The 54,920-nt window shown below is 70.8% G+C and carries 50 protein-coding genes and 4 tRNA genes (1 of these 54 only partly in view); 34 read left to right on the top strand and 20 right to left on the bottom strand.

Annotated features, from left to right (window positions below; all coding sequences use genetic code 11):
* Both G3A44_RS02495 and eutC read left to right on the top strand, forming a co-directional pair.
* Positions 1 to 998 carry the 3' portion of an ethanolamine ammonia-lyase subunit EutB gene (locus G3A44_RS02495; RefSeq protein WP_163455912.1) on the top strand. Its footprint begins 379 nt before the window's first position, so only the last 998 of its 1,377 coding nucleotides appear in the window; its start codon lies beyond the left edge, outside the window; the stop codon is at positions 996 to 998.
* A gap of 50 nt (positions 999 to 1,048) precedes the next feature.
* On the top strand, positions 1,049 to 1,861 hold the full coding sequence (eutC, locus tag G3A44_RS02490; protein WP_163456084.1) for an ethanolamine ammonia-lyase subunit EutC: 813 nt from the start codon (positions 1,049 to 1,051) through the stop codon (positions 1,859 to 1,861).
* Positions 1,862 to 1,886: 25 nt separating this feature from the next.
* Here the strand turns inward: eutC and G3A44_RS02485 are convergent, their stop codons facing one another.
* Together G3A44_RS02485 and G3A44_RS02480 are read right to left on the bottom strand one after the other, a co-directional pair.
* The gene (locus G3A44_RS02485; RefSeq protein WP_163455911.1) at positions 1,887 to 3,056 is read right to left on the bottom strand and encodes a branched-chain amino acid ABC transporter substrate-binding protein; all 1,170 of its coding nucleotides are present in this window, start codon (positions 3,054 to 3,056) and stop codon (positions 1,887 to 1,889) included.
* Positions 3,057 to 3,602: 546 nt separating this feature from the next.
* Positions 3,603 to 5,810 carry a PhoX family protein gene (locus G3A44_RS02480; protein WP_163455910.1) on the bottom strand — a complete coding sequence of 736 codons (2,208 nt, stop codon included), beginning with the start codon at positions 5,808 to 5,810 and terminating at the stop codon, positions 3,603 to 3,605.
* A gap of 318 nt (positions 5,811 to 6,128) precedes the next feature.
* Here G3A44_RS02480 and tolB point away from each other — a divergent pair, with 318 nt between their 5' ends.
* The 8 genes from tolB (at position 6,129) to G3A44_RS02440 (ending at position 10,269) form a co-directional block, all read left to right on the top strand.
* Entirely contained in the window at positions 6,129 to 7,424 is a 1,296-nt protein-coding gene (tolB, locus tag G3A44_RS02475) for a Tol-Pal system beta propeller repeat protein TolB (RefSeq protein ID WP_163455909.1), read from the top strand.
* Between the two features lie 17 nt (positions 7,425 to 7,441).
* Entirely contained in the window at positions 7,442 to 8,059 is a 618-nt protein-coding gene (locus G3A44_RS02470; protein WP_239061660.1) for an OmpA family protein, read from the top strand.
* A gap of 2 nt (positions 8,060 to 8,061) precedes the next feature.
* Positions 8,062 to 8,865: a tol-pal system protein YbgF gene (ybgF, locus tag G3A44_RS02465; protein WP_163455908.1), complete on the top strand. Its 804-nt coding sequence runs from the start codon at positions 8,062 to 8,064 to the stop codon at positions 8,863 to 8,865.
* Between the two features lie 120 nt (positions 8,866 to 8,985).
* Positions 8,986 to 9,702, top strand: coding sequence for a tRNA threonylcarbamoyladenosine dehydratase (locus tag G3A44_RS02460; RefSeq protein WP_163456082.1), 717 nt, complete (start codon positions 8,986 to 8,988; stop codon positions 9,700 to 9,702).
* Between the two features lie 68 nt (positions 9,703 to 9,770).
* Positions 9,771 to 9,846 (top strand) — tRNA-Lys (locus G3A44_RS02455).
* Between the two features lie 83 nt (positions 9,847 to 9,929).
* A tRNA-Lys gene (locus G3A44_RS02450) sits at positions 9,930 to 10,005 on the top strand.
* Positions 10,006 to 10,063: 58 nt separating this feature from the next.
* Positions 10,064 to 10,139, top strand: a tRNA-Lys gene (locus G3A44_RS02445).
* A 54-nt stretch (positions 10,140 to 10,193) separates the two neighbouring features.
* Positions 10,194 to 10,269, top strand: a tRNA-Lys gene (locus G3A44_RS02440).
* 139 nt (positions 10,270 to 10,408) lie between these two features.
* Here G3A44_RS02440 and G3A44_RS02435 read toward each other — a convergent pair.
* A complete protein-coding gene (locus G3A44_RS02435) occupies positions 10,409 to 11,320 on the bottom strand; it encodes an EamA family transporter (protein ID WP_163455907.1) in 912 nt (303 codons plus the stop codon).
* Between the two features lie 61 nt (positions 11,321 to 11,381).
* Complete coding sequence (locus G3A44_RS02430) at positions 11,382 to 12,662, bottom strand: NAD(P)/FAD-dependent oxidoreductase (RefSeq protein WP_163455906.1); 1,281 nt, start codon at positions 12,660 to 12,662, stop codon at positions 11,382 to 11,384.
* Between the two features lie 124 nt (positions 12,663 to 12,786).
* Between G3A44_RS02430 and G3A44_RS02425 the strand changes: the two genes are divergently transcribed.
* Positions 12,787 to 13,146, top strand: a complete 360-nt coding sequence (locus G3A44_RS02425) for a Spx/MgsR family RNA polymerase-binding regulatory protein (protein WP_163455905.1) — start codon at positions 12,787 to 12,789, stop codon at positions 13,144 to 13,146.
* 3 nt (positions 13,147 to 13,149) lie between these two features.
* On the opposite strand, the gene G3A44_RS02420 is transcribed toward G3A44_RS02425, so the two are convergent.
* The 4 genes from G3A44_RS02420 to G3A44_RS02405 form a co-directional block, all read right to left on the bottom strand.
* Positions 13,150 to 13,611, bottom strand: coding sequence for an acyl-CoA thioesterase (locus tag G3A44_RS02420; RefSeq protein WP_163455904.1), 462 nt, complete (start codon positions 13,609 to 13,611; stop codon positions 13,150 to 13,152).
* A gap of 47 nt (positions 13,612 to 13,658) precedes the next feature.
* Complete coding sequence (locus G3A44_RS24030; RefSeq protein ID WP_163455903.1) at positions 13,659 to 15,932, bottom strand: sensor histidine kinase; 2,274 nt, start codon at positions 15,930 to 15,932, stop codon at positions 13,659 to 13,661.
* Between the two features lie 50 nt (positions 15,933 to 15,982).
* Complete coding sequence (locus tag G3A44_RS02410; RefSeq protein WP_163455902.1) at positions 15,983 to 16,726, bottom strand: LuxR C-terminal-related transcriptional regulator; 744 nt, start codon at positions 16,724 to 16,726, stop codon at positions 15,983 to 15,985.
* 173 nt (positions 16,727 to 16,899) lie between these two features.
* Positions 16,900 to 17,889: an NADPH:quinone oxidoreductase family protein gene (locus G3A44_RS02405; protein ID WP_163455901.1), complete on the bottom strand. Its 990-nt coding sequence runs from the start codon at positions 17,887 to 17,889 to the stop codon at positions 16,900 to 16,902.
* Between the two features lie 108 nt (positions 17,890 to 17,997).
* On the opposite strand from G3A44_RS02405, the gene surE reads away from it, so the two are divergent.
* From surE to G3A44_RS02380, 5 genes are all read left to right on the top strand, one after another.
* A complete protein-coding gene (gene surE / locus G3A44_RS02400; protein ID WP_163455900.1) occupies positions 17,998 to 18,774 on the top strand; it encodes a 5'/3'-nucleotidase SurE in 777 nt (258 codons plus the stop codon).
* Positions 18,775 to 18,787: 13 nt separating this feature from the next.
* Positions 18,788 to 19,624, top strand: a complete 837-nt coding sequence (locus G3A44_RS02395; RefSeq protein ID WP_163455899.1) for a protein-L-isoaspartate O-methyltransferase family protein — start codon at positions 18,788 to 18,790, stop codon at positions 19,622 to 19,624.
* Positions 19,625 to 19,697: 73 nt separating this feature from the next.
* Positions 19,698 to 20,579: a peptidoglycan DD-metalloendopeptidase family protein gene (locus G3A44_RS02390; protein WP_375138614.1), complete on the top strand. Its 882-nt coding sequence runs from the start codon at positions 19,698 to 19,700 to the stop codon at positions 20,577 to 20,579.
* A 52-nt stretch (positions 20,580 to 20,631) separates the two neighbouring features.
* Entirely contained in the window at positions 20,632 to 22,074 is a 1,443-nt protein-coding gene (gene rlmD / locus G3A44_RS02385) for a 23S rRNA (uracil(1939)-C(5))-methyltransferase RlmD (RefSeq protein ID WP_163455898.1), read from the top strand.
* Between the two features lie 280 nt (positions 22,075 to 22,354).
* Complete coding sequence (locus tag G3A44_RS02380) at positions 22,355 to 23,152, top strand: Crp/Fnr family transcriptional regulator (RefSeq protein WP_163455897.1); 798 nt, start codon at positions 22,355 to 22,357, stop codon at positions 23,150 to 23,152.
* Between the two features lie 48 nt (positions 23,153 to 23,200).
* On the opposite strand, the gene G3A44_RS02375 is transcribed toward G3A44_RS02380, so the two are convergent.
* The 5 genes from G3A44_RS02375 to xdhA form a co-directional block, all read right to left on the bottom strand.
* Positions 23,201 to 23,896, bottom strand: a complete 696-nt coding sequence (locus tag G3A44_RS02375; RefSeq protein WP_163455896.1) for a cupredoxin domain-containing protein — start codon at positions 23,894 to 23,896, stop codon at positions 23,201 to 23,203.
* 61 nt (positions 23,897 to 23,957) lie between these two features.
* Positions 23,958 to 24,746, bottom strand: a complete 789-nt coding sequence (locus tag G3A44_RS02370) for a sulfite exporter TauE/SafE family protein (RefSeq protein WP_310734309.1) — start codon at positions 24,744 to 24,746, stop codon at positions 23,958 to 23,960.
* A 140-nt stretch (positions 24,747 to 24,886) separates the two neighbouring features.
* Complete coding sequence (xdhC, locus tag G3A44_RS02365; protein ID WP_163455895.1) at positions 24,887 to 25,804, bottom strand: xanthine dehydrogenase accessory protein XdhC; 918 nt, start codon at positions 25,802 to 25,804, stop codon at positions 24,887 to 24,889.
* Positions 25,761 to 28,154: a xanthine dehydrogenase molybdopterin binding subunit gene (gene xdhB, locus G3A44_RS02360; RefSeq protein WP_163455894.1), complete on the bottom strand. Its 2,394-nt coding sequence runs from the start codon at positions 28,152 to 28,154 to the stop codon at positions 25,761 to 25,763. Before xdhB ends, xdhC begins: the two co-directional genes overlap by 44 nt.
* A complete protein-coding gene (gene xdhA, locus G3A44_RS02355) occupies positions 28,151 to 29,755 on the bottom strand; it encodes a xanthine dehydrogenase small subunit (protein WP_310734308.1) in 1,605 nt (534 codons plus the stop codon). The genes xdhB and xdhA overlap by 4 nt, the downstream gene beginning before the upstream one ends.
* Positions 29,756 to 29,847: 92 nt before the next feature.
* Here xdhA and G3A44_RS02350 point away from each other — a divergent pair, with 92 nt between their 5' ends.
* The 6 genes from G3A44_RS02350 to G3A44_RS02325 all read left to right on the top strand — a co-directional run bounded on the left by G3A44_RS02350 (position 29,848) and on the right by G3A44_RS02325 (position 37,153).
* A complete protein-coding gene (locus G3A44_RS02350; RefSeq protein WP_163455893.1) occupies positions 29,848 to 30,831 on the top strand; it encodes a LysR family transcriptional regulator in 984 nt (327 codons plus the stop codon).
* Between the two features lie 18 nt (positions 30,832 to 30,849).
* Complete coding sequence (guaD, locus tag G3A44_RS02345) at positions 30,850 to 32,205, top strand: guanine deaminase (RefSeq protein ID WP_163455892.1); 1,356 nt, start codon at positions 30,850 to 30,852, stop codon at positions 32,203 to 32,205.
* 172 nt (positions 32,206 to 32,377) lie between these two features.
* Positions 32,378 to 33,925 carry an ABC transporter ATP-binding protein gene (locus tag G3A44_RS02340; RefSeq protein WP_163456078.1) on the top strand — a complete coding sequence of 516 codons (1,548 nt, stop codon included), beginning with the start codon at positions 32,378 to 32,380 and terminating at the stop codon, positions 33,923 to 33,925.
* A complete protein-coding gene (locus G3A44_RS02335) occupies positions 33,912 to 34,991 on the top strand; it encodes an ABC transporter permease (RefSeq protein WP_163455891.1) in 1,080 nt (359 codons plus the stop codon). The genes G3A44_RS02340 and G3A44_RS02335 overlap by 14 nt, the downstream gene beginning before the upstream one ends.
* On the top strand, positions 34,988 to 35,908 hold the full coding sequence (locus tag G3A44_RS02330; RefSeq protein ID WP_163455890.1) for an ABC transporter permease: 921 nt from the start codon (positions 34,988 to 34,990) through the stop codon (positions 35,906 to 35,908). Before G3A44_RS02335 ends, G3A44_RS02330 begins: the two co-directional genes overlap by 4 nt.
* 78 nt (positions 35,909 to 35,986) lie before the next feature.
* Positions 35,987 to 37,153, top strand: a complete 1,167-nt coding sequence (locus G3A44_RS02325; RefSeq protein ID WP_163455889.1) for a BMP family ABC transporter substrate-binding protein — start codon at positions 35,987 to 35,989, stop codon at positions 37,151 to 37,153.
* Between the two features lie 117 nt (positions 37,154 to 37,270).
* Here G3A44_RS02325 and G3A44_RS02320 read toward each other — a convergent pair whose 3' ends face one another.
* Entirely contained in the window at positions 37,271 to 37,561 is a 291-nt protein-coding gene (locus G3A44_RS02320; protein WP_163455888.1) for a hypothetical protein, read from the bottom strand.
* Positions 37,562 to 37,736: 175 nt separating this feature from the next.
* Entirely contained in the window at positions 37,737 to 38,240 is a 504-nt protein-coding gene (locus tag G3A44_RS02315) for a DUF3237 domain-containing protein (protein ID WP_163455887.1), read from the bottom strand.
* 202 nt (positions 38,241 to 38,442) lie between these two features.
* On the opposite strand from G3A44_RS02315, the gene G3A44_RS02310 reads away from it, so the two are divergent.
* Positions 38,443 to 39,270: a LuxR family transcriptional regulator gene (locus tag G3A44_RS02310; protein ID WP_163455886.1), complete on the top strand. Its 828-nt coding sequence runs from the start codon at positions 38,443 to 38,445 to the stop codon at positions 39,268 to 39,270.
* An 88-nt stretch (positions 39,271 to 39,358) separates the two neighbouring features.
* Positions 39,359 to 40,369: a Bug family tripartite tricarboxylate transporter substrate binding protein gene (locus tag G3A44_RS02305; protein ID WP_239061659.1), complete on the top strand. Its 1,011-nt coding sequence runs from the start codon at positions 39,359 to 39,361 to the stop codon at positions 40,367 to 40,369.
* Positions 40,370 to 40,392: 23 nt separating this feature from the next.
* On the opposite strand, the gene G3A44_RS02300 is transcribed toward G3A44_RS02305, so the two are convergent.
* Complete coding sequence (locus G3A44_RS02300; protein WP_163455885.1) at positions 40,393 to 40,986, bottom strand: peroxiredoxin; 594 nt, start codon at positions 40,984 to 40,986, stop codon at positions 40,393 to 40,395.
* Positions 40,987 to 41,214: 228 nt separating this feature from the next.
* On the opposite strand from G3A44_RS02300, the gene G3A44_RS02295 reads away from it, so the two are divergent.
* The 6 genes from G3A44_RS02295 to G3A44_RS02270 all read left to right on the top strand — a co-directional run bounded on the left by G3A44_RS02295 (position 41,215) and on the right by G3A44_RS02270 (position 47,642).
* The gene (locus G3A44_RS02295) at positions 41,215 to 41,883 is read left to right on the top strand and encodes a response regulator (RefSeq protein WP_163455884.1); all 669 of its coding nucleotides are present in this window, start codon (positions 41,215 to 41,217) and stop codon (positions 41,881 to 41,883) included.
* A complete protein-coding gene (locus G3A44_RS02290) occupies positions 41,880 to 43,349 on the top strand; it encodes a sensor histidine kinase (RefSeq protein WP_163455883.1) in 1,470 nt (489 codons plus the stop codon). The genes G3A44_RS02295 and G3A44_RS02290 overlap by 4 nt, the downstream gene beginning before the upstream one ends.
* A gap of 169 nt (positions 43,350 to 43,518) precedes the next feature.
* A complete protein-coding gene (locus G3A44_RS02285; RefSeq protein ID WP_163455882.1) occupies positions 43,519 to 44,451 on the top strand; it encodes a porin in 933 nt (310 codons plus the stop codon).
* A 74-nt stretch (positions 44,452 to 44,525) separates the two neighbouring features.
* Positions 44,526 to 45,509 carry a Bug family tripartite tricarboxylate transporter substrate binding protein gene (locus G3A44_RS02280; RefSeq protein WP_163455881.1) on the top strand — a complete coding sequence of 328 codons (984 nt, stop codon included), beginning with the start codon at positions 44,526 to 44,528 and terminating at the stop codon, positions 45,507 to 45,509.
* Between the two features lie 179 nt (positions 45,510 to 45,688).
* Positions 45,689 to 46,138 (top strand): tripartite tricarboxylate transporter TctB family protein, encoded by a 450-nt coding sequence (locus tag G3A44_RS02275; RefSeq protein WP_163455880.1) that lies wholly within the window; start codon positions 45,689 to 45,691, stop codon positions 46,136 to 46,138.
* 1 nt (position 46,139) lies between these two features.
* Entirely contained in the window at positions 46,140 to 47,642 is a 1,503-nt protein-coding gene (locus tag G3A44_RS02270) for a tripartite tricarboxylate transporter permease (protein WP_163455879.1), read from the top strand.
* A 52-nt stretch (positions 47,643 to 47,694) separates the two neighbouring features.
* Here G3A44_RS02270 and G3A44_RS02265 read toward each other — a convergent pair whose 3' ends face one another.
* The 3 genes from G3A44_RS02265 to selD all read right to left on the bottom strand — a co-directional run bounded on the left by G3A44_RS02265 (position 47,695) and on the right by selD (position 49,913).
* Positions 47,695 to 48,099: a ribbon-helix-helix domain-containing protein gene (locus tag G3A44_RS02265; RefSeq protein ID WP_163455878.1), complete on the bottom strand. Its 405-nt coding sequence runs from the start codon at positions 48,097 to 48,099 to the stop codon at positions 47,695 to 47,697.
* Positions 48,100 to 48,122: 23 nt separating this feature from the next.
* Positions 48,123 to 48,698: a DJ-1/PfpI family protein gene (locus G3A44_RS02260; RefSeq protein WP_163455877.1), complete on the bottom strand. Its 576-nt coding sequence runs from the start codon at positions 48,696 to 48,698 to the stop codon at positions 48,123 to 48,125.
* Positions 48,699 to 48,839: 141 nt separating this feature from the next.
* Entirely contained in the window at positions 48,840 to 49,913 is a 1,074-nt protein-coding gene (gene selD, locus G3A44_RS02255; RefSeq protein WP_163455876.1) for a selenide, water dikinase SelD, read from the bottom strand.
* A 202-nt stretch (positions 49,914 to 50,115) separates the two neighbouring features.
* On the opposite strand from selD, the gene G3A44_RS02250 reads away from it, so the two are divergent.
* The 4 genes from G3A44_RS02250 to phnE are packed head-to-tail and all read left to right on the top strand — an operon-like array spanning position 50,116 to position 53,576.
* Entirely contained in the window at positions 50,116 to 50,997 is an 882-nt protein-coding gene (locus G3A44_RS02250) for a putative selenate ABC transporter substrate-binding protein (protein ID WP_163455875.1), read from the top strand.
* Positions 50,998 to 51,030: 33 nt separating this feature from the next.
* The gene (locus G3A44_RS02245; RefSeq protein ID WP_163455874.1) at positions 51,031 to 51,864 is read left to right on the top strand and encodes a phosphonate ABC transporter ATP-binding protein; all 834 of its coding nucleotides are present in this window, start codon (positions 51,031 to 51,033) and stop codon (positions 51,862 to 51,864) included.
* Positions 51,861 to 52,709: a PhnE/PtxC family ABC transporter permease gene (locus G3A44_RS02240; RefSeq protein ID WP_163456076.1), complete on the top strand. Its 849-nt coding sequence runs from the start codon at positions 51,861 to 51,863 to the stop codon at positions 52,707 to 52,709. Before G3A44_RS02245 ends, G3A44_RS02240 begins: the two co-directional genes overlap by 4 nt.
* 24 nt (positions 52,710 to 52,733) lie before the next feature.
* Complete coding sequence (gene phnE / locus G3A44_RS02235; protein ID WP_163455873.1) at positions 52,734 to 53,576, top strand: phosphonate ABC transporter, permease protein PhnE; 843 nt, start codon at positions 52,734 to 52,736, stop codon at positions 53,574 to 53,576.
* 33 nt (positions 53,577 to 53,609) lie between these two features.
* Here phnE and G3A44_RS02230 read toward each other — a convergent pair whose 3' ends face one another.
* Positions 53,610 to 54,908 (bottom strand): amidohydrolase family protein, encoded by a 1,299-nt coding sequence (locus G3A44_RS02230; RefSeq protein WP_163455872.1) that lies wholly within the window; start codon positions 54,906 to 54,908, stop codon positions 53,610 to 53,612.
* Positions 54,909 to 54,920: the final 12 nt, after the last annotated feature.

The raw sequence follows: 54,920 nt of genomic DNA, 5'->3' as shown, positions 1-54,920 counted from the left end.
AGCTCATGCGCAACCAAGACCTGATCGCCGTGGCACGCAAATGCCGGGTGGTCACACGCTTTCGCAACACCCTGGGCCTGCCGGGCTGCATGGCCATGCGCCTGCAGCCCAACCACCCCACCGACGACGCCCGCGGCATCGCCCTGTCCACGCTGGACGGGCTGATGTACGGCTGTGGCGACGCGGTCATCGGCATCAACCCGGCGGGCGACGGCCTGGGGCCGCTCACCGGGCTGATGCACCTGCTCGATGAGCTGATTCAGCGCTTTGAGATCCCCACCCAGAGCTGCATCCTCACCCACGTGACCAACACCATCCAAGCCATCGAGCGCGGCGCGCCGGTGGACCTGGTGTTCCAGTCGATTGCCGGCACCGAGGGCACCAACCGCAGCTTTGGGGTGAACCTGGCGCTGCTGGCCGAGGCGCGCGAGGCGGCGTTGAGCCTGAAGCGCGGCACGCTGGGCGACAACGTCATGTACTTCGAGACGGGTCAGGGCTCGGCGCTCTCGGCTGGGGCGCACCACGGACTGGACCAGCAGACCTGCGAGGTGCGGGCCTATGCGGTGGCGCGGGCCTTCTCGCCGCTGATCTGCAACACCGTGGTGGGCTTCATCGGGCCGGAGTACCTGTTTGACGGCAAGCAGATCCTGCGTGCCGGGCTGGAGGACCACTTCTGCGGCAAGCTCATGGGCCTGCCCATCGGTTGCGACGTCTGCTACACCAACCATGCCGAGGCCGATTCTGACGACATGGACAACCTGATGACCCTGCTGGCGGTGGCGGGCGTCACCTTCCTGATCGGCGTGCCGGGGGCGGACGATGTGATGCTCAACTACCAGAGCACCTCGTTCCATGACGCGCTCTACCTGCGCCAGGTGCTGGGCCTGCAGCGTGCGCCCGAGTTTGAGGCCTGGCTGCAGCGCATGGGCCTGACCGACGCCGCAGGCCGGCTGCTGCCTGCCGGCGCCGGCCACCCGCTGCTGAGCCACCTGGCATGACCTTGGAGGTATCCACCGTGCGCGATGTGAAGCCCCGGCAGCCCACCCCCATGCCCGCGGCGGCGCCGGCCGACGGCGCTGCCGTGACGCCGGACCCCTGGCAGGCGCTGCGCGCCCACACCCCGGCCCGCATCGGGCTGGGCCGTGCCGGGGCGGGCCAGCCCACCCGCCACCTGCTGGCCTTTGGCGCGGCCCACGCCCAGGCGCGTGACGCCGTGCACCTGCCGCTGGAGGTGCCGGCACTGGCCGCGGCGCTGGCGAGCCTGCCCGGTGCCCCGCCGGTGCTGGAGGTGGCCAGCGCCGCCCCCGACCGTGCCAGCTACCTGCTGCGCCCGGATCTGGGCCGCCGCCTGGCCCCGGCCAGTCGTGCCGCGCTGCAAGCCGCGGCAGCCGGGCACGGCCCCTGCGACCTGCTGCTGGTGATGGGCGATGGCCTGTCGGCCGCCGCCGTGGAGCGCCAGGCTGTGCCCCTGGTGCGTGAGCTGCTGGCCCAACAGCCGCCGGGCTGGCGGCTGGGGCCGCTGGTGATCGCCCGCCAGGCGCGGGTGGCGCTGGGCGACGAGGTGGGCCAGTTGCTGCAGGCCGGGCAGGTGGCCGTGCTGATTGGCGAGCGGCCAGGCCTGAGCTCGCCCGACAGCCTGGGCGCCTACCTCACCCACGCGCCGCGCGTGGGCCGCAGCGATGCGGAGCGCAACTGCCTGTCCAACATCCGCCCGCAGGGGCTGGATCATGCCGAGGCGGCGCGCAAGCTGTGGTGGCTGGCGGTGTCGGCGCGGCGCTTGCAGCTCACCGGCGTGGGGCTCAAGGACCGCAGCGACGAGGCGCCGCTGCTGGGCGGCATGGCGCCGCACCCGCCAGCCTGAACCGGCCCGGGCGTCCCCTTCATCTTCACCAGACGTCGCTGCGGGTCAGCAAGGACCAGTTGCCACCCTGCAGGCGGTAGACGCTGACCGAGCCATAGCGCTGTTCGCCGTCGTCGTTGAAGCGCATGCTGCCGGTCACCGGCGCCAGCGGATCGCCCTTCTTGAGCGCCTCCACCAGGGCCGCGCCCTCCACGCCCTTGGCTTCGCGTGCGGCGTAGGCAATGGCATAGACCGCGTCGTAGGCGTAGTGGGCGCCGTACACCGGCGGATGGCGGTGCTTGGCCAGGTAGCGGGCCACGAACTCGCGGCCGCCGCCGAACTCACTGGCGCCCACGATGGGCGTGGTGGCATAGATCCGCCCGATGGCCGGGTTGATCTTGAGCAGGCCTTCGGTCTTGATGGTGTCGCCGCCCACGATGTTGAGATTGGCCACGCCGGCGCTCAGCAGCTGCTCGGTCAGGGCGATCACCTGGAAGTCCGAGAGCGTGGTCACCAGGGTGTCCACCTTGCGCTCCTTCATCTCGCTGACCAGGGCGCCAAAGTCGGTGCCCTTGTCGTCCAGCGAGACGCGCACCGCCACGTTCTTCTCCCGGCTCTTGAGCTGCGCCAGGGCCAGCTCGGCCAGGCCCTTGCCGTAGGGGGTGTTGTCGTCGACCACCGCGTACACGCTGGCCCCCGGCAACTTGGCCGAGAAGGCGCCCAGGGCCTTGGACTGCAGGGCATCGTTGGCCACCAGGCGGAACGTGGTGGGATGACCCAGCTGCGTGTATTCGGGCTTGGTGGAGATGGCCAGTTGCGGGATGAGCTGGGCCGCGTACAGCGGTGCCGTGGCGATGCTCACCCCGGAGTTGAGGTGGCCGATCACGGCCGACACGCCGGCGGTGATGAGCTGCTGCGCCGCCGCCTTGCCAGCCCCGGCATCGGCCTTGTCATCGGCCGCGACGATCTCGAACTTCACCACCTTGCCGGCGACCTTGAAGCCTTCCTTGTTGAGCTGGTCGACCGCCATCAGCGCGCCATCCAGCAGGTCCTGCCCCAGGTCCTTGAGCGGTCCCGACAGCGGTTGGGCCACGCCGATGCGGATGGTGTCAGGTACCTTGGAGCAGGCGGTGAGACCCAAAAGTCCCAGGGCCGGAACGCCGATGAGGAAGGTGCGCCGGCCGGCGTGCGGGACGGGTGAAGAAGAGGCAGTCATGGCAGCGTGCTCAGGAAGACAAGGTTGGACTTGCCCTGGCGCCAGCCTTCGATGGGCGGGTCACCGGGTCACGGATCGGCAGCGAGCATGGTTTCGGGTGGCGTGCGATTTGATTGCGCACGCAATCACGTGCCTCAGGGCCCGTGGGGTAGACGGATATCCGTCACAAGTTGCAACAGACCGGACGGCACAGCGTCGTGGCGCGTAGGCGCTTGCGGTGTGGGATCAGGGCGTCGGCGCATCGTCTGGCTCTCCGGGATGGGGGGTCTCCCCACGGGGATGGCGGTGTCTGGGCTTGCTGGCCAGGGTGGCGGCCGGCAGGTGCAGCGCGGGCAGTGGCGGGTGGCCGTGCAGACCGCGCCGCCGGCGCCCTGACACCCTGCAAGGCAAGTCGCGGGCCAGGTCCGGGGTCGACGTGCCCGGACGCCGGGCCCCAATGAAAAAGGGACCCGGCAGGGTCCCTGGAAGAGGGCAGGATGCGGCGTCATCCGGCCTGGCCTGGTGCCGCTGGCGGCCTGGTGACGGGCCGCCGGCGGGTGTCACGGATCAGGTGCCGATCAGGCCACCGTCCTTCTTGGTGATCACGATGGTGGCCGAACGCGGACGGGCCAGTGCGCCGCCGTTGCCGTAGCCGGCGTTGCCCGGCCAGTGGCTGACATAGGCGCCGGGGGTGCCGATGGCGCTGGCGCTGATCGACTCGCCCGGGTGCTGGATGTTGACGAACAGCGCGCGGCCATCAGGCGTCTCGCAGCAGCCGGTGATCTCGCAGTCCTTGGGGCCCACCAGGAAGCGGCGCAGCTTGGCGTGCGTGGGCGCCTTGCCCACCGGCGTGTTGACCACCACCGAGCCGTGGTTGAGGGTCTTCACGCTGCCGTCACCCACGCGACCGGGCACGGCAGCCAGCATCATGCAGTTGCTGGTGTCGGTGTAGGCGCCGTCGTCGGTCTGGATCCAGCAGATGCCGGTGGCCTGGCTGAACCACAGGCCGTCGGGGCTGGAGAAGTCGCGCTCGGCCGTCAGGTTGGACAGGTTGATCAGGCTGGGGTCGGCGTCGGCCTGAGCGCCGAAGACGTACACGTCCCAGGCAAAGGACTGCGCGCCGGGGTTCAGCGCGTCCTCGCGCAGGCGCAGGATGTGACCGTTGACGTTGCCCGGGGAGCCGGCGGCACCGCCGGCGTAGCTGTCGCTGTACGAGCGCGGGTTGGCGGCGTCCACCTGGCTGTGCGAGCTGCTGGTGGGCGTGACCTTGCGGTTGCTGTTGTTGGTCAGGGTGAAGTAGACCTCGCCGGTCACCGGATGGGTGGCCGACCACTCGGGGCGGTCCATCTTGGTGGCGCCCACGGCGTCGGCGGCCAGGCGGGCGTTGACCACCACATCGGCCTGGTCGGCAAAGGCGTAGCCGGCGTAGTTGGCGATCAGCGGGTTGGACAGGCTCAGCTCGATCCAGGTGCCAGTGCCGTCGGCGTTGAACTTGGCCACGTACAGCCGGCCGCTGTCCAGGTACTTGGCGCCGGCGGCCAGGCGGTTGGCAGCCTGTGCATCGGCCGCGTCCCACACGGCGTTGGAGACGTACTTGTAGAAGTACTCGTTGCGCGAGTCGTCACCCATGTAGACGGCCAGCGGCAGGCCCGGGGTCAGCAGGCTGAAGGCCGCGCTCTCGTGGGCGAAGCGGCCCATGGCGGTGCGCTTGACCGGCATGCTCTTGGGATCGTACGGGTCGATTTCGACCAGGTACCCGAAGGTGTTGAGTTCGTTGCGGTAGTCGTCGCTGCCGTCGGCCGAGGCGCCGGTGCGGCTGATGTCGAAGCGGCGGTACTTGTCGTCGGTGCCGCTGGTCTCCCAGCCGTGGCGGCTGGCGCCGCCGGCGGCGCGGCCGTAGCGCACCAGGGCTGCCACCGACTTGTCGGCACGCGCGGTGTCGTCACCGGCACCACGGGTGAAGTAGCCGGCCCAGTTCTCCTCGCCGGTCATCAGGGTGCCCCAGGGGGTCCGGCCGGTGCCGCAGTTGTTGACGGTACCGCGGCAGTGGGTGCCGGTGGGGCTGTAAAGGGTCTTGGTCAGCGCGCTGCCGGCGGCCGGGCCGCTCAGGCGGGCAGGGGTGTGCGGGGTGATGCGGCGGTTGAAGCGCGAGCTCTGGCGGGTGCGGAAGCGGCCGGCCCCCAGCGCGCCACGGTGCACCTCGACGATGGACACGCCATGCGCGGCGATTTCCTTGTCCGACTCGGCGGCCGGCCGCGGACGGGCGGTGGCGCCGTTGACGTGCAGGAAGTGGTCGGTGATCGCCTCGTGGTTCATCGCCAGCAGGGCGCGGGCGCTGGACTGGTCGTCACGGGTGCCGGCGGCCGACAGCCCGAAGTAGTCCATGCCGTCGTGGTGGTCGCCGGCCCGGGTCTCGAAGCTGGTGTCGCTGCCGTCGTTCTGGTACTCAGGCGTGTTGGCGTCCAGCGGGTCGCCCAGGGCATAGATCACCCGGGCGGTGTAGCCGGCGGGCACCGTGACCACGTCGGCCAGCGTCTTGTCCACCGAATGGAAGCCCAGGCTGGTGACGGCGGAGCCAGTGGAGGTGGCGGCCTCGGCCGGGGTGGCCACAGCACTGCCCACCACCACGGCAGAGGCGGCACCCAGGCCGCTCATCAGCACGCCACGGCGGGACAGGCGGGTCTCCAGGATGCTCTGGAAATGCGGGTTGGCGCTGTCGTTGTGGCCGATGTCATCGGGATCCACGGCGTGGGGGACGGGCGGCAGCTGGGACATGGGGAGCACTCCGTGAGGGGATGAAAGACAGCCGCTGATGCTGCGGTCGGCCTGTGACGTTGGCGTGAAATCGTTCACGCCTGGCGGTGGATGGGGGTGTCATCGCCGCGTCACGGCGCCGGGGCAGTACGCCGGGCGTTGGTGTGTCGGCCCGCACCCGCCGAACCGGGCAAGGGCGTCCTCCCGGGTGATGTGGTGGCCCGGTGCGCCGCCGGCGTGGCGGGCGCCCGCCTGCCTACAATTCCACGCTTGCAGGTCCGGGTCGACCGCTCCACGGGGGAGCGCGCCGACGCCGGGCCACGACCTTGCGCGAGTCACATGATCAAGCGACGACATTGGATGGGCGCCGCCGCGGCCTGGACCTCGGCCCTGCCAGCCGCCTGGATGGCGGGATCGGCCCAGGCGCAGTTCCGGGTGGAGATTGCCGGCATCGGCGCCAGCCAGCTGCCGCTGACCCTGTCGGTCTTCCGTGACGAGGACCGTTTGCCGGAGGCCCTGACGCCCATCATCCGGGCCGACCTGATGCGCAGCGGCGTCTTCAAGCTGGTGGACCCGGCCCCCCGTCTCGACGAGAACGGCGTGCCGCCGTACGCCGAGCTGCGCGGCCGGGGCGTGGACGCCAGCGTGGCCGGCTCGGTGACGCGGCTGGCCGACGGCCGGCTGGACGTCCGCTTCAAGCTCTGGGACGTGGTCCAGGGCACCGACAAGGGTGGACAGGGCCTGGTGGTGGGCGCCAAGGACGCCCGGCTGGCGGCGCACCGCATCGCCGACATCATTCACGAGATGCTCACCGGCGAGAAGGGCGTCAACGCGACCCGTATCGCTTACGTGACCAAGGGGGGCGGCCGCTACGTGCTGCGCCTGGCCGATGCCGACGGCGAAGGCGGACAGGAGGCGCTCAAGAGCGCCGACCCCATCATCTCGCCGGCCTGGTCCCCGGATGGCCACGAATTGGCCTATGTGTCCTTTGAGACCCGCAAAGCCGTGGTCTGGGTGCAGAACCTCACCACCGGCGCGCGTCGCCAGGTGGCCGCGTTCAAGGGCTCCAACAGCGCCCCGGCCTGGTCGCCCGATGGCCGGCAGCTGGCCGTCACCCTGTCCAAGGACGGCATCTCGCAGATCTACCTCATCTCCCGCGATGGCGGTGAACCGCGGCGGGTGACCTTCAGCGGCTCCATCGACACCGAGGCGGTCTTCACCCCCGACGGCGGCACGCTGTACTTTGTGAGTGACCGCGGGGGCTCGCCCCAGATCTACCGTCAAAGCCTGGCCAGCCAGGATGCGCAGCGCGTGACCTTCGAGGGCAACTACAACATCTCGCCGGCCATCAGTCCGGATGGGCGGCTCATGGCCTATGTCCAGCGTGCGGCCGACGGCGGCTTTGTCGTCATGTGCATGGACCTGTCCACTGGCGTGTCCACACGGGTCAGCGACACCCGCGACGACGAGTCGCCCAGCTTTGCGCCCAACGGCAAATTCCTCATCTATGCCACCCGGGACCAGGGCCGCGAAGTGCTCATGACCTCCACGGTGGACGGCAAGGTCCGCGTCCGGCTGGTCACCGCCACCGGCGAGGACATCCGCGAGCCGGTCTGGGGACCGTTCTCCCGCTGAGACACAGGAGCGAGCACATGTCACATCCAGCATCAACCCGCGGTCAGTTGCTGCGCCGCACCGGCCTGTGGGCCACCACCGTGGCGGCGCTGCTGCTGGCCGCCGGCTGCGGCAGCCGCGTACGCCTGGACCAGGAGGCGCCGGTGGAGACCCGGGCCGTGGTTCCGGCAGAAGGCGCCAGCGCCGGCACGGGTGCTGCCGGGGCCACCGGCAGTGCCGTGCCCGCCACCAGCGTGACCACCGTCAACCTGGGCGCCAGCGGCGCCGGCTCGGGCCTGGGCCCGGACGGACGCCCGCTGGGCGAGGCGGGGGGTAACACCGTCTATTTCGACTACGACAGCTTTGCGGTGCGTGAGCAGGACCGACCGCTCTTGGACCGCAAGGCGCGCACCCTGTTGACCCAGCCCAAGCGCCGTCTGTTGATCGAGGGCCACACCGACGAGCGGGGCGGCCGGGAGTACAACCTCTCGCTGGGCCAGAAGCGTGCCGAATCCGTGCAGCGCTTTTTGCAGCTGCTGGGTGTGCCCGCAGCGCAGCTGGAGGCCGTGAGCCTGGGTGAGGAGCAGCCCGCCGTGCAGGGGGGGGGCGAGAACGCCTGGGCACGCAATCGCCGTGCAGAACTGAAGGACCGTTGAAGATGCAAGCAGTGGGATCCCGGTGGAACCGTTCCGCCGTCGCCAGGGGTGTCCTGGCGCTGGGCTTGGCCCTGTCGGCCAGCATGGGCCATGCCGGCCTGTTTGAAGACGACGAGGCACGCAAATACATCCTGGAGCTGCGCAAGCAGGTCCAGCAGAACGACGAGTCCCAGAAGGCCCAGCTGGCCGCGGCCGTGCGCCAGCTCACCGAGCAGTTGCAGACCCTGCAGCGCAGCCTGCTGGAGATGAACAACCAGAACGAGCAGCTGCGCGCCGAGATCGCCCGGCTGCGCGGCCAGGACGAGCAGTTGCAGCGCGACATCGCCGAGCTGCAGCGCCGCCAGCGCGACATGTCCCAGACCCTGGAGGACCGCGTGCGCAAGCTCGAGCCCCAGAAGGTCAGCGTGGACGGCAAGGACTTCCTGGCCGAGCCCGACGAGAAGCGGGCCTACGAGGAGGCCATGGAGCTGCTGCGCGCTGGGGATTTCGACAAGGCGGGCTTCGCCCTGTCGGCTTTCCTCAAGCGCTATCCCAGCAGTGGCTACGGTGATTCGGCCCGCTACTGGCTGGCCAACGCCCAGTACGCGCGGCGCGACTACAAGGAGGCCGTGGCCACCTTCCGCGCCTTCCTGACCGCGGCACCTGACCACGCACGGGCGCCGGAGGCCTGGCTGGCCACTGGCAACTGCTACGTGGAGATGAAGGACACCAAGACCGCGCGCCGCGTGTTCGAGGACCTCATCAAGCAGTTCCCCAAGTCCGAGGCGGCGGGCGCGGCCAAAGAACGCCTGTCGGCGCTGAAGTAAGTGGACGACGGCATCGCAAACCCGTGCACCGGGGCGCTGTCCGCCAGCCCTGCGCCGCAGGCGGGCGAGCCGGCCTGGCCGGCTGACGAGGAGCGCCGCTTTGGCGGGCTGCGCCGTCTGATGGGCGCCACGGCCTATGCCCGCTTGCGGCAGCTGCGGGTGGCCGTGGTGGGCCTGGGGGGCGTGGGCTCCTGGGCGGTGGAGGCGCTGGCCCGCAACGGCGTGCACACGCTGGTGCTGATCGACATGGACCATGTCGCCGAGTCGAACATCAACCGGCAGGTGCAGGCCCTGGGGCGTACTGTGGGTCAGGCCAAGGCCGAGGCCCTGCGCGAGCGCATTGCTGACATCCACCCCGGCGCCCGGGTGACGGTGGTGGACGACTTCGTCTCGCCCGAGAACTGGCCGGCGCTGCTGCCCGAACCGGTGGACGTGCTGATCGACGCCTGTGACCAGGTCAAGGCCAAGCTGGCACTGGCGGCTTGGGCTCGCCAGGCTGGCGTGGGCCTGGTCTGCTGCGGGGCGGCTGGTGGCAAGCGCCAGCCGGAGCGCCTGGAGGTGGCCGATCTTGCGGACGCCACCCACGATCCGCTGTTGGCGGCCTTGCGACAGCGCCTGCGCCAGCAGCACGGTGCGCCGCGCCAGGGCAAGCTGCAGGTGCGCTGCGTCTTTTCCCGCGAGCCGGTCTTGCCGCCGCAGGATGGCAGCTGCAGCGTGGACGGCACCCTGAACTGCCACGGCTACGGCTCTTCGGTCATGGTGACGGCCAGCATGGGCCTGCTGGCGGCCGCACAAGCGGTCGAGCTGGGCCTGCCGATGGCCGTCCAAGCGGGCTGAAAACAGCGCGGGTGGAAAAACGCTTGCAAAAGGAATTGCCCGTGCTATGATGCACGGCTTTCCGGCGCGGGTTGTTAGCTCAGTCGGTAGAGCAGCGGACTTTTAATCCGTTGGTCGCAGGTTCGAATCCTGCACAACCCACCAGTTCTCTGGCGCTCAGGTCAAAAGCTTGGTGCCAGCGCCACTGGAGCCACTCACGCGTTGAGTGGGTTGTCGGGAAAATTGTGGGGCTCTTAGCTCAGTTGGTAGAGCAGCGGACTCTTAATCCGTTGGTCGTAGGTTCGAATCCTACAGGGCCCACCAACCATTCATATCGTCTTTCGCCCGGTATGCCAGCTTGTCTGGCGTGCAGGGCGCGGACGGGCTCTTAGCTCAGTTGGTAGAGCAGCGGACTCTTAATCCGTTGGTCGTAGGTTCGAATCCTACAGGGCCCACCAAAAATCATCTCCTTTTGCCTTGCGCGCCAGTTTGTTGGGGCGACAAGTGCAGACGGGCTCTTAGCTCAGTTGGTAGAGCAGCGGACTCTTAATCCGTTGGTCGTAGGTTCGAATCCTACAGGGCCCACCAAAATTGCTGATGAAACAAAAGGACCTGGCGAAAGCCCGGTCCTTTTTGTTTTCCGGCCGGCCTTTTGTCTTGCGGTGCATGGCCCGCCCGCCTTGCGGGCCGTGGGGCGCGAGGCCCGCGGACAGACGCAGCCCGGGCTTCAAGCCTTGGCCGGTTGCTCGCCGCCGTCGCACGTCGGCGCCGGTGGTCGGCGGCGGTCGGTCTGGGCCGACAGCGCTGCGCCGGCGCTGGCAGACATGATCAACGCGATGGCCGCCCACTGGAGCAGGCTCAGGTGCTCCTGCAACAAGGCCATGGCCAGCAGGGCCGCCACCGCTGGCTCCATGCTGATCATGATGCCGAAGGCCTGGGCCGGCAGCCGCTTGAGTGCCACCATCTCCAGGGAGATGGGCGCCGCGCTGGACAGCGCGGCCACACCCAGGGCCACGGCCCAGGTGCCGGGCTGGACCAAGGCCGAGGCGGCGGCCTCCCATCCGGTCGGCAGGGCCACCAGGGCGGCCACGCTCAGGCCCAGCGACACCGAGTGGCCGGCATGCAGATGTGCCACGCGCTTGCCCAGCAAGATGTAGAGCGCCCAGAAGATTGCGGCGATCAAGGCGTGGAGAACCCCCGTCAGGTCCAGGGCTTGGGTGTCCAGGCCCAGGGGCAGCAGCAGCGCCAGGCCGGTCACCGCCAGTGCCACCCAAGCCAGGTCCAGCGGGCGGCGCGACTGCCACAGCGCCACCGTCAGCGGTCCGGCGAATTCGATGGCCACCGCCACGCCGAAGGGGATGCGTTGCAGCGACAGGTAAAAGAAGAGGTTCATGCCACCCAGGGCCGCGCCATAGCCCAGCAGGTGCAGGCGGTCGCGGCGGTGCAGCGGCCAGCGCCAGGGCCGCCACCACAGCAGCATGAGCAGGGCGGAGAAGCCCACCCGCAGCGTGGTGGTGCCCAAGGCGCCGGCCAGCGGGAAGAGGGCCAGCTTGGCCCAGGAGGTGCCCAGGCCGAGAAGGGTGACAGAGGCCAAGAGGGCCAGCAGGGGCAGAAAGGCGTTCAGCGCAGAAGGGGACATCCCTGCACTGTAGGCCCTGGTGCCGCCCGGTCGCACCGGCGGCCCACTGCCGACGCCCGCCTCAGTGCAGCTTGAGCCGGCCCGAGACCCGCCGCTGCAGCAGGCGCGCCAGCGCCAGCACCACCGTGTTGACCCCGCCGACGATGGCGCGGTGGTGGTTGAGGTGCAGCGACATGTACATCCACTTGGCCAGCAGTCCCTCGACGAAGAAATTGCGGCCCGACAGCCCGCCCATCAGGTTGCCCACACCCTTGTTGTCGCCCAGGGAGACGAGCGAGCCAAAGTCGCGGTAGCGGAAGGCCGGGGCATGCACCCGCTCGGCCAGCAGGGCCAGGAAGACCTGCAACAGGTAGCAGGCCTGCTGGTGCGCGGCCTGGGCCCGGGCGGGCACCAGCTTGTCGCCCTCCCAGACGCAGGCGGCGCAGTCGCCCAGGGCATAGAGCCCGGGGGCGCTGGTTTCAAGCCGGTCGTTGACGATGAATTGGTGGGCCCGGTTGGTGCTCAGGCCGTAGCGCAGGTTGCTGTCGGCCGCCTTGATGCCGGCGGCCCAGACGATCAGGTCGGCCGGCACCCGGCCCTGGCTGGTCTGCAGGCCGTCGGCCTCGATGGCTTGCACCTTGGTGCCCGTCATCACCCGGACCTGTTTGCGCTGCAGGGCCACGGTGGCCTGCCGGGAGATCTTCTCAGGCAGGCCGCCCAGGATGCGCGGACCGGCCTCCACCACACTGATGTCCAGTCGAAAGCGCTGCTCACTGCCCAGACCGTCCTGAAGCTCCTGGTGGGCCTCGATCAGTTCCGCCGAGAGTTCCACCCCTGTCGCTCCGGCGCCCACGATGGCCACACCAAGCCGCTTCTCCGGGGAGAAGGCGGCGCGGGTGAACGCGGCCAGCAGGCGCTGGCGGAAGCGTTCGGCGTCGTGGGCCTGCTCCAGCACGAAGGCATGTTCGGCGCCGGGGGTGCCGAAGAAGTTGGAGCCGCTGCCGATGGCCAGCACCGCCCAGCGGAAGCTGACCTGTCGCGCCGGGATCAGCGTCTGTCCTTGCTCGTCCTGCAGGGCCTTGAGGGTGAGCCGTCGCGTCCCGGCCTCCAGGCCGTCCAGTTCGCCCAGGGTGAAGCTGAAATGGTTACGGCGTGCCAGGATGGTGTAGGAAAGCCCTTCCTGGTGGGCATCCAGGGTGCCGGCGGCCACTTCGTGCAGGGTTGGCTTCCAGATGTGGAAGGCGCTGCGGTCAATGAGCAGCACCCGTTCGCGGCCCTGACGCCGCCCCAGGCGACGTCCCAGCATGGCGGCCAGTTCCAGCCCGCCGGCGCCTCCGCCGACGATGACGATGTCGAAATGCATGACAGGTGTCCGTTTTTGGAGTGCCTCAGGGCGTCAACGCGGCGGGGTTGCAAGTCGCGCGCCGGGCTGGAGCGGGGCGATGTGACGGCTTGTGGCCGCGCCCATCGCCGGGCAACATGCCGGCATGACGATCCTTTGCTACGGCATTCCCAACTGCGACACGGTCAAGAAGGCCCGGGCCTGGTTGCAGGCCCAAGGCCTGGCCCATGAATTCATCGACCTTAAAAAGGTCGAGGTGGCCCCGCTGCTGGCGGCTTGGGAGGCCCAGGGGCTGCCTTGGGAGCGTTTGCTCAACCGGCAAGGCACCACGTGGCGCAAGCTGGACGCAGCCGCCCAGGCCCAAGCCCAGGAGGCTGCCGGTGCGGCCGCGTTGATGTCCGACCACCCGTCACTGATCAAGCGGCCGGTGGTGCGCTGGGCCGATGGCACGCTGACGGTCGGCTTTGACGCCGCGCGCTGGGCTCAGGAGCGCGTCGCCCGCTGAAGTTCAGGCGCCGGCACGGCCGGCGTCCTCGGCCGCCCGGGGGCCGTCGCACAAGGTGCGGATGTCCGCCGGCACGGGAATGGACTTGAGCCGATGGCCGCTCGCCTCATCTAACCGCACCACGAAGGCGCGGACCTCACGGCCCTCGCACAGCAGTTCGCCATCGCGCAGGATGCGGTGTTCGTGGACGAACACCTTGTGGCGCCATTCGGCGATGCGCGTGTGCACCTCCAGCACATCACCGTAGGTGGCCGGCTGGATGAAGCGCGTCTGGGTCTCCAGCAGCGGAGTGCCCACGATGCCGCGGCTGCGTTCGAGTTCGCGCCAGGGGGGCACGCCACAGGCCCGGAAGAAGGCCAGCGAGGACTGGTCCATCCAGCGGGCGAAGTTGGGGAAGAAGACGATGCCCGCGGGGTCGCAGTCCCCGAAGTGGACACTCACGGTGTGGATGTGGACGTAGCTCATGGCGGCGGTGGGTGCCGGCCCCATGGCAGCGTGGGGCCTGTGGCGGTTCAGGTGCTCAGGCGAGGGATGATGACAGAGCAGACGATGCCCCGGCCCTCTCGTTCCCGCCACTGGACAGAACCGCCCATGAGCTTGACGCGCTTGCGGATGCCCCCCAGGCCCAGCCCATGGGACCAGCGCGCCGGCTCCCGGCCCTCGCCGTCGTCCTTGACGATCACCACGAACTGCCCTTCCTGGAGGGTGCAGTCGATCTCGATGTGTTTGGCCTTGGAGTGGGCGATCACATTGCTCACCAGCTCGCGCAGGATGCGGGTGAGGGAGGACCACTGCACCACGGTCAGCGGCAGGTCCTGGTCGATGTTGGCGTTCCAGGCCAAGCTCAGGCCTGCAGCCTCCAGCCGATGGTCGATGTCGGTCTTCCACTCTGCGAGGGCCAGTGCCAGCGGATGGGCCTTGCTGGCCAGACCGCGGGTCAGGGTCTTGAGGTCCTGCAGGGTGTGGCGGACATAGTCCTCCATCTCCTTGGTGGGGGCCTGGTACATCAGGGTCAGCAGGCGCGCGCCGATGTCGTCGTGCAGGTCCTGGGCGATACGCGCTCGCTCTTCGCTGCGACCGCGCTCGACTGCACGGTCGTGGGCCACGGCCCGCATCAGCTGCTGCACGATGCGGTCTGCCAGGCGCGCATCCTCCAGGGTGAACAGGCGCTTGCCACGTTCGGCAAAACGCAGACCCACCACGCCACTGACCGTTGGCGCTTCGGTCAGGTTGGGCAGGGGCACCAGCAGCATCGCGCCGTTGCCGGTGACGCGGCTGTACTTCATCCGCCCGTCCAGCCGTTCGGTCTCCAAGGGCTCGAAGACGTGGCGCAGCAGGTCGATCATGCGGTCGGCGGCCCGCTCCGGCCGCGCCTCCACTTCGCGGGCGATGCGGTAGAGGTGCTCGAACATGCGCTCGGTGGTCAGTGTGCGCGCACCGATGATCTGGTTCATCAGCCAGTGCCGCACCGCTGCATACGCGCCCAGGGCCAGAAACAGCGAGAGCGTGAGCGAGGCGAATTGGCTGAAAGAGAAGACGGCGACGAACAGCAGGTCCACCGAGGTGGCCATGGTGCTCACACCCGCCAGCATGGCGAACTCGCGCATCACGCTCTGCGAACGGGCCACAAAGGGCACCAGCAGGATGACCGAGGCGAAGAACACCCCCCAGATCACCGGCCCGACGGCGGCCACGGGCTGGACCTCGTCGGGCAGCAGGGGCATGAGCCAGACCGCCAGCGTCAGCAGGGCCAGGGTGCCCACGGTGATCATCGCGAAGCGCCGCATCACCAGGGCAAAGGGTTGCGGAGACTGCCGGTTGGCCCAGGTGAGCACACCGATGCAGGCCAGTCCGTCGGCCACCATCAGGCCCTGGGACCACAGCCACGGCGCGTCCAGCGCCCCTTGCCACCACAGCGCACCCAGGATCCCCGGGGTCAGCCAGGCCAGCAGGGCGAGCACGCCCCCCCCGGGCAGCCGTGCTGGATGCAGCAGGCAGGCATGCACGATGGCTGCGCCTGTCAACAAGTCGAGTGCGCTGCGCAGGCCGGCCTCGTGGGCCACCAGCAGTGACGGTTGGGTGAGGGAGGGCAGCGACGACACGGCCGCCAGCGCGAGCTGGGCCACCTGGGCCTGCGCCATGGTGGCGTAGAGCAGGTTGCGGCCCTGCGGTTGCACCAGGGGCACGATCCAGCCCACCAGGTAGAGCACCAGCGCGAAGGTGCTCATGAGCCAGAACATGGCGCCCAGCCCGCCGTAGCCGCGGGGCTGTGGGCGTACGCTGACTTCCGCCCCGTCGGTGAACACCAGCCGTACCGGCCCGGCCTCCACCGCCTGGGCCGCCGCGATACGTACCTGCTGCAGCGATGCCTGGTGGTGGGTATCGGCAAACCAGCGTGCGGAGTGCGCGGTGGTCAGGACCGAGAACCTCAGCAAGCGGCCGTCGGCCGTGCGCAGGCCCTGCAGGGGCTGGCCCAGGAAAGGCTTGAGCTCCGGCAGCGGCGAGCTGGCCAGCTCCAGGCGCCCTTCAGGCGTATGTCGCCATTCGGCGGGGACCTCGGGCTGACCGGCCAGCAGCCGTGCCAGCAGGAACACCCCCACACAGCCCAGGATGGCCAGCAGCAGCAGGACCCGGCGGCGCCAGGTGATGCGCGGGCCCACCGCCAGGTTGGTCAGCTCCGGCTCGGGCAGGGGGGGCTTGATGCCCGTGTTGGTGGTGGTGTCCCCCAGCACGGAGGACAGCAGGCTGCCGTGCGTGAAGGTGGAGTCCAGGGGAGAGGGATTCACGCGCGCTTCCGGCAGCGGCCCGCCCGGCGGGCCGGGAGATCAGGACAGGTTCAGACCAAACCTTGCTTGCTGGCCAGCACGGCCGCCTCGGCGCGGCTGGAGACGTTGAGCTTGCGGTAGATCGACTTGATGTGGTCGTTCACCGTGAACCACTTGATGCCCATCAGGTTGGCGATCTCCTTGATGGTGAATCCCTTGCTTAGGTAGGTCAGCACCTCGATCTCGCGCGGGGTCAGGTGGGGCAGTTCCACCTTCTGCTCGATCTGCACCGGGGCCTTGGTGCTGGTGGCCGGGGCGGGGGCGGCCGTGAGCGAGGGGGCCAGCGGCGCGGCGCCGTCGCCCGAGCCGCCGTGGCGGAAATGCGTCAGCAGACGGCGCGCGATGGCGGGCGAGAGCGGGGGCTGGCCCAGCACGATCTTGCGCAGTTCCTCGACCAGCACTTCGAAGCGGTCTTCTTTGAGCAGGTAGCCGTCGGCACCGCACTGCAGGGCGGGGAAGAGATGGTCGTCGTCCGAATAGAGGGTGGTGACGACCTTGGTGGCGGGGTACTGTCCCAGTTCGGCCAGCAGCTCCATGCCGTTGCCATCGGGTAGCTCCAGGTCCAGGAGCATCAGCTTGAAGGGATCGGTGCCATGCAGGCCGCCGGGCCCGGTCAGGGCGATCTGGGCGCGGGCGGTCTCCAGGTCACCGGCCTCGGTGATGGAGATGGGGTCGCTGAAGGCTTCCTTGAGCACGCGGGACAGGAAGCCCCGGGCCACCGGGTTGTCTTCAAGGATCAGCACCTTGACGGTCATGTTGGGTTCTCCCTAGGGGGCGGGGCGGTTGGGTCGGGCGGTGGGGGCCGCCGGCCCCGAAGGCCGGCGGACGTTGGCCGCTACTCTAGCAGCGCACCCCCCTGGCTCAGGCCCCCCGGGCAGGGGGCTTCCCCCCCAAAGGACGGGGTTGCGCGCCCAGCTGCACGCCAGGCTCAGCACAGGGCGGGATCGATCTCCAGCACCAGCTTGCCGACCACCTGGCGGCTGGCCATGCGGGTGAAGGCCTCGGGCAGCCGCGCCAGGGGCAGCACCTGGTCCAGATGAGGCCTCAGCGCCCCTTGGGCATGCCCCTCGAACAGGGCGGCCAGGGCTTGGGTGGCGGCTTGCGGCTCCCGGCGCATGAAGTCGCCCCAAAACACGCCGACGATGCTGGCTCCCTTGAGCAAGGCCAGGTTGAAGGGCAGGGCCGGGATCTGGCCCGAGGCGAAGCCCACCACCAGGTAGCGACCGCGCCAGGCCAGGCTGCGCAGGGCCGGCTCGGCCAGTGCGCCGCCCACCGCGTCGTACACCACATCGACCCCGCGCCCTTCGGTCAATGTCGTGACCTGTGCCCGCAGCTCCTGCGGGTCGGCGGCAATGGCGGCCTGCGCGCCCAGGTCCAGGCAGGCCTGGCGTTTGTGCGGCGTGGAGGCCACGGCGATGACCCGGGCTCCGGCCTGCCGGGCGATCTGGAGGGCGGCGGTGCCCACGCCGCTGGCGGCACCGAGGATCAGCACCGTCTCTCCAGCCTTGAGGGCACCCCGGTCGATCAGGGCATGGTGGGAGGTGCCATAGGTGAACACGAAGGCGGCCGCCTCGTGCATCGGGAAACCAGCGGGCAGGGGCAGCAGCCGTTCGGCCGGCACCACCGCCTGGGTGCCCAAACCGCCGGTGCCACCTATGGCAATCACCCGTTGGCCAGGTTGCCAGCCACGCACCTGCGCGCCCACGGCATCCACCACCCCGGCAAATTCCGCCCCGGGCACAAAGGGCAAGGCGGGTCGGGCTTGGTACTTGCCCTGAGTGATCAACAGATCAGGGAAGTTCAGGCTGGCGGCGGCCACCCGAACCCGGACCTCGCCCGGGCCGGGCTCGGGGTCGGGCAGCTCCGCCCAGCGCAGGGCCTCAGGCCCGTCAAGTCGTTCGCACAGCCATGCTTGCATGCCTTGTCTCCTGTGATGGTGCGGGTGCGCGGTGGATGCTACGGGGGGGGCCCGGGCCGGGCCGTCGCGCAGGTGACCCCGCGGCCAGTGGGCCGCTATGATCGGCCGATGCGCATCCTGATCGCCAACGACGATGGTTACCTGGCCCCCGGACTGGCCGCCCTGGCCCGGGTCATGCGGAACTTGGGCGAGGTCGAGGTGGTCGCGCCGGAGCAGAACGCCAGCGGCACCTCCAACTCCCTGAGCCTGCACCGTCCGCTGTCGGTGCTGGAGGCCGCCGGTGGTGAGCAGACCGGGTTCCGGTACGTCAACGGCACGCCCACCGACAGTGTCCACGTGGCGCTCACCGGTCTGTTGGCGCAGCGGCCTGATCTGGTTGTCTCCGGCATCAACCAGGGGGCCAACATGGGCGACGACACCCTGTATTCGGGCACCGTCGCCGCGGCCATGGAGGGTCATCAGTTCGGCATCCCCGCCATCGCCTTCTCGCAGGTCGACAAGGGTTGGACCCACCTGGAGGCCGCAGCCGAGGTGGCCCTGGCCGTGGTGCGTTCGCTGCTGCCGGCGCTGCAGATGCGGGCGCCCGGCGACCGGCCCTGGCTGCTCAACGTCAACATCCCCAACCGGCCCGATGCCGCCAGCCTGCCCTGGCAGGTCACCCGCCTGGGCCGGCGCCATCCCAGCGCTCCGGTCATCCGCCAGGAAAGCCCGCGCGGTGACCCGCTCTACTGGATCGGGGCGGCCGGCGAGGCCCTGGATGCCGGCGAGGGCACCGACTTCAACGCCATCGCCCAAGGGCGCATCTCGATCACCCCGCTGCAGGTGGACCTGACCGATCATGCCGGGCTGCCCGGTTGGCGCCGTCGTCTGATGGGGGCGGTCTGAAGTTCGCCCGCCCATGGGGCAGGAGCGCGCCGTGAGCGGCGACCCCCCCCGTCAGCGACCGCGTTTTCCGGCCGGTCTGCAGCCGGCGGCTGCCGCTGCCGAACGCCGGCCGCAGCCCCTGCGGCCCCAAAGGCCGCTGGCCGAGGCTGCCCGCGACGCGCAGCGCCGCACGGCGCCCACCGGCCTGGGGCTGGACACCGCGGCGGTGCGTCAGCGCATGATCGTGCGTTTGCGTGCCGACGGGATCTCCTGCGCGCCGGTGCTGCAGGCCATGAGCCATGTGCCGCGCCATGTCTTCGTCGATTCCGCGCTGGCGGCCCAGGCCTATGAGGACACCAGCCTGCCCATCGGGCTGGGTCAGACCATCTCCAAGCCTTCCGTCGTGGCCCGCATGCTGGAGTGGCTGATGTTGGGAGACACCGCCCGCGCCCAGGGCCACCTGGGGCGTGTGCTGGAGGTGGGGACGGGCTGCGGCTACCAGACCGCGGTGCTGTGCGCCCTGGCCACCTCGGTGGTGTCGGTGGAGCGGCTCCTGGCCTTGCACGAGCTGGCCTGCCGGCACCTCAGCCACTTCCAACTGCCGGTGCCGTGCACGTTGGTGGCGGGCGACGGCATGCTGGGGCATGCGGAGGCCGGCCCCTTCGACAGCATCATCGCCGCCGCAGGCGGGGAGGACATCCCCCTTGCCTGGATGGAGCAGCTTGCCGTGGGGGGGCGGATCGTGGCGCCGGCCCGCGCGCCCAACGGCCTGGGCCAGGTGCTGATCGTCGTGGACCGGCTCAAGGACGGCTGGCGCCGCACCGTGGGCGAGGCGGTGCAGTTCGTCCCACTAAAATCCGGCGTCGCCTGAATCCCCGCTGCCGGAGGCTGCCCTGACATCGACTGCGAGCAACCCGCGCCTGTGGCGCGCCGCCACCTGCTGCTTGACCTTTTTGGCCGTGACGGCCTGCTCTTCCACCGGACCCGATGCGCCGGTGGAGCAGCGCCAAGCTGTCTCCCCGCGCGCCACCCGTCCGGCCACCGGCCCCGCGGCGGCGGGCCGTCCTGCGCTGCCCGCCTCGGCTGCCGACGTGGAGGCGGCGCCGGTGGTGCTCAAGCCCGGCGAGTACATGGTCAAGCCGGGGGACACCCTCACCCGGATCGGTCTGGAGACCGGCCAGGGCTGGCGGGACATTGCCCGCTGGAACAACCTGGAGAATCCCAACCTGATTGAGGTCGGTCAGGTGCTGCGTGTGGTGCCGCCTTCGGGCGAGCCGCAGGTCAGCCCGGTGCGGCCTACGCGCATCGAGACCCGCCCCATCGAGGCCCGTCCCCTGGAGGCGGGAAAGCCGGGGGCAGCCCCAGGGGCCGCCACGGCCGCAGCGGCAGCTCCGGCGGCCACCGGCAAGCCGCCCGCCGCCGAGCCCGCCCGCGAGGTGCCGCGCGAAGCCGACGAAGGTGGCCTGCGCTGGTCCTGGCCGGCTGGCGGCAGTGTGCTCACCGCGTTTGACGAGAAGCTCAGCAAGGGCATCGCCATTGCCGGCAAGGCCGGCGATCCGGTGGTGGCCGCGGCCGATGGGCAGGTGGTGTACGTGGGCTCGGGGGTGCGCGGTTACGGCAACCTCATCATCGTCAAGCACGGCGGTAATTTCCTCACCGCCTACGCCCATAACCAGACCTTCCTGGTCAAGGAGGACCAGACGGTCAAGCGCGGTCAGAAGATCGCCGAGATGGGCAGCTCCGATACCGACCGGGTCAAGCTCCACTTTGAGGTGCGCCGCCAGGGCAAGCCGGTGGACCCGGCGAAGTACCTGCCGGCGCGTTGAGGCGCATCGCGGGTGGCGGCGGGCATGGCCGGGCCGCCGATAATGCCGCGCCATGACACAAGCGGATGAATGGCTGAAGGTCGAGTCCCTCGACCTGGATGCACAGGGCGTGGCCCGCAACAACGAAGGCAAGGTCGTCTTCATCGAGGGCGCTCTGCCCGGCGAAGAAGCCCAGGTCACCGTCGGACGCAGCAAGAACAGCTGGGAACAGGCGGTGGTGCGTGAGATCCGGCGCGAAAGCTCGCAGCGGGTGCGACCGGGCTGTCCGCATTTCGGGCTGCACCAGGGCGCCTGCGGGGGTTGCAAGATGCAGCATCTGGACGCTGCGGCGCAGGTCGCCGTCAAGCAGCGGGTGCTGGAGACCAATCTGCAGCACCTGTCCAAGGTGCGCCCGGAACGCATGATGCGGCCCATCGAGGGGCCGACCTGGGGCTACCGCTACCGCGCACGCCTGTCGGTGCGGCACGTGGCCCGCAAGGGCACGGTGCTGGTGGGCTTTCACGAGCGCAAGTCACGCTACGTGGCCGACATCCAGACCTGTCCGGTGCTGCCGCCCAAGGTCAGCGCCATGTTGATGCCGCTGCGGGCGCTGATCGGTGACATGCAAGCCCGTGACCGTCTGCCGCAGATTGAGTTGGCGGTCGGCGAGGGGGTCACCGCGCTGGTGCTGAGACACCTGGAGCCGCTGTGCGCCGACGATGTGCAGCGCCTGCGCGATTTCGCCGCCCGGCATGACGTGCAGTGGTGGCTGCAACCCAAGGGACCCGACACGGTCCACCTGCTGGATGCCGGGGGGCCGACGCTGGAGTACCGCCTGCGCGAGTTTGATTTGCGCATGCCTTTCAAGCCCACCGATTTCACCCAGGTCAACCACCAGATCAATGAGGTGCTGGTGGGCCGGGCGCTTCGCCTGCTGCAGGTGCAGCCCAGCGACCAGGTGATCGACTGGTTCTGTGGCCTGGGTAACTTCACGCTGCCCCTGGCCCGCCAGGCCGCCAGCGTGCTGGGCATCGAAGGCAGCGAGGCGCTGGTGCAGCGCTCGCGCGAGAACGCGCAGGCCAACGGCCTGTCGGCCAAAACGCGTTTTGCCGCACGCAACCTCTTCGAGCTGGCGCCTGAGGACATCGTCGCCTACGGTCCGGCCAACCGCTGGCTGGTGGACCCTCCCCGTGAGGGCGCCTTTGCGCTGGTCAAGGCCCTGGCAGGGCTGCGCGTCCAGCGCCGCACCGACTGGCAGCCCCCGCAGCGCATCGTCTACGTGAGCTGCAACCCGGCCACGCTGGCGCGCGATGCCGGCCTGCTGGTGCATGTGGCGGGTTACCGCTGCAGCCAGGCCGGGGTGGTCAACATGTTCCCGCATACCGCGCATGTGGAGAGCATGGCGGTCTTTGACCTGGACGAAGAGGCCGTGCTGCCCGATGCCCAGGCGCTGGCCGGATGGACCGACGCCGTCGGCGCCCCCGGGGTTGTGGGGGCCGCGGACGAAGCCGCCTGAGGACAGGGCGGGGTAGGCCGGGCCGCAGGCCGGGCGGTGCACCTCCGGGCAGGGGTGCGCCGCTTGAGCCAGATCCATCTCCTTGGGGACGGCGGATCGGTGCGGGCGCAGGCTTGACTTGGCGCAACGCCCGCCGCGGGGCCGTGGGTCACATTTCGACGCAGTGTGACAGCCTGGCCCCACGTAGCAACAGCGGTACAGACCGGGCTTGCTGCCGGTGCGACCGGTGGGAACGGCTCAGCCTTGCTGGGCTGCCTGGGGCCTTCAGACGCCTATCCCCATGGACCCGATGACCGCCTGCCCGTCCGATACCGTCCTGCCCCCGGACCGCGCGCCGCTGACCCGACTGCGGGCCAGTTCCCGCGCCTTGGCCGGGAACGGGCTGGCCGATCTGCCCGCCGGGCCCCGCCACCTGCTGCCCGATGTCGGCGGCTGGGCGGCGGCGCTGGGGGGGGCCAACCTGGCGGCCCAGGATGCCGCCGCGCTCAACGAGGTGGCTCGCGGCCGGCGCCTGCCTGCCGGGGCCCTGGTCTTCTGCCAGGGGGAGCTGGCGCGGGGGCCGGTGCTGGTGCTCGAGGGCGACGTCGCCGTGGGCCACCGCCAGGAAGAAGGGGGTTTCCGGACCGAACGCCATGTGCACGGACCGGGTTGGCTGGACCTGTGCAACGGCCTGCTGGGCACCTGCTACACCGCAGACGCGCGCGCCATGACCCCGAGCACGGTGATCGAGCTGCCGTGCGAGCCTCTGATGGCGCTGCTGGACGAGCAGTCCCTGGTGTCGCGCCAGTTGCTGCTCACCCTGGCGGGCGAGAGCCGGGCCATGGCGCTCAACACCCATGACCTGATGCACCGCGACGCACCAGGCCGGCTGGCGGCCTGGCTGCTGGGCCGCTGCGGGCAGGCCAGCGTGGTGCAGCTGCCCATGCGCAAGCGGGACATCGCCTCCCAGCTGGCCATCACCCCGGAGACCCTGTCGCGGCTGATGCGCAGCTTCAGCGGCCAGGGCATGATCCGCGTGGAGGGCTACACCGTCCATGTGCTGGACGCCACGGCCCTGACCCGCTTGGCCCAGGCCTGAGCCGGCGCCCACCCGGGGGGGCTGGCTCCGGACGGCGCCGTCGCGCCTTCAGCGCGCCGGGGGCGGAGGGGCGGGTGCCCTGCGCTTGCGGGGATTGAAGTTCAGCGTGGCCTGCACCAGCTGGGCGGCCGCGCCGGACTGCAGGGTCTGCACCGGCTGCTCCACCAGCTGATCGGGGTGCCAGAGCCGCAGTTGCACCGCACCGTCGGGCACACCGCGCAGACGCACCTGACCATGTTCATCGGTCACGGCGGTCCAGGGGCTGGTGCCCACCATCACATGGCCGCGCATGGAGCCGTGGATGTGGCAGCCCAAGGTGATGGCGCCAGGGGTATCCACCTTCACGTCGGCGCTGTCGCTGCGGCCGTCGGCGAAGGCCTTGAGCCGCAGCTCGAACTGCTGTGCCGGTGGCACATTGCCCAAGGGGCCGCCGGGCATGGAGCGCACGTGGTGGTCGTAGCGGTCCTGGTTGGAGAAGCGCAGCACCGTGCCGGGCGGCACCACGGTCACATAGGGCACGAAGCGCAGGTCGCGCTGGGTGATCACCACCGGTTCGGTCGGCGGCTGGGGGGGCACGGCCCGGGCGGGCTCCAGGGCCACCACGGTGTCCGCGGCCGGACTGCCGTCTGCCTTCTGCACTGAGATGGTGAAGTCGGCGGCGGGGGCGGTGGCGGCGGCGCTGGTCAGGCTCAACAGCCAGAAAAAGCGCAAGGCGGCGGGCGAGGGGGGCAGGCTCAGGGACATGGGACTCCTTGCGTCAGACGACGTGTGGGGCGTGGCCCGGGCCGCGGAACCCGGCGCCGGCTCAGCTCATGAGCATTTTGACGGCCACGGCCAACAGCACCAGTGAGATGGCGATGCGGATCAGGTGAAGCGGTGCGCGGGTGCTGACGAGCGCACCCAGCAGCACGCCCGGCACCGAGCCGATCAGCAGGTTGACCAGCAGGCGGTAGTCCACATTCCCCATGGTGAGGTGACCCAGGCCCGCCACCAGGGCCAGAGGGATGGCATGTGCCAGGTCGGTGCCCACCAGCTTGGATGAGTTCAGGCGCAGGGGGTAGAGGTACACCAGCATCACCGTGCCCAGGGCGCCCGCGCCAATGGAGGTGAGCGTGACCAGCACACCCAGCACGGCGCCCGCCACCACGGTGAGCACCGGCTGCACATGCTTGAAGGCGTCGCTGTTGGAAACCCGGATGTGGCGGCCCAGGCCTTGCATCTGGTTCTTGAACAGGATGCCGAAGGCGGTGAGGATCAGCATCACGCCGACTGCGTCGATGATGAAACCGTCCTTGACCCGGTGGGTGCCCGACAGGCTCATCCAGGCCAGGGTGAGCGCGGCGGCGGGCAGGCTGCCCCAGGCCAGGCGACGGACCACCTGCCAGTCCACCGTGCCGTGGTTGTGGTGCACGGCGGTGCCGAAGATCTTGGTGATGGAGGCATACAGCAGGTCGGTGCCTACCGCGGTCTGGGGCGACACGCCGAACAGCAGCACCAGGATGGGCGTCATCAGGGCGCCGCCGCCCACGCCGGTGACGCCCACGACCACGCCCACGAACAGGCCGGCCAGGGCGGTGATTCCATCGATGAACACAGGGTTTCCTCCAGCAGACGCGCGCGCCCACGCGGGATGCGCGACGACCACCGGGATTGTCCCACCACGCGGCGCGGGCGCCGGGACAGCCCCTAAAAGAATATGTGTCTGAATTGGCGCGCCGGCCCTGATGCCGACGTTCAGCGGGGGGCGGGGAAGGTCTGCAGCAGCTGGGCGGCCACGGCCACCGCGATGACCCCGGGCTCCTTGCCGGTCATGCCGGGCAGGCCGATGGGGCAGCACAGGCGCGCCAGCGTGGCCTCGGGGATGCCCCGCTCACGCAGTCGGCGCTCGAATCGGGCCCGCTTGGTGGCCGATCCGATCAGGCCGAACCAGCCGAAGTCGCCGCGCTTCAGGATCGCCTGCGTCAGGCGCAGGTCCAACTCGTGGCTGTGGGTGAGCACCAGAAAGGCATCGCCCGGGCGGGCCTGGTCCACCTCGGCTTCCACCGACTCCACACACACCGGGTGCAGGTGGCTGGGCAGCGGGCCGGGGGGAAATTCCGCCTCCCGCTCATCGACCCACCAGACCTCGCAGGGCAGTTCGGCCAACACCCGGGCCAGGGCCCGGCCGACATGGCCGGCCCCGAAGAGGTGCAGCCGGAAGCGGCGCGCCGGCGCCGGCCAGTCCGCCACCCGGGCGGCCTCCAGCGGACGCAGGCGCAGGGTGAGCGCGCCCCCGCAGCATTGGCCCAGGCTGGGGCCCAGGGCCAGGGGCCAGTCCAGCGCCGCGGGGGGGCGACCCGGGGGGGCGGCGGCCAGCAGTTCGCGCGCTTTGAGGATGGCCTGCCATTCGAGGTGGCCGCCACCCACGGTGCCGGCCACGGCGCCCGCACTCACCAGCATGCGGGTGCCGTCGGGGCGCGGCACGGAGCCCCGGGCCTGTATGACCTCGACCACCAGCGCCGGCGCACCGCCGGCCAGCCAGTGCGCGGCCAGGGCAGCGTCGGCTTCGGTGGGGCCGGGAAGTCCGGGCAGCACCGGCCGGGCGGGTTCGGCGGGCAGCGGGGCGTCGTCAGACGCCAGGGGCGGCAGGGGGGGCAGGGCTTCGGACGGCATCCAGGGCGTTGAGCAGGCTCTCGGGGGTGGCAGGGGCGCGCAGTGGCGGCTGGCAGCCGGCGGGGCCGGCCGCGGCCACCGCGTCACGCAGGGCCAGGAACACCGAGAAGCCTAGCAGCAGCGGCGGCTCGCCCACCGCCTTGCTGCGGTGCACCGTGTCCTCGGCATTGCGGTTCTGGAACAGCCGGGTGTGCAAGGCGTCTGGCACATCGCCCGCGGTGGGGATCTTGTAGGTGGACGGCGCGTGGGTGAGCAGCTTGCCGCTCACCGGGTGCCACACCAGCTCCTCGCTGGTCAGCCAGCCCATGCCCTGGACAAAGGCACCTTCGACCTGGCCGATGTCCAGTGCCGGGTTGAGGGAGGCGCCCACGTCATGCAGCAGGTCGGCACGGCGCAGGGTCCACTCCCCGGTCAGGGTGTCCAGCTCCACCTCGCTCACCGCCGCCCCGTAGGCAAAGTAGTAGAACGGGCGGCCGGTGAGGGTCTGGCGGTCCCAGTGCAGGCCGGGGGTGGCGTAGAAGCCGTCCGCCCACAGTTGTACCCGCGCCAGGTAAGCCTGCTGCACCAGGAGGGCCCAGGCCAGGTGGCGGCCGTCTGGTGCCCAGGCGTGGCCGCTGTGCAATTGCACCTCGGACGCCGGCACGCCCCAGCCTTGGGCAGCCACGGCGCACAGGCGCTCGCGCAGGGCGAGCGCGGCGACCTGGGCGGCCTTGCCATTGAGATCCGCGCCGGTGGAGGCGGCCGTGGCGCTGGTGTTGGCCACCTTGCTGGTATCGGTGGCACTGCAGCGCACCTGGTCCAGCCGCAGGCCCAGCGTGTGGGCCACCACCTGGGCCACCTTGGTGTTCAGGCCCTGGCCCATCTCGGTGCCGCCATGGTTCACCAGCACCGAGCCGTCCAGGTAGCAGTGCACCAGCGCGCCGGCCTGGTTGTAGTGGTTCACGTTGAAGGAGATGCCGAACTTGACCGGGCTGAAGGCCAGGCCCCGCTTGACCCAGGGGGAGCCGACGTTGAAGGCGGCGATTTCGGCCCGGCGCCGGGCATAGGCGCTGCTGGTCAACAGCTCGTTGGTGAGCGGCTCCAGCACGTTGTCCACCACTGGCTGGCCATAAGGCGTGAGGTGGCGCTCACCCACGCCGTAGTAGTTGGCCTGGCGCACCGCCAGCGGATCCAGGCCCAGGTGGCGGGCCACGGTGTCCAGGATCACCTCGGTCACCAGGGCGCCCTGCGGGCCACCGAAGCCGCGAAACGCCGTGTTGCTCTGGGTGTGGGTGCGCGGCAGGTAGCCGTGCAGCGCCACATTGGGCAACCAATAGGCGTTGTCCACATGGCACAGCGCACGGGTCATGACGGGCGGTGACAGGTCTGCCGAATGCCCGGCCTGCCCCAGCAGGGTGATCTCCAGCGCCAGCAGCCGACCTTGGTCGTCAAAGCCCGCGGTCCAGTCGAACTCGAAGCCGTGGCGCCGACCGGTGATCAGGAAGTCGTCATCCCGGTCGGGCCGCAGCTTGACCGGCCGGTTCAAGCGCTGCGCGGCCAGGGCGGCCACGCAGGCGAACAGGGCGGACTGCGACTCCTTGCCCCCAAAACCGCCGCCCATGCGCCGGCAGCTCACCTGCACCGCATGCAGCGGCAGGCCCAGCGCATGGCCCACCAGGGCCTGCATCTCACTGGGGTGCTGGGTGGAGCAGTGCAGCAGCAGGCCGCCGTCGTCCTGCGGCAGCGCGAAGCTGATCTGGCCTTCCAGGTAGAACTGCTCCTGTCCGCCCAGGCTGAAGTGACCGGTGAGCTGATGCGGCGCTTCGGCCAGGGCCTGGTCCACGCCGCCCGGGTGGGTGGCGCGGGTCAGGTGCATGGGCGGCACCACCCAGTCTTGCGCGGCATGGGCGGCGCGCAGGTCCAGCTGTGCGGGCAGGGGTTCGATGTGCAGCACCTGGCTGGCCAGTGCGGCAGCGCGGCGGGCGGCTTCGCGGCTGTGCGCCACCACCGCAAACACCGGCTGGCCCAGGTAGCGCAGGGTGCCGTCGGCCAGGATGGGATCGTCGTGCAGGATGGGGCCCACGTTGTTCTCGCCCGGCAGGTCGGCGGCGGTGAAGACCGCCACCACGCCAGGTTGGGCCAGCAGGCGCTCGCGGTCCAGGCCGTGCAGGCGGCCATGGGCCACGGGCGACAGGCCGAGCGCGGCATGCAGGGTGCCGACGGGCTCGGGGAGGTCATCGCAATAGGCCGCGCGGCCGGTCACATGCAGTGTGGCGGATTCATGGGGCAGCGGCTGGCCCACCACTGGGGTGGCCTCAGGGGGGGCCGGTGGGGTCTGCGGTGTGTTGCGGGGCGCGGTGGGCGTGCTCATGCGGCACCTCCTTCGGCGGTGGCCAGCCACAGGCGCTGCAGCAGGGCGCGGGCCACCCGCTGGCGGTAGGCGGCGCTGGCCCGCAGGTCGCTCAAGGGGGTGAAGTCTTGGTCCAGGGCCTGCTGGGCGGCGGCCAGGCGCTCCGGCGTCCAGGGCTGGCCGCGCAGTGCGGCCTCGGCGCCTGCGGCACGGCGCACGGTGGCGGCCATGCCGCCAAAGGCCAGGCGCACGTCCTGCACCACGGGCGGCGCGCCCGGGGCCGGTGGAGGCCCGAGCTGCAAGGCCAGGCCGGCGCTCACGGCGGAGATGTCGCATTCACGGCGCTTGCTCACCTTGTGGGCCTGCACCGTCCAGCCGCGGGACGTGGCGCTGTCAAGGCCGGGCGCCGTGAGCCACGGCACCCGCACCGATTGCACGAACTCACCGGGTTGCAAGGCGTTCTGCTGGTAGCCGAGGTAGAAGTCTTGCAGCGCCAGCCAGCGCTCGGCGCTGCCGCGGCGCAGGCGCAGCGCCGCGCCCAGCGCCATGAGCACCGGGGCCGCGTCGCCGATGGGCGAGCCGTTGGCCAGGTTGCCCACCAGGGTGCCGGCGTGGCGCACCGGCGGACCGGCAAAACGCCTCCACAGTGGGCGCAGCGCGGGCCAGTGGTGGGTGAGGGCGGCCCAGGCGTCTTCCAGTGGCACGGCGGCCCCGATCTCCAGGCCGTCGGGTGTGGCCTGCAACTGCTGCAGTTCGGCCACATCGCCCAGCCAGATCAGCGGGCCCAGGGGGCGGAACTGCTTGGTCACCCACAGACCGATGTCGGTGCCACCGGCCAGCAGGCGGGCCTCGGGATGGGCCAGGCGCAGGCGGGCCAGCTCGTCGAGTTGCCGGGGGGCTTGCCAGGCGGGAGCGGCGCCTGGCTCGGTGGCCGGGGTGGGGGCGTCCTGCAGGGCCAGCAGGTGGGGCCGCAAACCGGCCAGCGGCAGGCGGGGCACGGGGTCGGCCAGCATCTGCTGGGCGGCGTCCAGGATGGGGCGGTAGCCGGTGCAGCGGCACAGGTTGCCTGCCAGCCCTTCGGCCAGCGCGGCGCGGTCGGGTGCTGGGGCCGTGGGCTGGCGGGCATGGGCCTCGTGCAGGGCGGCCATCGTCATCACGAAGCCCGGGGTGCAGAAACCGCATTGGCTGCCATGGCAGTCCACCAGGGCCTGCTGCGCGGGGTGCAGGCGGGGGGCCGGGCCACCCGGCGTCGGCGGTGGCGCCAGGTCTTCCACCGTCAGCAGGGCCTTGCCATGCAGGCTGGGCAGAAAGCGGATGCAGGCGTTGACGGGGCGGATGCGCAAGCCCTCGGCCCGCACGGCGGCGCCGTGTCCGGTGGCGCTTGGCAGGGGGGCGGCAGCCGTTGCGGCGGCGTCGGTGTCCAGTTCGGCCACCAGCACGGTGCAGGCGCCGCAGTCGCCCTCGGCGCAGCCCTCCTTGGTGCCGCACTGGCGGGCGTCCTCGCGCAGCCACTGCAGCACGGTGCGCGTGGGGTCGCCCAGGGGCACGGCCACCGGCTGGCCGCGGAAGACGAATCGCACCGGCGCGGGGCCGTCGGGCAGGGGGCTGGGGGAAGGGGTCACGGGTCTCAGGCTCCAGGACAGGACGCCAAGCGTGCCGCCTCCGGGCCGATCCGGATGACGACCTGGCGTATGGATTGCATAACGATGGGCATATGACGCCGACCCTGCCTGCCGCCAACATCGACCTCCAGCTTGTGAGGGTCCTGTTCACCGTGATTTCTGAACGCAGCGTTTCCCGTGCTGCCCTGCGTCTGGGCAGCACCCAGCCGCAGGTCAGTGCGCAGCTGCGCCGGCTGCGGGGCCTGACCGGCGATCCCCTGCTGGTGCGTGCGGGCACCGGCCTGGTGCCCACGGCGGGCGCGCTGGCCCTGTTGGGGCCGGCCGAGCGCTTGCTGCGCGAGGCCGACGTTCTCTTCGGCCCGGCCCGGGCGGGCCGGAGCTTTGACCTCGCCAACGCGACCTTGACGGTGCATCTGGCCACCAGCGACTACCTGGATCCCCTGTTCGCCCCCAGCCTGGTGCGCCGTCTGCGGCGTCTGGCGCCCGGCCTGTCGTTGGTGCTGCATCCGCTGTCGGCCGACTCTGACTACCGGGCGCGGCTGGCCAGTGGCGAGTTCGACCTGGTGGTGGGCAATTGGCTGCAGCCTCCCGGGGAGCTGCACCTGGGCCGGCTGCTGACCGACGAGGTGGTCTGCCTGGTGGGGGAGGACCATGCTGCCGTGCGGCAGCCGGCGGCCTGGACAGCCGATCGCTACCTGGCCGCGGACCATGTGGCTCCCACACCGCTGCATCCCGGTGCGCGCGGCGTGATCGACGACTACCTGGCCCAGCAGGGCTTGCGCCGGCATGTCGCGGTGCGCAGCGCGCATTTCGGGCTGGTGCCCCAGATGCTGCCTGGCAGCGGCCTGGTGCTCACCACCGGCCGCCTGTTCTGCCTGCGCCATGTGGGGCGGCTGCCGGTGCGGGTGGTGCCCTGTCCGCTGGCCTTTCCGCCCATGGCCTATTACCAGCTCTGGCATGACCGCACCCATGCCTCGGCGGCGCTGCGCTGGGTGCGCGAGCAGGTGCGCGCGGTGGCGCGTGAGCTGGTGGATGGCCCGGCGCCGGCCGAGCTGGCCGTGCAGGCGACCGATTGACTGACCGACACTTCCACCATGCCTGAATCCCTCTCCCCCCTGAGCGCGGCCCAGCCGCGCGGCCCTGTGCGGCTGGCGCTGCAGGCGGATCTGCTGGACTTTCCCCTGGCTCCGGCGCTGGAGGACACCTCGGCGCAGGCGGCGCGCTGGCGCCCCGACCATTGGCTGCTGGTCGAGGACGGCCGAATCGCCGCGGTGCTGCCGCCCGATCAGGCGCCGGGGGCTGACTGGGCGCCCCACGACCACCGCGGCCAGTTGCTGCTGCCAGGTTTCATCGACACCCATGTGCACTGCCCGCAGCTGGACGTGATCGCCAGCCACGGCACCAGCTTGCTGGATTGGCTCGAGACCTACACCTTCCCGGCGGAGCGGCGGTTTGCCGATCCGGCGGTGGCCCGGGCTGGCGCGGACCTCTTTGTGCAGGCCCTGCTGGCGCACGGCACCACCGCAGCGGTGGTGTTTCCCACGGTGCATGCGGTGGCGGCCGAGGCGCTGTTTGCCGCGGCACAGCGTCAGGGCATGCGGCTCATTGCCGGCAAGGTGCTGATGGACCGGCATGCCCCCGAGGGCCTGCGTGACGATGTGGACGGTGCCCGGGCCGATTGCGAGCGGCTCATTGCCCGCTGGCACGGCCAGGGGCGTAACGCCTATGCGGTGACGGTACGATTTGCCCCCACCAGCACGCCGGCCCAGCTGGCCATGGCCGGGGCGCTGATGCGGGACCACCCCGGCCTGTACATGCAGACCCATGTGGCCGAGAACACCGACGAGGTGCGTTGGGTGGCCGAGCTCTTTCCGCAGGCGCGCAGCTACCTGGACGTCTACCGCCGTGCCGGTCTGCTCTGTGAGCGCGCAGTGCTGGCCCACGGCATCTGGCTGGACGATGCGGACCGTGCGCTGCTGCGCGACACCGGCGCGCAGATCGCCTTCTGCCCCAGCTCCAACCTGTTCCTGGGCAGCGGCCTGTTTGACTGGGCGGCGGCCCAGCGCCAGGGCGTGCCGGTGAGCCTGGCCAGCGACGTGGGTGGGGGCACCAGCCTGTCGATGCAGCGCACGCTGCTGGACGCCTACAAGGTGCAGGCCCTGCGCGGCGTGCGCCTGTCGGCCTGGGCGGCCCTGCATGCGGCCACGCAAGGGGCAGCACAGGCGCTGGGCCTGGACCAGGAGGTCGGCCTGCTGGAGCCCGGCCGCCTGGCGGATGTGGTGGCCTGGCGCTGGGCCGACGGCCCGGTGGCCGAGCACCGCGACGCCGTCGCCCGCGGCCAGGTGCCCGGTCTGCCGGTGCAGAGCCTGCACGCCCGGGTCTTCGCCTGGCTGACCCTGAGCGGTGAGCACAACCGGCTGGCCACCTGGGTGGCCGGGAGGCGGGTGTGAGGTGCCGCCGCCACACCGCTGGAACGGAAGTTGCCCCTGAGACCGCCGCAGTCCGCCCGGCGACTCACCAATCTGGTGCGGCGGCGTTGTCAGCGGCGACAATTGCCGTCCGGCGGCGTCCGTCTGCCTTTCACGCCCCGGACCCACTCCGCGCATGACCCATACCTCCCCCATGCTCCGTCTAGAACTACAGGGCATCACCAAGCAGTACCCCGCGGTGCGGGCCAACGACAACGTCAGCCTGCAGGTGGCCCCCGGCCAGATCCACGCTGTGCTGGGCGAGAACGGCGCGGGCAAGTCCACGCTGATGAAGATCATCTACGGCGCCACCGCCCCGGACGCCGGCACCGTGCGCTGGAACGGCCAGCCCGTCAAGGTGGGCAGCCCGGCCCAGGCCCGCCAGCTGGGCATCAGCATGGTCTACCAGCACTTCTCGCTGTTCGACACCCTGACCGCCGCCGAGAACGTGTGGCTGGGCCTGGACAAGTCCATGAGCCTGGCCGACGTGACCCGCCGCATCACCGAGGTGGCCGAAGGCTACGGCCTGCCGGTGGACCCGGCCCGTCCGGTGCACACCCTGAGCGTGGGCGAGCGCCAGCGGGTGGAGATCGTGCGCGCCCTGCTCACCAAGCCGCAGTTGCTGATCCTGGACGAGCCCACCTCGGTGCTCACCCCCCAGGCGGTGGACAAGCTCTTCGTCACCCTGCGCCAGCTCAGCGACGAAGGCTGCAGCATCCTCTACATCAGCCACAAGCTCGACGAGATCCGCGCGCTGTGCCACCACTGCACCGTGTTGCGCGGCGGCCAGGTCACTGGCGAGGTCGATCCCCGGCGGGAGAGCAACGCCAGCCTCTCGCGCCTGATGATCGGGGCCGAGCCGCCGGCCCTGACCGCCCGAGACGACCGGGCTGGCGAGGTGGTGCTGCAGGTGCAGGGCCTGGACCTGCCGCAGCAGGACCCCTTTGGCGTGACGCTGCGCGAGGTCGGCCTGCAAGTGCGCGCCGGCGAGATCCTGGGGGTGGCCGGGGTGTCCGGCAACGGGCAGCAGGCCCTGATGGCCGCGCTCTCGGGCGAGGACCCGCGGGCCCCGGCGGGCAGCATCCGGCTGTTCGGCCGTGACATTGCCCGCAGCAGCCCGCGCCGGCGCCGCCAGGACGGCCTGCACTTCGTGCCCGAGGAGCGTCTGGGCCGCGGCGCGGTGCCCACCCTTTCGCTGGCGGCCAACACCCTGCTCACCCGGCGTGAGCCGGTGGGCCGCGGCGGCTGGTTGCGCACCGCCGCCATGCGTGAGCTGGCGCGCAGCCTGATCCAGCGCTTCAACGTCAAGGCCGGCGGCCCGGACGCCGCCGCCCGCAGCCTCTCGGGCGGCAACCTCCAGAAGTTCATCGTCGGCCGCGAGATCGACGCCCAACCCCGCCTGCTCATCATCGCCCAGCCCACCTGGGGCGTGGACGTGGGGGCCGCGGCCCAGATCCGCAGTGCCCTGCTGGCCCTGCGCAACCAGGGCTGCGCGGTGCTGGTGGTCAGCGAGGAGCTCGACGAGCTGTTTGAACTGTCGGACCGGCTGGTGGTGATGGCCCAGGGCCGCATGTCCCCGTCGGTGCCGGTCGCCCAGGCCACGCGAGAGATGATCGGAGAATGGATGTCAGGCCTTTGGCCCTCAGCCGGTGGCCAGGCGGCCGCCCCCCAGGCCGCGGAGGTGCGCCATGCTGCGGCTTGAAGTGCGCCCCCAGCCCTCGCGGCTGCTGTCCTACACCTCGCCGCTGATCGCCCTGGCGCTGACCGTGCTCATTGGCGTGGCACTGTTCGCGCTGTTGGGCAAGGATCCGGTCAAAGGCCTGCAGGTGTTTTTGTGGGAGCCCGTCAAGAGCGCCTATGCCTGGTCGGAGCTCAGCGTGAAGGCTGTGCCCCTGGTGCTCATCGCCCTGGGCCTGGCGGTGTGCTTCCGCTCCAACGTCTGGAACATCGGCGCCGAGGGCCAGTTTGTCCTGGGCGCCATCTTTGCCGGCGGCGTGGCCATGCAGGCCGGCCCCGACAGCTCCCGCTGGGTGCTGCTGCCCATCCTGGCGGCCGGCATGCTGGGCGGCATGCTCTGGGCCGGCGTGGTGGCCCTGCTGCGTGACCGCTTCAACGCCAGCGAGATCCTGGTCAGCCTGATGCTGGTCTACGTGGCCGACCAGGTGCTGGGCTACCTGGTCTACGGCCCCTGGAAGGACCCCAACGGCTACAACTTCCCGCAGACCATCACCTTTGCCGCGGCCACCAAGGTGCCGCGCCTGGTGGAGGGGCTGCGCGCCAACCTGGGCGTGGTGGTGGCCCTGGCGGCCGTGGGGGCGCTGTGGGCCTTCCTGTTCCGCACCTACCGCGGCTTTGCGTTGCAGGTGGGCGGCCTGGCTCCCGCGGCGGCCCGCTATGCCGGCTTCTCCTCTCGCGCCGCATTGTGGACGGCCCTGCTGGTCTCCGGTGGCCTGGCCGGGCTGGCCGGGGCCCTGGAGGCCGCCGGCCCCCTGGGCCAGCTCACGCCCTATGTGCCCGCGGGCTATGGTTTTGCTGCGATCATCGTGGCCTATGTGGGCCGGCTGCATCCGGTGGGCATCGTGTTCTCGGCCATCCTGATGAGCATGTTCTACATCGGGGGCGAACTGGCCCAGAGCCGCCTGGGCCTGCCCAAGGCCCTCACCGGCGTCTTCCAGGGCCTGCTGCTTTTTGCCCTGCTGGCCTGTGACACCCTGATCCACTACCGCATCCGCATCGGCCATCCCGGCCGCGCCGGAGGTTCGCGATGAATGAATTTGCCCTGCTGCTGGGCTCCACCTTCAGCGCCGGCACGGTGCTGGCCATCGCCGGCCTGGGCCTGCTCATCAACGAGCGCGCCGGCATCATCAACCTGGGGGCTGAAGGGCTGATGCTGGTGGCGGCCATCGCCGGCTTCGCCACGGCCGTGGGCACCGGCAGCGACCTGCTGGGCTTTGCCGCCGGCATGGGGGCGGGCGCCGCGCTGGCCGCCGTGTTCGGCGTGCTGGTCATCTGGCTCAACACCAACCAGTACGCCACCGGCCTGGCGCTCAGCCTGTTCGGCTCGGGCTTCTCGGCCTTTGTGGGCATCCGCTTCACGCAGGAGCGGCTGGGTGACCGGTTCAAGTTCGAGATCCCCTTTCTGGCGGACCTGCCGCTGGTGGGGCCGGCCCTGTTCAAGCACCATCCCATGGTCTACCTGGCGGTGGCGCTGGCGCTGGGCCTGGCCTGGTTCCTCTACCGCACCCGGGCCGGCCTGGTGCTGCGCGCGGTGGGCGAGTCGCCTGAATCCGCGCATGCCCTGGGCTATCCGGTTCGCCGCATTCGGCTGGCGGCGGTGGTGGCCGGGGGCGCGCTGTGCGGCCTGGCGGGGGCCTACCTGTCGGTGATCTACACCCCGCTGTGGGTGGAGGGCATGGTGGCCGGCCGCGGCTGGATCGCCCTGGCGCTGACCACCTTCGCCACCTGGCGTCCGGCCCGCATCCTGCTGGGGGCCTACCTGTTCGGCGGCGTGACCATGCTGCAGTTCCACCTGCAGGGCGAGGGGGTGCAGATTCCCAGCCAGTGGCTGACCATGCTGCCCTACCTGGCCACCATCGTGGTGCTGGTGCTGATCTCACGTAACCCGACCTGGATCCGCGTGAACATGCCGGCCTCGCTGGGCAAGCCTTTCTTCCCGGGGCACTGACCAACGGCGGATGGGACGCCGCCCCGGGCGCCTGATATCCGCGGTTACCTTCCCCCTGCTCTCTGACACGGAGACTTCATGACTGACTCGACCCTGAACGTCCAGAAACGCCGCCTGCTCACCCTCGCAGGCTCCGCGACCCTGGTGGCCACCGCCGCCCTGGTGGGCTGCGGCAAGAAGGAAGAGGCCGCTGCGCCGGCGGCGTCGGCACCGGCCTCTGCGGCTGCCGCCAAACCCGAGCCGCTCAAGATCGCCTTCGCCTATGTCGGCCCGGTGGGCGACGGCGGCTGGACCTTCGCCCACGATAACGCCCGCAAGGCGCTGGAGGCCGAGTTCGGCGACAAGATCGTGACCACCTTCGTGGAGAAGGTGCCCGAGGCCGCCGACGCCGAGCGCGTGTTCCGTGACCTGATCGGTCAGGGCAACAAGATGATCTTCGGCACCACCTTCGGCTACATGGAGCCGATGCTCAAGGTCGCCGCCGAGAGCGCCGACGTGCGCTTCGAGCACGCCACCGGCTTCAAGACCGCGCCCAACATGCGGACCTATGACAGCCGCACCTACGAGGGCGCCTACATGGCCGGCGTGATTGCCGGCGCCATGACCAAGAGCAACACCTTGGGCGTGGTGGCTTCCATTCCCATCCCCGAGGTGATCCGCAACATCAACAGCTTCACCCTGGGCGCCCAGAGCGTGAACCCGAAGATCAAGACCAAGGTGGTCTGGGTCAACGAATGGTTCAACCCGCCCAAGGAGACCGAGGCCGCCACCACCCTGATCAACGGCGGCGCCGACGTGCTGATGCAGAACACCGACTCGCCGGCCGTGCTCAAGACCGCGCAGGAGAAGGGCAAGCGCGCCTTCGGCTGGGATTCGGACATGACCGCCTACGGCCCCAAGGCCCACCTGGGCTCGGCCGTCATCAACTGGGCGCCGTACTACAGCAAGGCCGTCAAGGACCAGTTGGCCGGCACCTGGTCCACCGGCCAGACCTGGTGGGGTGTCAAGGAAGGCGCCATCGACATCGTCTCCATCGCCGAGGACGTGCCCGCCGAGATCAAGGAGAAGATCGCCCAGATCAAGGCCGGCCTGAAGGACGGCAGCTTCGTGATCTGGAAGGGCCCGATCGCCGACAACGGCGGCAAGGTGGTGCTGGCTGAGGGCGCCGCGGCCGACGACGCTTTCCTGAGCGGCATCAAGTTCTACGTCAAGGGCGTGGAAGGCCGCGTGCCGGGCGACAAGTGATCGTCCCCTCCCGCTGAGCGCGGGTGGCGCCCCTGCCGGGGTGCTCTGGAACGGCCGCCGTGGTCCCGGACCCGGCGGCCTTTTTTCATGGCTGGCGCCAGCGCGTGCCGCGGCAGTTCAGCCCAGCAGGCGTTTGCCGCGCAGGTACTTGACCACGGCGCAGGTGCCGTCCTGGCCCATCAGCTCGGCCTCCAGCTTGGCCGGCAGCAATTTCTCGCGCAGCTGCGTGGCGGCCTGCGGGCCCTGCGCATCGCGCACAAAGTCCAGTGCCTGCACAAACTTGCCCATCTCGGCGTTGCAGGCCTCGGCCCGCGGCGCCGCCACGGCCTGGGCCGCAGCCCCGGTCCAGGTGCACAGCCACAGGCCGACCACCAGGCCGCAGCCGCTCAGGATTTGACGCATCGTCATCGCGCCCTCCAACTCAGGGTTAACACTGAGCGGAATCATGCCGGCACCCTCATGTCGGCAATCTGACAAGTTGCAGGGGAAAGTGCCCCTGAACTGGGTAATCTTCCCGAGGGTGTTGTTTTCTTGACGAAAATCAAGTTTCGCGGGGCCTGGCCGGCGGCCCGGTGGCCGTACCTCAGGTGATGCGGTAGACGTCCAGTAGCACTTCACGCGCTTCGCGCCGACCCACCGCCAGGGCCATCACCCGGTTGAGGTGGGCCCAGGCCGGCGCCCCGGTCTGGAAGCGCATGAGGGTGCGGAAGAAATAGTCCTGCGGGGGGACCGACTCGCCGGCGGCCAGGCGGGCCATCACCGCTGCCGGGCCGTGGCGGTAGCCCTCGCTGCGCACCTCCACCAGGGCGCCGTCCGGCGTGCGGATGACGTAATGGGCGGCAATCTCCAGCACCGCGTCGGCCCGCAGGACCTGCCAGTCCACCCCGCCGGGCATCAGCGTGCCCTGCAGTTCGGGGCCCTCGACCGTGCCGTGGCCCAAGGGCACATAGCGGCGCTCGCCATGGTGGCCGGGGCCCAGCGTCACCAGGGCGGCCACCTCACAGCGGATGCGTGCCATGGGCTGCAAGCCGGGTGGGGCCGGAAAGTCCGCAGGGTAGGAGGCGAGGGCGTCGCGCGGTTCTGTCATGGCGGGCGGGATTCAGGGTGAGTCAGGATGCCGGCGGCGGGGTGGCACGCCTAGGATCGGCGCCGGATCGGGCCAAGACGCCATGTCTGTGAGCCTAGTGCCTGTCCCGGCGGCGCCTGTCATCCCAGAGGAGGACAGGTCCGCCCAAGTCCGCCTGCTTCACGCGCCCGCCTGCCCACCCTGTCGCCTCGAGCCCTCCGCCATGCACGTTTGGTCCACCGCCACCCCTGCCGTTTCCACTGCCTGGGCGGCTGCCGAGCAGGCCTGCCTGGCGGGCCTGATCGAGCAGTTGGGTGAGCACGATTTCGCCCAGGGGGCGCTGCACAGCCTGAACAAGGCGGTGCGGGCCGGCTCGTGGTCGGTGTACCGGCTGCGGCCTGGCCGCACCCCCGTGCTGCACTGCTCGGCGGCGCTGGGGGTGCCCGACACCACCCGCGATTGCTTTGCCGCCTACCTGGGCGGCCTGTACCGGCGCGATGCCAGCTTTGACCTCGTGCGTCGCCAGCCCGGCCCGCCCGCGCCCCTGGTGCTGCGCATGGCCGCGCAGGAGGCGCCCAGCGCGGAGCACCGCGAGGCCATCTACACACGGCATGACGTGGTGGAGCGCCTGAGCGTGGCCGCCCTGGAGCAGGACGGCAGCCTGTTGGCGGTCAACCTCTACCGCCACGGGACCCAGGGCGCCTTTGATCCCCTGGAGCAGGAGCGGCTGGTGCGCCTGGCCCCGCTGGTGATGGCGGGCGTGCGCCGCCACCTGGCCTTGCAGGCGCGGCTGGCGCCGCCGCCAGGTGACGCCGCTGCGGCCGTGGCACCCACCCACCGCCAGGCCCTGCAGCGTCGCTGTCCGGCGCTCACCGAGCGCGAGCTGGAGGTGTGCGAGCGCCTGCTCAAAGGCTGGAGCTATGACGGCATTGCCGCCGACATGAGCCTGTCGGTGGCCACGGTCAAAACCTACCGGGCGCGGGCCTTTGACCGCCTGGGGCTGCATTTCCGCAGCGAGCTGTTTGCCCTGGTGCAGGGCGCCGGGCACTGAGGCCTGGGCTGTCAGACTCTCGGATGACAAGGCCCCCCGGGGGCGGGCGGCAGACTGTGGACATTCCCAAGATCGCCGGAGACCTGACATGCCTGCTCGCCCGCCGTCCTTCCTGATGTCCCGCCGCCGTGCGTTGGCCGCCGCGTCCAGTCTGCCGCTGGGGGCCCTGCTGGCGGGCACTGCGCCGTTGGCCGTCGCCCAGACACTGGCCGGCCCGGTCAAGCTGGTGGTGGGCTTTCCGCCCGGCAGCGGCCCGGACGTGGTGGCCCGCACCTTGGGCCAGCGCCTGGGCGAGGAGCTCAAGCTGCCGCTGGCGGTGGACAACCGTGCGGGGGCCGGCGGACAGATCGCTGCCCAGGCCGTGGCCAAGAGCGCGCCCGACGGCGCCACCGTGCTGCTGGGGGAGGTCGGCTCCATCAGCATCGCGCCGGCGGCCTTTGCCAAGCTGCCTTACCAGCCGCTCAAGGAGTTCACACCCATCAGCGAGGTGGTGCGCTCGGACTTTGTGCTGGTGGTGCCCGTCAGTTCGCCGCACCGCCAGGTGGCCGATTTCGTCAAGGCCGCCAAGGCCGAGAAGGACAAGGTCAACTTTGGCACTTTCGGGGCGGGCACGCCCGGCCACTTTGGCGCCGAGGTCTTCGGCGAGCTGGCCGGCTTCGGGGTGGAGAGCATCCATTACCGCAGCACCGGCGATGCGGTCACCGCCATCATCGCCGGTGACGTGAAGGCCGCCTTTGTCTCCACGGCCCTGGCCATGGCCCAGGTCAAGGGCGGCAAGATGCGCGCGCTGGCCACCACCGCGCCCCAGCGCTCGGCCCTGCTGCCCGAGGTGCCCACCTTCACCGAGGCGGGCTACCCCAAGGCCGATTTCGCCGCCTGGTTCGCCCTGCTGGCCCCCGTGGCCACACCGCCCGCACTCCTGGACACGTTGCAGCGCGCCACCCACGCCGCCCTGCGGCATCCGGAGGTGGGCCAGAAGCTGCAGGAGGCGGGCTTCACCGTCACCCCCAGCACCCGGGCGGACGCCCAGGCCATGCTGCAGCGCGAGGCGGTGCGCTGGGCGGCGGTGGTCAAGGCCACCGGCTTCAAGGGGGACTGAGTCCCCGCCCGGGGCCCGGTGGCTCAGCGCGGGTTCCTGGCCCGCCAGGCCTTCACCGCCTCCATCGTGGCCTTGACATGGCCGTCCGGATCCAGGCTGCTATAAGCCAGCAGCACCTGGCCCTGGGGGCTCACCACGTAGGAGATGCGGTCGGCCATGCCGGGGGCCAGCGTGAAGCCGGCGTCGTACTGCCGGATGACCTTGCCGCCCGCGTCCGCCGCCACCGCGAACTGGTTGCGGCAGGCCTCGGTGCTGAAACGCTTGAGGGTGGCGATGTCGTCGTTGGACACGCCGATCACCGTCGCCCCCAGGGCTTTGAACTGCGGCGTGGCCTCGGCGAACAGGTGGGCCTCCACCGTGCAGCCGCTGGTGAAGGCCTTGGGATAGAAGTACACCACCACCGGGCCGCCCTTGAGCGCCTCCGCCAGGCTGAAGCGGAAGGGCTGGCCGCCCAGCGCCGCCTCCAGTGTGAAGTCGGGGGCCTTGGCCCCCGGGGCCAGCGCCGCGCGGGCCCCAGGGCTCCACAGCCCGCAGGTGGCCACCAGACCGGCTCCCAGGCCGGCCAGGGCGCGACGGCGGGCGGGGGAAGGACAGGGCAGGGCGGCGGCAGGACGCATGCGGGGCTCCAGACAGGGCGAAGGGCAAAGGTGGAAGGGCGTGGCGACCCGCAAGCCAGGCGCCGGACCCCATACGTCCCGCATCATCGCCGCGGCCCCATGTCCCCGCCACAGGCAGGGTGGCGGGAATTTCCTCATGCGGCGGTGTCTTGTCGCGCCGATGTCCAGGCCGTCCGCCACGGACAATGCCGGGGTCGCCCCTGGCGGGCGGCCCACCGGATTGCCGACATGCGCCTGCTCCTTGCTGAAGACGAAACCGCCCTGGCCACCTGGCTGGTCAAGGCCCTGGCCCAGAACGGGGCCCAGGTGGACTGGGTCAACGACGGCCGTCTGGTGCGCCGCAGCCTCAAGGCCACCCAGTACGACGCCCTCATCCTCGACCTGGGCTTGCCGGGGCTGGACGGTCGCGAGGTGCTGGCCGACCTGCGCGACGCCGGCCAGCGCCTGCCGGTGCTGGTGCTGACCGCCCGCGACTCCCTGATGGAGCGGGTGGGCAGCCTGATGGAGGGTGCCGACGACTTCCTGGCCAAGCCCTTCGAGCTGCAGGAGCTGGAGGCCCGGCTCATCGCCCTGGTGCGCCGCTCGCGCGGGGGCGACCGGCCGGCCTTCGACTGCGGGCCGCTGCACTACGACAGCGGCACCCGGCTGTTCACCCTGCGCCACGAACCCCTGACCCTCACGCCGCGCGAGCATGCCGTCCTGCGGGCCCTGATCCAGCGCCCCGGGGAGCCGCTGAGCAAGCTGGAGATCCTGGAGCGGGTGTTTTCCGACGAGCAGGACGTGCAGCCCGATGCCATCGAGGTGCTGGTGCACCGCCTGCGCAAGCGACTGGGCGACAGCCCGGTGCAGATCCGCACGCTTCGCGGCCTGGGCTACGTACTGGAGCACACGCCGTGAGCCCGGGGGCCGCCCTGCGCCGGGCGGGCCGCCTGAGCCTGGAGCGCTACCACCAGGCCAGCATCGCCAGCACCCTGGGCCTGGTGCTGGCGGCGGGCCTGGTGGCGGTGGTGGCCGGCGGCATCCTGCTGTCTTGGCGCACCGCCACCGATGCCGCCGATGCCGCCTACGACCGCTCGTTGCTGGGGGTGATCAAGGCCATAGACGCCAACGTCTCCACCGCCAGCGGCGGCCTGGGGGTGGAGCTGCCTTACACCTTGCTGGAGGTGTTCCAGCTCACGGCCGATGGCGGCCAGGTCTTCTACCGCATCGCCACCGAGGACGGCCTGGTGGTCATCGGGGACGCCGAGCTGGCACCGCCTGCCGAGCCGCTGCGCACCGGCGTGCCCCAGTTCACCAACAGCCGCTACTTTGGCACCCCGGTGCGTGTGGGCAGCTACGCCCGGCCGCTGGACCGTGCCTTCACCGGCGCCGGCGCCGGACAGCGCCTGGTCATCCAGGTGGCCGAGTCCCTCACCACGCGTGAGCGCTTCATCCGGCATCTGGTCGTGCAGGCCCTGGTGCGCGACGTGCTGCTCTCGGCTGTGGCCCTGAGCCTGTTGGTGCTGGCGCTGCGCTGGGCCCTGCAGCCCCTGATCCGGCTGAGCCAGGAGGTGGCCGAGCGGATGCCCTCGGACCTTACCCCCATTCCCACCCGTGGCCTGCCGCAGGATGTGCAGCCCCTGGTGCAGGCCATCAACCAGCACATGGCCCGCAACCTGGCCCTGTCCGATGCACAACGGCGCTTTGTCGACGACGCTTCGCACCAGCTGCGCACCCCGCTGACGGTGCTGGCCACCCAGCTGGCCTATGCCCAGCGCCAGGACGACCCCGCCGCCCAGCGGGAAGTGCTGCAGGCCCTGCGCGAGCAGCTTGACGAGACCATCCGCCACACCAACCAGATGCTTGCTCTGGCCCGCAGCGATGCTGCCGAGCTGCGGCCACGCGTGCTGGACCTGGCCGCCCTGGCCGGCGACCTGGCCCGCCGCGGCTGGCGCGAGGCCAACCTGCGCGGCCTGGACCTGGGCCTGGAAGTGCCGGGCGCACCGGTGCCCGTGCAGGCCGATCCCGACCTGCTGCTGGAAGCCCTGTCCAACCTGCTGCACAACGCCATGCGGCACGCCCCCCCCGGCTCGGCCCTGACGGTGCGGGTGCACCACGACCCGGTGTCGGCCCTGGCCTGGGCCGAGGTGGTGGACCAGGGGCCGGGTGTGCCCCCCGAGGAGCTGGCCCGCGCCGGCGAGCGCTTTTTCCGTGCCAGCAACGCCCGGCTGCCCGGCAGCGGCCTGGGCCTGGCCATCGCCCGTAGCGTGGTCGAGCGCCACCACGGTCGTCTGGTGCTGGCCAACCGGGACCCCGGCCCTGGCTTCTGCGCCCGGCTGGAGCTGCCCGCGGCCGAGGCACCATTCGCCCCCGCGCCTCCGTGAGAACCCTGAGAAAAGCCTGAAAGACATGAAAGCAGGCTGAAAGTCGCCTTTTTCTATCGTGTGTACACCGATGCCGGTCTGCCGTGTCCGCTCCGCGTGCCGTCGCCGCATCGCCGCCCCCGGGCCCAGGCCTGGCGGGACTTACCCACCACCTTGCTGGAGACACACGATGCACAAGACCCTGCTGGCCACCGCTGCCCTGCTGGCCCTGCCCCTGACCGCCGCCGCCCAGTCCACCCCCGCCCTGACCATCTACGGCAAGGTGGACGTGGGCCAGCGCCGCGCCATCGGCGAAGACAAGTTCCAGACGGCCACCGGCAGCGACAGCCGCGTCGGCTTCAAGGGCACGCATGACCTGGGCGACGGCTACCAGGCCTTCTTTGGCTTTGAGCACCGCTTCTTCCCGGACACCGGCGCCACCGACGGCGTGATGTGGAAGGGCGTGGCCCAGGTCGGCGTGCAAGGCGCCTTTGGCAAGCTGGGCATGGGCCGCCAGTACATCCCCGCCTTCTCGCTGGTGCAGAACGTGATCGACCCGTTCGGCGGCGACACCGTGGCCGCTGTGCGCGACGCGGGCCTGCGCCTGGGCATCGCCAAGGTGCGCGTGGACGGCTCCGTGCGCTATGACGGCACCTTCGGTGGCCTGTCGGTGGCCCTGTCCACCGCCGATGCGGCCAAGGCCAGCACCGCCGCCGACGCCAGCCGTCCGTTCTCCGCCGCCGTGCAGTGGAAGTCCGGCCCGCTGCTGCTGGCCGCCGGTGTGGAAGATCCTGCCGACGCCAAAGACGAGCTGAGCACCGTGGGCGCGGTCTACAACTTTGGCGTGGCCAAGGTCTCCGCCGGCTACTCCACCGGCACCACCAAGGACGACCTGAGCGTCAAGGGCTACGTGCTGGGCCTGGCCGTGCCGATGGGCAAGGGTGAGATCAAGGCCGCCTACGGCAACCAAAAGAAGGAAGGCGTGACCACTGTCGCCAAGCTGGGTCTGGGCTACCACCACGCCTGGTCCAAGCAGCTCACCGTCTACACCGACGTGGGCAACGACAGCAAGGCCGCCGCCCACAAGACCGGCTTTGACCTGGGCCTGAAGTACGAGTTCTGATCCCCGCTGCTGAAACCAAGGGCCACGGGGCCGGCTGAATGCCGGCCTCTTGCACCACCACAAGGAGACACACGATGAGCACCCGCCTGCGCTTCTGCGCCACCGCCCTGCTGGGCCTGGCCGCCCTGGCCGCCCATGCCAGCCCGCTGGACAAGACCGAGTGCATCGCCCCGGCCAAGCCCGGCGGCGGCTTTGACCTGACCTGCAAGCTGGCCCAAAGCTCGCTGATGGAGGCCAAGGCCCTGGGCGACCCGATGCGGGTGAGTTACATGCCCGGCGGCATTGGCGCGGTGGCCTACAACGCCATCGTCGCCCAGCGCCCGGGTGAGGCGGGCACCATCGTGGCCTTCTCCGGCGGCTCGCTGCTGAACTTGGCCCAGGGCAAGTTCGGCCGCTACAACGAGAACGACGTGCGCTGGCTGGCGGCGGTGGGCACCGACTACGGCGCTGTCATCGTGGCCGACAGCTCGCCCTTCAAGACGTTGGCCGACCTGGTGGCCGCCGTCAAGGCCGACCCCACCAAGGTGGTGTTTGGCGCGGGCGGCACCATCGGCAGCCAGGACTGGCTCAAGGCCGCGCTGACCGCACGTGCCGCCGGCCTCAACCCCAAGTCCATGCGATTTGTGGCCTTTGAAGGCGGCGGCGAGGCCCTGACCGCCCTGCAGGGCGGCCATGTGCACGTCTACTCTGGTGACGCCGCCGAGGCCGAAGAGAAGATCAAGGCGGGCGCCAAGATCCGCGTGCTGGCCGTCATGGCCGACAAGCGCCTGGACGGCCCGCTGGCCAAGGTGCCCACCGCCAAGGAGCAGGGCTACGACATCCAGTGGCCCATCATCCGCGGCTTCTACGTCGGCCCCAAGGTCAGCGATGCCGACTACAAGCTCTGGGTGGACACCTTCAACAAGATGATGGCCACCCCGGCCTTTGCCAAGGCGCGCGACGAGCGTGGCCTCTATCCCTTTGCCATGACCGGCGCCGAGCTGACCACCTACGTCAAGCAGCGCGTGGCCGACTACCGCAAGATCGCCGCGGACTTCGGCCTGAACGTCGCGCCCTGAGGCCGCACGCCCCGGCTGCGTGTCTGGGCGGCGTGCTGGGTGCACCCCTGATGCGCCCCTAGGCGGTGCCCCGCGCACCGCGCTGCGGACAGGGCCGGCCGCCGGCCCGCCCTGTCCGTGTCCCTCCCCCTTCTTCTGCTTCGGGCCGGCGCCGCCAGCGCCGCCCGGGAGTGCATTTCATGTCAAGTGACCGCCTGCTGGGTCTGGCCTGCGTGGCGCTGGGCGCCGCCATGGCCTGGGCCGCCTGGGGCTATGCCGCCCCCATCTCCTACGAGCCCGTCGGGCCGCGGGCCTTTCCGCTGCTGCTGGCGGCCGTGCTGGCCGGTGCCGGCGCCTGGATGGCGCTGCGTCCGGGCCCGCACGTCAGCGGCCTGGCCACCGCCCCTTGGCGCGTGCTGGGCCCGGTGATCGCCGCCATCTTCGCTTACGCCCTGCTGTTTGAATTCCTGGGCTTCGTGCTGGCCACCCTGGTCATGACCGTGCCGCTGGGCCGCGCCTTTGGTGGCAACTGGCGCCAGGGCCTCATCGCCGGGCTGGCCCTGGGCCTGGGTCAGTACCTGCTGTTCGACACCCTGCTGGACGTGGTGCTGCCCACCGGCTGGCTGTCCTTCATCTTCGGAGGCCGTTGACATGGAAACCCTGCAACACCTGCTGCTGGGCTTTGGCGTGGCCCTCACGCCCGCCAACCTGGCCATGGCCGCCATTGGCGGCCTGATCGGCACCATCGTGGGCATGCTGCCCGGGCTGGGCCCCATCAACGGCGTGGCCATCCTCATGCCGCTGGCCTATGCGCTCAAGCTGCCGCCGGAGTCCTCGCTCATCCTGCTGGCCGCCGTGTACCTGGGCTGCGAGTTCGGGGGGCGCATCTCTTCGATCCTGCTGAACGTGCCCGGTGATGCCGCGGCCATCATGACCGCCATGGACGGCTACCCCATGGCCCGCCAGGGCCTGGGCGGTGTGGCCCTGTCCATCTCGGCCTGGAGCAGCTTCATTGGCTCCATCATCGCCACGGTGGGCATCGTGCTGTTCGCCCCGCTGTTGGCCCAGTGGGCGCTGGCCTTCGGCCCGGCGGAGTACTTCGCCCTGATGTGCTTTGCCTTCGCCTGCATCACCGGCCTGATGGGCGACGCCCCGCTCAAGGCGGTCATCGCCGCCGCGCTGGGCCTGAGCCTGTCCACCGTGGGCCTGGACAGCAACTCCGGCGTCTACCGCTTCACCGGTGGCGACGTGCACCTGTCTGACGGCATCCAGTTCATCGTGGTGGTCATCGGCCTGTTCTCGGTCAGCGAGATCCTGCTGATGCTGGAGCAGCACCACAGCGCCCAGACCCTGATCCGTGAGACCGGCCGCTCCATGTTCAACCTGCGCGAGGCCGCGCACACCTGGTGGTGCACCGTGCGCTCCAGCGTGGTGGGCTTCATCGTCGGCGTGTTGCCTGGTGCCGGCGCCACCATTGCCAGTGCCATGACCTACGCCATGGAAAAGCGCCTGGCCGGCCCCAGCGGCCGCTTTGGTGAAGGCGACATCCGCGGCGTGGCCGCCCCCGAGGCCGCCAACAATGCCGCGGCCGCTGGCTCCTTCGTGCCCATGCTCACCCTGGGTGTGCCCGGCTCCGGCACCACCGCGGTGATGGTGGGCGCCCTGGCGCTCTACAACATCACCCCCGGCCCGGCGCTGTTCACCCAGAGCCCGGAGCTGGTGTGGGGCCTGATCGCCTCGCTGTTCATCGGCAACGTGATGCTGCTGGCCATCAACATCCCGCTGGTGGGTGTCTTCGCCCGCATGCTCTACACCCCCAACTGGGCCCTGGTGCCCGGCATCCTGGCGGTGAGCGCGGTGGGGGTGTATGCGGTGCATGCCACCACCTTTGACCTGGTGCTGATGAGTATCTTTGGCGTGGTGGGCTTTGCCCTGCGCAAGGCCGGCATGCCCATGGCCCCGCTGATCCTGGGCTTTGTGCTGGGCGACATGATGGAGCAGAACCTGCGCCGCGCCCTGTCCATCACCAACGGCGAAGTCGGCATCCTGCTGGAGAGCCCCATCTCCAAGACGTTGTGGGCCCTGGCCCTGGTCATGTTGCTGGTGCCACCGGTGCTGCGCTGGTGGGGCAAGCGCAAGGCCCAGGCGGTCTGACCCGCACCGGGGGGCAGGCCTCAGACGGCCCCCGCCTAGCAGTTAGACGTTGTCAATGCGCCGAGTGGCGCCGCGCGTCCACAGGGGGGTGGGCGCTGGGTTGGGCGGTTGCGCCCCGCACCGGCAGGTGGCTCAGCACCTCGTCGGCCGGCAGGCTGCGGATGGGCACGGCGGTGTCCAGCGGGATGCCGCCGCGGGCCATCAGGCTTTCATAGCGCAGGGCGCAGACCCGCAGGAAGCTGCTGAAGTTGCCCACGGCGCCGCGCTCAGTCACCAGCTCGTCGTACAGGCGCTCAATCAGCTGCACCACACCCAGGCCATCGCGGCGGGCGATTTCTTCCAGCACCTCCCAGTACAGGTTCTCCAGCCGGATACTGGTGACCACGCCGTGCAGGCGCACGGAGCGGGTGCGGCTGTCGTACTGGGCGGGGTCGGTGCTGATGAAGATGCGGCACATGGGCAGGGCCTCCGGTGCAGGAATTACAGCGTGATCTGCGTGCCCAGCACGGCCAGGAACTGGCGGATCCAAGCGGGGTGGGCCGGCCAGGCGGGGGCGGTGACCAGCTTGCCGTCGGTCACGGCCTGGTCGACGGGGATGCCCATGTATTCGGCGCCAGCCAGCTCCACCTCCACCTGGCAGGCGGGGTAGGCCGAGACCTTGCGGCCCTTGAGCAGGCCGGTGGCGGCCAGCAGTTGGGCGCCGTGGCAGACGGCGGCCACGGGCTTGTGGGCCTGCAGGAAGTGGCGCGTCCAGTCCACCACGGTGGCGTTCATGCGCAGGTACTCGGGGGCGCGGCCGCCGGGAATCAGCAGGGCGTCATAGGCCTCGGGCCGCACCTGGGCAAAGGCGAAGTTGAGGGTGAAGCGGTGGCCGGGCTTTTCGGAGTAGGTCTGCTCGCCTTCAAAGTCATGGATGGCGGTCATGACGTAGTCGCCCGCCGCCTTGTCCGGCGCCACGGCGTGCACCGTGTGGCCCACGGCCTGCAGGGCCTGAAAGGGCACCATGGTCTCGTAGTCTTCGGCGTAGTCGCCGCACAGCATCAGGATCTTGGCCATCGTCGTCGTCTCCTTGGGCTCGGGGGAAGGCACTGAGGGGATGGCGACGATTGTTGGCAGCGGGCGGGTGGGGCGGGTAGTAGCCGGGTATGGAGGGGCCTGGGGTTTGCCCGGGGTGGGCCGGGGCCCGGCCCTGGCGGCTCAGGCCACCTGCAGGCGGGGGCCGCCCGCGGTGGCGGGGGCCACCCGGCCCACCACAGCGGCCTGGCCAAAGCCGTGCCGCGCAAAGGTGGCCAGCACCGCCTCCAGCGCCTGCGGCGTGCAGGACACCAGCAGGCCGCCACTGGTCTGCGGGTCGGTCAGCAAGGCTTGGTCGGCAGGGTCAAAGCCGGCGGGCAGGGCCACCTCGGCGCCGTAACCGGCCCAGTTGCGGCCCGAAGCGCCGGTCACCAGGCCCTGGGCGGCCAGGTCGCGCACGCCGGGCAGGCAGGGTACGGCGGCCCAGTCCAGCTGCACCTGGCAGCCCGAGCCGCGGGCCACCTCCAGCGCATGGCCGGCCAGGCCAAAGCCGGTGACATCGGTCATGGCGTGCACGCCGTCCAGGGCGGCCAGGTCGGGGCCAGGCGTGTTGAGTCGGGTGGTGGTGTCGATCATGCGGGCATAGCCCGCCTCGTCCAGGCGGCCCTTCTTAAGGGCGGCCGAGAGCACGCCCACGCCCAGCGGCTTGCCCAGCACCAGCAGGTCGCCGACTTGCGCGTCGGCATTGCGTTTGACGTGGCGGGGGGGCACCAGGCCCAGCGCGACCAAGCCGTAGATGGCCTCGACGGAATCGATGGTGTGGCCGCCGGCAATGGGGATGCCCGCGGCCTTGCAGACCGAGGCGCCGCCTTCCAGGATGCGGCCGATGGTGGCGGTGGACAGCACGTTGATGGGCATGCCCACCAGCGCCAGGGCCAGCAGGGGGCGACCGCCCATGGCGTAGACGTCGCTGATGGCGTTGGTGGCGGCGATGCGGCCAAAGTCGAAGGGGTCGTCGACGATGGGCATGAAGAAGTCGGTGGTGGCGATCAGCGCCTGCTCGTCGTTGAGCTGGTAGACGGCGGCATCGTCCGAGGTCTCGATGCCCACCAGCAGTTCACGCGGCACGGGCAGGGCGGTGGTGCCCTTGAGGATGTCGGACAGCACGCCGGGGGCGATCTTGCAGCCGCAGCCGCCGCCGTGGGAGAGGCTGGTCAGGCGGGGTTCGGCGGCCGGGGCGGCGGGGGCGGGGGTCATGCGGGGTCTCCGGGAGCGGTGTCAGGGCGCCGCGCTGGGGGGCGCGCACAGGGGTGGCCCGGCGGGGCCATGGCGGGCGAGCATAGCCGCAAGCGCCTGCCGGCGCGGGTACGATGTCGGCCCTTTGCGCCGCCCGGGCGATCTGTCCCGGCGGCTCTACCCCTGCCACCCTTTGCGCCGGCGCGCCCGCGCCCCGTCTGCCATGAACCCTCGCTTCCATGCCCCGGTCGCCCTGCGCCGCACCGTGCTGCAGTCCCTGCTGGCCCTGACGCTGGCCGTGCCGGCCACCGGTGCCCTGGCGCAGCAGGTGCTGCGCGTCACCGCCATTCCGGATGAGGCGCCGGCCGAGCTGGCCCGCAAGGCGGCACCCCTGGTCAAGTACCTGGAGACCAAGCTGGCCATGAAGGTGGAGTTCACCCCGGTGACCGACTACGCCGCGGCGGTGGAGACCCTGGTGAGCCGCAAGGTGGACCTGGCCTGGTTCGGGGGTTTCACCTTCGTGCAGGCCAGCATCCGCTCGGGCGGCAAGGTCATGCCGCTGGTGCAGCGCGAGGAGGACGAGCGCTTCCGCTCGGTCTTCATCACCACCGACCCGGCCGTTCAGGGCCTGGCCGACCTGAAGGGCCGCGACCTGAGCTTCGGCTCGCCCAGCAGCACCTCGGGCCACCTGATGCCGCGCAGCTTCTTGCTGCAGGCCGGGGTGGATCCGGACAAGGCGCTGCGCCGCGTGGCCTTCAGCGGCGCACACGACGCCACCATCGCCGCGGTGGCGGCAGGCAAGGTGCAGGCCGGGGCGCTCAACATCTCGGTGTGGGAGAAGTTCGTGGCCGACAAGAAGGTGGACACGGCCAAGGTCCGCGTCTTCTACACCACACCGGCTTACCACGACTACAACTGGACCGTGCATGCCGACATGCCGGCGGCCCTGCGCGACAAGCTCACCCAGGCCTTCCTGACGCTGAACAAGTCCACGCCCGAGGGCAAGGAGATCCTGGAGTTGCAGCGGGCCACGCGCTTTGTGCCCACCCAGGCCGAGAACTACAAGGGCATCGAGGCCGCCGCGCGCAGCGCCGGGCTGATCTGAGCCCCCTGGCTGGCGGCCCACGGGATCGCGTGCATGGAACTTGAACTGCAGTCGCTGGCGCTGCGCCACCCGGCGGCACGGCCAAACGCGGCCCCGGCCCTGGGGCCGCTGAACCTGCGCGTGGTCGCGGGCGAGCAGGTGGCGGTGATCGGTCCCTCGGGCGCGGGCAAGACCAGCCTGCTGCTGGGCCTGGGCTGCGCGCTGCGCCCGGCCCAGGGCGGGCTGCGTCTGGGCGGGCAAGACCCCTGGGCGCTGCCGCGGCCGGCGCTGCAACGCCTGCGCGGCCAGCTCTTTCTGGCACCCCAGACGCCGCCGCTGCCCCCGCGCCAGCGGGTGGTCACGGCGGTGCTGGCCGGACGCCTGCCCCAGCTGGGCCTATGGGCCAGCCTGGCCTCGCTCTTCCATCCCCGCGAACTGCCCGCGGCCCATCAGGCGCTGGCGGCGTTTGACCTGGCGGACAAGTTGTTTGAGCGTGTGGACCGCCTCTCCGGCGGTGAGCGCCAGCGTGTGGGCTTGGCCCGTGCGCTCATGGCCCCGGCCCGGTTGTGGCTGATCGACGAGCCGCTTTCCGCCCTGGACCCCACCCGGGCGCGCCAGGCGCTGGACACCCTGACCGGCCAGGCCCGCCAGCGGGGCGTGACCCTGGTGGCCAGCCTGCACCAGGTGGAACTGGCGCTGGCGCGCTTTCCACGGGTGATGGGCCTGCGACAGGGCCAGTTGGTGTTTGACCTGCCCGCCGCAGACGTGACCCCGGCGCATCTGGCTGCGCTGTACGCCCAGCATGAGCACGAGCTGCAGGCCGCGCCGCCGCTGCCTGACGGGCCGCCGGCCGCGCCCCCGCCGCCGGTGATGATGCAATGCCGATGACTGCTGCCAGCGCCTCGGCCGCCGCCCTGCCGCCCCGCCTGCGGGACCCGGCGCTGCCGCGCCGCCTGGGTGCGTGGCTGGCCGCGGTGGTGGTGCTGTGGCCACTGGCGGTGGCCTGCGAGTTCCGCCCCTGGGTGCTCTGGGAGGCGGAGAGCCTGCGTCAGACCACGCTGTTCCTGTCGGGCTTCTGGCCACCGGCGGTGGGCGGCGGCTTTCTGCGCGAGGTGGCTGTGTCCACCTGGCGCACGGTGGCCATGGCCACCGCGGGCATCACCCTGGGCCTGATGATTGCCGTGCCCGCCACCCTGGCCACGGCGCGGGTGCTGTCCATCTCGGCCCTGGCCGGGCCCATGGCGGCCGGGCCGGCCTGCCTGCGCCAGGCGCTGCGTTGGGCCCTGGTGGTCCTGCGCTCGGTGCCCGAGCTGGTCTGGGCCCTGGTCTTTGTGCGGGTGGTCGGCCTGGGGCCCACCGCCGGGGTGCTGGCCATTGCATTGACCTATGGCGGCATGCTGGGCAAGGTCTACGGTGAGATCCTGGAAAGCGCCGAGGCGCCCGTGGCCCAGGCCCTGCTGCGCAACGGCAGCGGCCGTTTGCAGGCCTTCTTCTATGGTCTGCTGCCGCAGAACGCAGGAGAGCTGCTGTCTTACACCGTCTACCGCTGGGAGTGCGCCATCCGCAGCTCGGTGGTGCTGGGCTTTGTGGGGGCCGGCGGCCTGGGCCAGCAGATGGACAGTGCCATGAAGATGTTTGCCGGTGGCGAGGTGCTCACCTTGCTGGCGGTGTTTGTGGCCCTGGTGGCCCTGGCCGACCGCGCCAGCACGGCGCTGCGCCGGGCCCTGGCCTGATTCGACGCCCGGACGGACGCCGCCATGTCTTCCTCTTCTCCCGTGCCGCCCGACCTGCCGCCGCCGCTGCTGCATGCCCGCAGCGCGGCGCTGTGGTGGGGCCTGGGCCTGCTGGCCCTGGTGGGGGCCAGTTTCTGGAGCCTGGACCTGCAGTGGGCCGCGTTCTTTGCGCCGCAGGCGCTGTCGGCCATGGGACGCTTCGTGGGCGAGTTCTTCCCGCCCGACCTCTCGGCGCCCTTTGTGGCCAAGGTGGCAGCGGCCACGCTGGAGACCCTGGCCATGTCGGCTTGGGGCACGCTGCTGGCGGCGGTGGCCGGGCTGGTGCTGGCGGTGCCGGCGGCCCGGCGGGAGACGGGGCCGGAGAGTGGCCTGGACGGCGGCCGCCCCTGGGTCCGGTGGCCCACTCGCTGGCTGCTCAATGCCCTACGGGCCGTGCCCGAGCTGGTGTGGGCGGCGCTGCTGCTCATCTCCGCCGGCCTCGGGCCCTTGGCTGGTACCTTGGCGCTGGCGGTGCACACCAGCGGCGTGCTGGGCCGCTTGTTTGCCGAGGCGCTGGAGAACGCGCCGCCGGGGCCGGCCCAGGCGCTGCGCCTGCAGGGCGTGGGCCGCTGGGTGGTGCTGGCCTACGCCACGCTGCCGCAGGTGCTGCCCCAGCTGCTGAGCTACACCCTCTACCGCTGGGAGAACAACATCCGCGCCGCGGCGGTGCTGGGTGTGGTGGGGGCGGGTGGCCTGGGCCAGCTGCTGGCCTTCCACATGGGCCTGTTCCAGATGCCACGCACCGCCACCATCGTGGGGGCCATGCTGGCCCTGGTGGCCCTGGTTGACGGCCTGAGCTACCTTTGTCGGCGGTCGATGACCCGCTGAGGCGGCGGCCCTGTGGGGTGTTCGGTGACGTGGTCAGGCCGCCCGCGGCCCCAGTCGCCAGTCCACCGGGCGCGGTGCGCCCCCACTGACATGCAGCAGGCTCTGGCGCGGCGCGCTCTCGGCCAGCAGCCGGCCCCGGCGCCACACCTGTAGCCGGGTGGCGCGCAGGCGCAGGGCCTCAACCGGGTCGCTGGCCTGCAGCAGCACCAGGCTGGCCTCGCGCCCCGGGGCCAGGCCGAAGTGGTCCAGCCCCAGCAGTCGTGCCGGCGCGGTGGTCACCGCTTCAAAGCACTGGCGCATGCCGGCCTGGCTGGTCATCTGGGCCACATGCAGGCCCATCTGCGCCACCTCCAGCATGTCGGCTGCGCCCAGGCTGTACCAGGGGTCCATCACGCAGTCGTGGCCAAAGGCCACCGTCAGGCCGGCCGCCAGCAGCTCGGGCACGCGGGTCATGCCCCGGCGCTTGGGATAGGCGTCGTGGCGGCCCTGCAAGGTGATGTTGATGAGCGGGTTGGCCACCACGCCCAGCCGGGCTTCGGCCATCAGCGGCAGGAGCTTGCTGACGTAGTAGTTGTCCATGCTGTGCATGGAGGTGAGGTGGCTGCCGGTCACGCGGCCGTGCAGGCCCAGGCGCACGGTTTCGGCCGCCAGGGTCTCCACATGGCGGCTGAGCGGGTCGTCGCTCTCGTCGCAGTGCATGTCCACACGCTTGCCTTGCTCAGCGGCCAGCTCGCAGAGCATGCGCACGCTGGCGGCGCCGTCGGCCATGGTGCGCTCAAAGTGGGGAATGCCGCCCACCACGTCCACGCCCCGGCGCAGGGCTTCTTTCAGCTGGTCCAGCGCGCCGGGGCTGCGCAGCACGCCGTCTTGCGGAAAGGCCACCAGCTGCAGGTCCAGGTAGGGCGCCACGCGGCGCTTGACCTCCAGCAGCGCATCCACCGCCAGCAGGCGCGGGTCACACACGTCCACGTGGCTGCGGATGGCCAGCAGGCCCTGGGCCATGGCCCAGTCGCAATAGGCCAGGGCGCGGTCCACCAGGGCCTCCTGGGTGAGCTGGGGCTTGAGTTCGCCCCACAGGGCGATGCCCTCCAGCAGGGTGCCGCTCTGGTTGACGCGTGGCAGGCCGTAGCTCAGTGCGGCGTCCAGGTGGAAGTGCGCGTCGACAAAGGGCGGGCTGAGCAGCTGGCCCTGGGCGTCCACCACCTGGTGGGCCGGGGCGTTGGTGGCGCTGAGGTGCGGGCCGATGTCGCAGATCAGGCCGTCTTGCACGGCCACGCCCTGGCCGGTGCGGCCATCGGGCAAGGTGGCGTGGGTGATGAGCAGGTCGAGCATGGCGGGGCTCCC

This window comes from Ideonella livida (assembly GCF_010499455.1).
Classification (GTDB): domain Bacteria; phylum Pseudomonadota; class Gammaproteobacteria; order Burkholderiales; family Burkholderiaceae_C; genus Ideonella; species Ideonella livida.
This window is presented reverse-complemented; position numbering and strand designations above follow the sequence as displayed.

Excerpts from the sequence above, each read along its gene's own strand:
- G3A44_RS02470 (WP_239061660.1), top strand. The coding sequence starts at position 7,442 with ATGTCACATCCAGCATCAACCCGCGGTCAGTTGCTGCGCCGCACCGGC.
- G3A44_RS02275 (WP_163455880.1), top strand. The coding sequence starts at position 45,689 with ATGTCAAGTGACCGCCTGCTGGGTCTGGCCTGCGTGGCGCTGGGCGCC.
- selD (WP_163455876.1), bottom strand. The coding sequence starts at position 49,913 with ATGACCCCCGCCCCCGCCGCCCCGGCCGCCGAACCCCGCCTGACCAGC.
- G3A44_RS02310 (WP_163455886.1), top strand. The coding sequence starts at position 38,443 with ATGCACGTTTGGTCCACCGCCACCCCTGCCGTTTCCACTGCCTGGGCG.
- eutC (WP_163456084.1), top strand. The coding sequence starts at position 1,049 with ATGCCCGCGGCGGCGCCGGCCGACGGCGCTGCCGTGACGCCGGACCCC.
- G3A44_RS02325 (WP_163455889.1), top strand. The coding sequence starts at position 35,987 with ATGACTGACTCGACCCTGAACGTCCAGAAACGCCGCCTGCTCACCCTC.
- G3A44_RS02230 (WP_163455872.1), bottom strand. The coding sequence starts at position 54,908 with ATGCTCGACCTGCTCATCACCCACGCCACCTTGCCCGATGGCCGCACC.
- G3A44_RS02485 (WP_163455911.1), bottom strand. The coding sequence starts at position 3,056 with ATGACTGCCTCTTCTTCACCCGTCCCGCACGCCGGCCGGCGCACCTTC.
- G3A44_RS02240 (WP_163456076.1), top strand. The coding sequence starts at position 51,861 with ATGACTGCTGCCAGCGCCTCGGCCGCCGCCCTGCCGCCCCGCCTGCGG.
- rlmD (WP_163455898.1), top strand. The coding sequence starts at position 20,632 with ATGACACAAGCGGATGAATGGCTGAAGGTCGAGTCCCTCGACCTGGAT.
- G3A44_RS02380 (WP_163455897.1), top strand. The coding sequence starts at position 22,355 with ATGGACCCGATGACCGCCTGCCCGTCCGATACCGTCCTGCCCCCGGAC.
- G3A44_RS02295 (WP_163455884.1), top strand. The coding sequence starts at position 41,215 with ATGCGCCTGCTCCTTGCTGAAGACGAAACCGCCCTGGCCACCTGGCTG.
- G3A44_RS02270 (WP_163455879.1), top strand. The coding sequence starts at position 46,140 with ATGGAAACCCTGCAACACCTGCTGCTGGGCTTTGGCGTGGCCCTCACG.
- G3A44_RS02430 (WP_163455906.1), bottom strand. The coding sequence starts at position 12,662 with ATGCATTTCGACATCGTCATCGTCGGCGGAGGCGCCGGCGGGCTGGAA.
- G3A44_RS02375 (WP_163455896.1), bottom strand. The coding sequence starts at position 23,896 with ATGTCCCTGAGCCTGCCCCCCTCGCCCGCCGCCTTGCGCTTTTTCTGG.
- G3A44_RS02320 (WP_163455888.1), bottom strand. The coding sequence starts at position 37,561 with ATGACGATGCGTCAAATCCTGAGCGGCTGCGGCCTGGTGGTCGGCCTG.
- tolB (WP_163455909.1), top strand. The coding sequence starts at position 6,129 with ATGATCAAGCGACGACATTGGATGGGCGCCGCCGCGGCCTGGACCTCG.
- G3A44_RS02405 (WP_163455901.1), bottom strand. The coding sequence starts at position 17,889 with ATGCAAGCATGGCTGTGCGAACGACTTGACGGGCCTGAGGCCCTGCGC.
- ybgF (WP_163455908.1), top strand. The coding sequence starts at position 8,062 with ATGCAAGCAGTGGGATCCCGGTGGAACCGTTCCGCCGTCGCCAGGGGT.
- G3A44_RS02330 (WP_163455890.1), top strand. The coding sequence starts at position 34,988 with ATGAATGAATTTGCCCTGCTGCTGGGCTCCACCTTCAGCGCCGGCACG.
- surE (WP_163455900.1), top strand. The coding sequence starts at position 17,998 with ATGCGCATCCTGATCGCCAACGACGATGGTTACCTGGCCCCCGGACTG.
- xdhB (WP_163455894.1), bottom strand. The coding sequence starts at position 28,154 with ATGAGCACGCCCACCGCGCCCCGCAACACACCGCAGACCCCACCGGCC.
- G3A44_RS02425 (WP_163455905.1), top strand. The coding sequence starts at position 12,787 with ATGACGATCCTTTGCTACGGCATTCCCAACTGCGACACGGTCAAGAAG.
- G3A44_RS02335 (WP_163455891.1), top strand. The coding sequence starts at position 33,912 with ATGCTGCGGCTTGAAGTGCGCCCCCAGCCCTCGCGGCTGCTGTCCTAC.
- G3A44_RS02250 (WP_163455875.1), top strand. The coding sequence starts at position 50,116 with ATGAACCCTCGCTTCCATGCCCCGGTCGCCCTGCGCCGCACCGTGCTG.
- G3A44_RS02420 (WP_163455904.1), bottom strand. The coding sequence starts at position 13,611 with ATGAGCTACGTCCACATCCACACCGTGAGTGTCCACTTCGGGGACTGC.
- G3A44_RS02265 (WP_163455878.1), bottom strand. The coding sequence starts at position 48,099 with ATGTGCCGCATCTTCATCAGCACCGACCCCGCCCAGTACGACAGCCGC.
- G3A44_RS02285 (WP_163455882.1), top strand. The coding sequence starts at position 43,519 with ATGCACAAGACCCTGCTGGCCACCGCTGCCCTGCTGGCCCTGCCCCTG.
- xdhC (WP_163455895.1), bottom strand. The coding sequence starts at position 25,804 with ATGCCGTCCGAAGCCCTGCCCCCCCTGCCGCCCCTGGCGTCTGACGAC.
- phnE (WP_163455873.1), top strand. The coding sequence starts at position 52,734 with ATGTCTTCCTCTTCTCCCGTGCCGCCCGACCTGCCGCCGCCGCTGCTG.
- G3A44_RS02410 (WP_163455902.1), bottom strand. The coding sequence starts at position 16,726 with ATGACCGTCAAGGTGCTGATCCTTGAAGACAACCCGGTGGCCCGGGGC.
- G3A44_RS02395 (WP_163455899.1), top strand. The coding sequence starts at position 18,788 with ATGGGGCAGGAGCGCGCCGTGAGCGGCGACCCCCCCCGTCAGCGACCG.
- G3A44_RS02315 (WP_163455887.1), bottom strand. The coding sequence starts at position 38,240 with ATGACAGAACCGCGCGACGCCCTCGCCTCCTACCCTGCGGACTTTCCG.
- guaD (WP_163455892.1), top strand. The coding sequence starts at position 30,850 with ATGCCTGAATCCCTCTCCCCCCTGAGCGCGGCCCAGCCGCGCGGCCCT.
- G3A44_RS02305 (WP_239061659.1), top strand. The coding sequence starts at position 39,359 with ATGCCTGCTCGCCCGCCGTCCTTCCTGATGTCCCGCCGCCGTGCGTTG.
- G3A44_RS02435 (WP_163455907.1), bottom strand. The coding sequence starts at position 11,320 with ATGTCCCCTTCTGCGCTGAACGCCTTTCTGCCCCTGCTGGCCCTCTTG.
- G3A44_RS02480 (WP_163455910.1), bottom strand. The coding sequence starts at position 5,810 with ATGTCCCAGCTGCCGCCCGTCCCCCACGCCGTGGATCCCGATGACATC.
- G3A44_RS02245 (WP_163455874.1), top strand. The coding sequence starts at position 51,031 with ATGGAACTTGAACTGCAGTCGCTGGCGCTGCGCCACCCGGCGGCACGG.
- G3A44_RS02460 (WP_163456082.1), top strand. The coding sequence starts at position 8,986 with ATGGGCGCCACGGCCTATGCCCGCTTGCGGCAGCTGCGGGTGGCCGTG.
- G3A44_RS02300 (WP_163455885.1), bottom strand. The coding sequence starts at position 40,986 with ATGCGTCCTGCCGCCGCCCTGCCCTGTCCTTCCCCCGCCCGCCGTCGC.
- G3A44_RS02280 (WP_163455881.1), top strand. The coding sequence starts at position 44,526 with ATGAGCACCCGCCTGCGCTTCTGCGCCACCGCCCTGCTGGGCCTGGCC.
- G3A44_RS02350 (WP_163455893.1), top strand. The coding sequence starts at position 29,848 with ATGACGCCGACCCTGCCTGCCGCCAACATCGACCTCCAGCTTGTGAGG.
- G3A44_RS02340 (WP_163456078.1), top strand. The coding sequence starts at position 32,378 with ATGCTCCGTCTAGAACTACAGGGCATCACCAAGCAGTACCCCGCGGTG.
- G3A44_RS02260 (WP_163455877.1), bottom strand. The coding sequence starts at position 48,698 with ATGGCCAAGATCCTGATGCTGTGCGGCGACTACGCCGAAGACTACGAG.